This is a genomic window from Rhizocola hellebori (genome assembly GCF_016862955.1).
Lineage (GTDB): Bacteria > Actinomycetota > Actinomycetes > Mycobacteriales > Micromonosporaceae > Rhizocola > Rhizocola hellebori.
The window spans coordinates 57672-113906 of the sequence record NZ_BONY01000029.1 but is presented as its reverse complement, the minus strand read 5'-3'; the positions used below and the strand labels follow the sequence as shown (position 1 = coordinate 113906).

General features: G+C 67.3%; 53 protein-coding genes (2 of these 53 running past the window's edge). 28 read left to right on the top strand and 25 right to left on the bottom strand.

Annotated elements, in window-relative coordinates; genetic code table 11:
- The 4 genes from Rhe02_RS23790 to Rhe02_RS23775 form a co-directional block, all read left to right on the top strand.
- On the top strand, positions 1 to 607 hold the 3' portion of the coding sequence (locus Rhe02_RS23790) for a patatin-like phospholipase family protein (protein ID WP_203910546.1). Its footprint begins 230 nt before the window's first position; 607 of the gene's 837 nt are visible here — the last part of the coding sequence; the start codon falls outside the window, past its left edge; its stop codon occupies positions 605 to 607.
- Positions 608 to 638: 31 nt separating this feature from the next.
- Positions 639 to 1448, top strand: a complete 810-nt coding sequence (locus Rhe02_RS23785) for an NAD-dependent epimerase/dehydratase family protein (protein ID WP_203910545.1) — start codon at positions 639 to 641, stop codon at positions 1446 to 1448.
- 20 nt (positions 1449 to 1468) lie between these two features.
- Positions 1469 to 2707, top strand: coding sequence for a D-mannonate dehydratase ManD (gene manD, locus Rhe02_RS23780; RefSeq protein ID WP_203910544.1), 1239 nt, complete (start codon positions 1469 to 1471; stop codon positions 2705 to 2707).
- A gap of 250 nt (positions 2708 to 2957) precedes the next feature.
- The gene (locus Rhe02_RS23775; RefSeq protein ID WP_203910543.1) at positions 2958 to 3212 is read left to right on the top strand and encodes a helix-turn-helix domain-containing protein; all 255 of its coding nucleotides are present in this window, start codon (positions 2958 to 2960) and stop codon (positions 3210 to 3212) included.
- Positions 3213 to 3291: 79 nt separating this feature from the next.
- Here the strand turns inward: Rhe02_RS23775 and Rhe02_RS23770 are convergent, their stop codons facing one another.
- Complete coding sequence (locus Rhe02_RS23770; protein ID WP_203910542.1) at positions 3292 to 3885, bottom strand: dihydrofolate reductase family protein; 594 nt, start codon at positions 3883 to 3885, stop codon at positions 3292 to 3294.
- Between the two features lie 31 nt (positions 3886 to 3916).
- On the bottom strand, positions 3917 to 4804 hold the full coding sequence (locus tag Rhe02_RS23765; RefSeq protein WP_203910541.1) for a dihydrodipicolinate synthase family protein: 888 nt from the start codon (positions 4802 to 4804) through the stop codon (positions 3917 to 3919).
- A gap of 71 nt (positions 4805 to 4875) precedes the next feature.
- Here Rhe02_RS23765 and Rhe02_RS23760 point away from each other — a divergent pair, with 71 nt between their 5' ends.
- Together Rhe02_RS23760 and Rhe02_RS23755 are read left to right on the top strand one after the other, a co-directional pair.
- Positions 4876 to 5784: a LysR family transcriptional regulator gene (locus Rhe02_RS23760; protein ID WP_203910540.1), complete on the top strand. Its 909-nt coding sequence runs from the start codon at positions 4876 to 4878 to the stop codon at positions 5782 to 5784.
- Positions 5785 to 5840: 56 nt separating this feature from the next.
- Positions 5841 to 8831, top strand: a complete 2991-nt coding sequence (locus Rhe02_RS23755) for an AfsR/SARP family transcriptional regulator (RefSeq protein WP_203910539.1) — start codon at positions 5841 to 5843, stop codon at positions 8829 to 8831.
- Here the strand turns inward: Rhe02_RS23755 and Rhe02_RS23750 are convergent.
- On the bottom strand, positions 8762 to 10045 hold the full coding sequence (locus Rhe02_RS23750) for a metal-dependent hydrolase family protein (RefSeq protein ID WP_203910538.1): 1284 nt from the start codon (positions 10043 to 10045) through the stop codon (positions 8762 to 8764). The genes Rhe02_RS23755 and Rhe02_RS23750 overlap by 70 nt on opposite strands.
- Before the next feature lie 52 nt (positions 10046 to 10097).
- Here Rhe02_RS23750 and Rhe02_RS23745 point away from each other — a divergent pair, with 52 nt between their 5' ends.
- Complete coding sequence (locus Rhe02_RS23745; RefSeq protein ID WP_203910537.1) at positions 10098 to 11339, top strand: MFS transporter; 1242 nt, start codon at positions 10098 to 10100, stop codon at positions 11337 to 11339.
- Here the strand turns inward: Rhe02_RS23745 and Rhe02_RS23740 are convergent.
- The 8 genes from Rhe02_RS23740 to Rhe02_RS23705 all read right to left on the bottom strand — a co-directional run bounded on the left by Rhe02_RS23740 (position 11280) and on the right by Rhe02_RS23705 (position 19758).
- Positions 11280 to 11570, bottom strand: a complete 291-nt coding sequence (locus tag Rhe02_RS23740) for a DUF1330 domain-containing protein (protein ID WP_203910536.1) — start codon at positions 11568 to 11570, stop codon at positions 11280 to 11282. The two genes, Rhe02_RS23745 and Rhe02_RS23740, sit on opposite strands and share 60 nt — an antisense overlap.
- A gap of 9 nt (positions 11571 to 11579) precedes the next feature.
- Positions 11580 to 12329 carry an MBL fold metallo-hydrolase gene (locus Rhe02_RS23735; protein ID WP_203910535.1) on the bottom strand — a complete coding sequence of 250 codons (750 nt, stop codon included), beginning with the start codon at positions 12327 to 12329 and terminating at the stop codon, positions 11580 to 11582.
- A gap of 27 nt (positions 12330 to 12356) precedes the next feature.
- Positions 12357 to 14984 (bottom strand): exo-rhamnogalacturonan lyase family protein, encoded by a 2628-nt coding sequence (locus Rhe02_RS23730; RefSeq protein WP_203910534.1) that lies wholly within the window; start codon positions 14982 to 14984, stop codon positions 12357 to 12359.
- Positions 14969 to 15628, bottom strand: coding sequence for a rhamnogalacturonan acetylesterase (locus tag Rhe02_RS23725; RefSeq protein ID WP_203910533.1), 660 nt, complete (start codon positions 15626 to 15628; stop codon positions 14969 to 14971). The genes Rhe02_RS23730 and Rhe02_RS23725 overlap by 16 nt, the downstream gene beginning before the upstream one ends.
- Positions 15625 to 16503: a carbohydrate ABC transporter permease gene (locus Rhe02_RS23720; protein WP_203910532.1), complete on the bottom strand. Its 879-nt coding sequence runs from the start codon at positions 16501 to 16503 to the stop codon at positions 15625 to 15627. Before Rhe02_RS23720 ends, Rhe02_RS23725 begins: the two co-directional genes overlap by 4 nt.
- A gap of 9 nt (positions 16504 to 16512) precedes the next feature.
- A complete protein-coding gene (locus Rhe02_RS23715; RefSeq protein WP_203910531.1) occupies positions 16513 to 17424 on the bottom strand; it encodes an ABC transporter permease in 912 nt (303 codons plus the stop codon).
- Between the two features lie 10 nt (positions 17425 to 17434).
- Positions 17435 to 18985, bottom strand: a complete 1551-nt coding sequence (locus Rhe02_RS23710) for an extracellular solute-binding protein (RefSeq protein WP_203910530.1) — start codon at positions 18983 to 18985, stop codon at positions 17435 to 17437.
- A gap of 68 nt (positions 18986 to 19053) precedes the next feature.
- Entirely contained in the window at positions 19054 to 19758 is a 705-nt protein-coding gene (locus tag Rhe02_RS23705) for a YesL family protein (RefSeq protein ID WP_203910529.1), read from the bottom strand.
- A gap of 218 nt (positions 19759 to 19976) precedes the next feature.
- On the opposite strand from Rhe02_RS23705, the gene Rhe02_RS23700 reads away from it, so the two are divergent.
- A complete protein-coding gene (locus Rhe02_RS23700) occupies positions 19977 to 20909 on the top strand; it encodes a hypothetical protein (RefSeq protein WP_203910528.1) in 933 nt (310 codons plus the stop codon).
- A 141-nt stretch (positions 20910 to 21050) separates the two neighbouring features.
- The gene (locus tag Rhe02_RS23695; RefSeq protein WP_203910527.1) at positions 21051 to 22322 is read left to right on the top strand and encodes a S1 family peptidase; all 1272 of its coding nucleotides are present in this window, start codon (positions 21051 to 21053) and stop codon (positions 22320 to 22322) included.
- Between the two features lie 55 nt (positions 22323 to 22377).
- On the opposite strand, the gene Rhe02_RS23690 is transcribed toward Rhe02_RS23695, so the two are convergent.
- From Rhe02_RS23690 to Rhe02_RS23665, 6 genes are all read right to left on the bottom strand, one after another.
- Complete coding sequence (locus tag Rhe02_RS23690; RefSeq protein ID WP_203910526.1) at positions 22378 to 23217, bottom strand: Ig domain-containing protein; 840 nt, start codon at positions 23215 to 23217, stop codon at positions 22378 to 22380.
- Positions 23218 to 23355: 138 nt separating this feature from the next.
- Entirely contained in the window at positions 23356 to 24105 is a 750-nt protein-coding gene (gene fabG, locus Rhe02_RS23685; protein ID WP_203910525.1) for a 3-oxoacyl-ACP reductase FabG, read from the bottom strand.
- A 7-nt stretch (positions 24106 to 24112) separates the two neighbouring features.
- Positions 24113 to 24901 carry an enoyl-CoA hydratase/isomerase family protein gene (locus tag Rhe02_RS23680; RefSeq protein WP_203910524.1) on the bottom strand — a complete coding sequence of 263 codons (789 nt, stop codon included), beginning with the start codon at positions 24899 to 24901 and terminating at the stop codon, positions 24113 to 24115.
- Positions 24902 to 24923: 22 nt separating this feature from the next.
- Positions 24924 to 26033, bottom strand: coding sequence for an acyl-CoA dehydrogenase family protein (locus Rhe02_RS23675; RefSeq protein ID WP_203910523.1), 1110 nt, complete (start codon positions 26031 to 26033; stop codon positions 24924 to 24926).
- 13 nt (positions 26034 to 26046) lie between these two features.
- On the bottom strand, positions 26047 to 27228 hold the full coding sequence (locus Rhe02_RS23670; protein ID WP_203910522.1) for a CaiB/BaiF CoA transferase family protein: 1182 nt from the start codon (positions 27226 to 27228) through the stop codon (positions 26047 to 26049).
- On the bottom strand, positions 27225 to 28496 hold the full coding sequence (locus Rhe02_RS23665) for a hotdog family protein (protein WP_203910521.1): 1272 nt from the start codon (positions 28494 to 28496) through the stop codon (positions 27225 to 27227). Before Rhe02_RS23665 ends, Rhe02_RS23670 begins: the two co-directional genes overlap by 4 nt.
- 69 nt (positions 28497 to 28565) lie before the next feature.
- On the opposite strand from Rhe02_RS23665, the gene Rhe02_RS23660 reads away from it, so the two are divergent.
- Both Rhe02_RS23660 and Rhe02_RS23655 read left to right on the top strand, forming a co-directional pair.
- The gene (locus Rhe02_RS23660) at positions 28566 to 29435 is read left to right on the top strand and encodes an enoyl-CoA hydratase/isomerase family protein (RefSeq protein WP_203910520.1); all 870 of its coding nucleotides are present in this window, start codon (positions 28566 to 28568) and stop codon (positions 29433 to 29435) included.
- Positions 29435 to 30733 (top strand): acyl-CoA dehydrogenase family protein, encoded by a 1299-nt coding sequence (locus Rhe02_RS23655; RefSeq protein ID WP_203910519.1) that lies wholly within the window; start codon positions 29435 to 29437, stop codon positions 30731 to 30733. Before Rhe02_RS23660 ends, Rhe02_RS23655 begins: the two co-directional genes overlap by 1 nt.
- Here the strand turns inward: Rhe02_RS23655 and Rhe02_RS23650 are convergent.
- Entirely contained in the window at positions 30730 to 31860 is a 1131-nt protein-coding gene (locus tag Rhe02_RS23650; protein WP_203910518.1) for an acyl-CoA dehydrogenase family protein, read from the bottom strand. The two genes, Rhe02_RS23655 and Rhe02_RS23650, sit on opposite strands and share 4 nt — an antisense overlap.
- A gap of 1 nt (position 31861) precedes the next feature.
- A complete protein-coding gene (locus Rhe02_RS50580) occupies positions 31862 to 33073 on the bottom strand; it encodes an acyl-CoA dehydrogenase family protein (RefSeq protein ID WP_203910517.1) in 1212 nt (403 codons plus the stop codon).
- 102 nt (positions 33074 to 33175) lie between these two features.
- Here Rhe02_RS50580 and Rhe02_RS23640 point away from each other — a divergent pair, with 102 nt between their 5' ends.
- Positions 33176 to 33934 (top strand): enoyl-CoA hydratase-related protein, encoded by a 759-nt coding sequence (locus Rhe02_RS23640; protein WP_203910516.1) that lies wholly within the window; start codon positions 33176 to 33178, stop codon positions 33932 to 33934.
- 36 nt (positions 33935 to 33970) lie between these two features.
- On the opposite strand, the gene Rhe02_RS23635 is transcribed toward Rhe02_RS23640, so the two are convergent.
- Positions 33971 to 35452: an AMP-binding protein gene (locus Rhe02_RS23635; protein ID WP_203910515.1), complete on the bottom strand. Its 1482-nt coding sequence runs from the start codon at positions 35450 to 35452 to the stop codon at positions 33971 to 33973.
- Complete coding sequence (locus Rhe02_RS23630; protein ID WP_203910514.1) at positions 35449 to 36009, bottom strand: VOC family protein; 561 nt, start codon at positions 36007 to 36009, stop codon at positions 35449 to 35451. The genes Rhe02_RS23635 and Rhe02_RS23630 overlap by 4 nt, the downstream gene beginning before the upstream one ends.
- Before the next feature lie 29 nt (positions 36010 to 36038).
- Between Rhe02_RS23630 and Rhe02_RS23625 the strand changes: the two genes are divergently transcribed.
- The gene (locus tag Rhe02_RS23625; protein ID WP_203910513.1) at positions 36039 to 36782 is read left to right on the top strand and encodes a FadR/GntR family transcriptional regulator; all 744 of its coding nucleotides are present in this window, start codon (positions 36039 to 36041) and stop codon (positions 36780 to 36782) included.
- Positions 36783 to 36784: 2 nt separating this feature from the next.
- Here the strand turns inward: Rhe02_RS23625 and Rhe02_RS23620 are convergent, their stop codons facing one another.
- Positions 36785 to 37177 carry a nuclear transport factor 2 family protein gene (locus tag Rhe02_RS23620; protein ID WP_203910512.1) on the bottom strand — a complete coding sequence of 131 codons (393 nt, stop codon included), beginning with the start codon at positions 37175 to 37177 and terminating at the stop codon, positions 36785 to 36787.
- Positions 37178 to 37279: 102 nt separating this feature from the next.
- On the opposite strand from Rhe02_RS23620, the gene Rhe02_RS23615 reads away from it, so the two are divergent.
- The 3 genes from Rhe02_RS23615 to Rhe02_RS23605 are packed head-to-tail and all read left to right on the top strand — an operon-like array spanning position 37280 to position 39953.
- Complete coding sequence (locus tag Rhe02_RS23615) at positions 37280 to 37522, top strand: hypothetical protein (protein WP_203910511.1); 243 nt, start codon at positions 37280 to 37282, stop codon at positions 37520 to 37522.
- Positions 37522 to 39231, top strand: coding sequence for a UGSC family (seleno)protein (locus tag Rhe02_RS23610; RefSeq protein ID WP_203910510.1), 1710 nt, complete (start codon positions 37522 to 37524; stop codon positions 39229 to 39231). The genes Rhe02_RS23615 and Rhe02_RS23610 overlap by 1 nt, the downstream gene beginning before the upstream one ends.
- Complete coding sequence (locus tag Rhe02_RS23605; RefSeq protein WP_203910509.1) at positions 39228 to 39953, top strand: enoyl-CoA hydratase/isomerase family protein; 726 nt, start codon at positions 39228 to 39230, stop codon at positions 39951 to 39953. The genes Rhe02_RS23610 and Rhe02_RS23605 overlap by 4 nt, the downstream gene beginning before the upstream one ends.
- Before the next feature lie 2 nt (positions 39954 to 39955).
- On the opposite strand, the gene Rhe02_RS23600 is transcribed toward Rhe02_RS23605, so the two are convergent.
- Both Rhe02_RS23600 and Rhe02_RS23595 read right to left on the bottom strand, forming a co-directional pair.
- Positions 39956 to 40750, bottom strand: a complete 795-nt coding sequence (locus Rhe02_RS23600; RefSeq protein WP_203910508.1) for a FadR/GntR family transcriptional regulator — start codon at positions 40748 to 40750, stop codon at positions 39956 to 39958.
- Positions 40751 to 40818: 68 nt separating this feature from the next.
- Positions 40819 to 42366 (bottom strand): class I adenylate-forming enzyme family protein, encoded by a 1548-nt coding sequence (locus Rhe02_RS23595; RefSeq protein ID WP_203910507.1) that lies wholly within the window; start codon positions 42364 to 42366, stop codon positions 40819 to 40821.
- Positions 42367 to 42469: 103 nt separating this feature from the next.
- Here Rhe02_RS23595 and Rhe02_RS23590 point away from each other — a divergent pair, with 103 nt between their 5' ends.
- From Rhe02_RS23590 to Rhe02_RS23545, 10 genes are all read left to right on the top strand, one after another.
- Complete coding sequence (locus tag Rhe02_RS23590; RefSeq protein WP_203910506.1) at positions 42470 to 43288, top strand: enoyl-CoA hydratase-related protein; 819 nt, start codon at positions 42470 to 42472, stop codon at positions 43286 to 43288.
- Between the two features lie 19 nt (positions 43289 to 43307).
- Positions 43308 to 44924 (top strand): FadD3 family acyl-CoA ligase, encoded by a 1617-nt coding sequence (locus tag Rhe02_RS23585; RefSeq protein ID WP_239124005.1) that lies wholly within the window; start codon positions 43308 to 43310, stop codon positions 44922 to 44924.
- Entirely contained in the window at positions 44921 to 45679 is a 759-nt protein-coding gene (locus Rhe02_RS23580; RefSeq protein ID WP_203910505.1) for an acyl-CoA thioesterase domain-containing protein, read from the top strand. The genes Rhe02_RS23585 and Rhe02_RS23580 overlap by 4 nt, the downstream gene beginning before the upstream one ends.
- A 236-nt stretch (positions 45680 to 45915) precedes the next feature.
- Entirely contained in the window at positions 45916 to 47121 is a 1206-nt protein-coding gene (locus tag Rhe02_RS23575) for an ABC transporter substrate-binding protein (protein WP_203910504.1), read from the top strand.
- 5 nt (positions 47122 to 47126) lie between these two features.
- Positions 47127 to 47984, top strand: coding sequence for a branched-chain amino acid ABC transporter permease (locus Rhe02_RS23570; RefSeq protein WP_203910503.1), 858 nt, complete (start codon positions 47127 to 47129; stop codon positions 47982 to 47984).
- Position 47985: 1 nt separating this feature from the next.
- The gene (locus tag Rhe02_RS23565; RefSeq protein ID WP_203910502.1) at positions 47986 to 49800 is read left to right on the top strand and encodes a branched-chain amino acid ABC transporter ATP-binding protein/permease; all 1815 of its coding nucleotides are present in this window, start codon (positions 47986 to 47988) and stop codon (positions 49798 to 49800) included.
- Positions 49797 to 50531 (top strand): ABC transporter ATP-binding protein, encoded by a 735-nt coding sequence (locus tag Rhe02_RS23560; RefSeq protein WP_203910501.1) that lies wholly within the window; start codon positions 49797 to 49799, stop codon positions 50529 to 50531. Before Rhe02_RS23565 ends, Rhe02_RS23560 begins: the two co-directional genes overlap by 4 nt.
- Before the next feature lie 14 nt (positions 50532 to 50545).
- Positions 50546 to 51685: an acyl-CoA dehydrogenase family protein gene (locus Rhe02_RS23555; protein ID WP_203910500.1), complete on the top strand. Its 1140-nt coding sequence runs from the start codon at positions 50546 to 50548 to the stop codon at positions 51683 to 51685.
- Entirely contained in the window at positions 51685 to 52896 is a 1212-nt protein-coding gene (locus Rhe02_RS23550; RefSeq protein WP_203910499.1) for an acetyl-CoA C-acetyltransferase, read from the top strand. Before Rhe02_RS23555 ends, Rhe02_RS23550 begins: the two co-directional genes overlap by 1 nt.
- Positions 52896 to 53927, top strand: coding sequence for an LLM class F420-dependent oxidoreductase (locus Rhe02_RS23545; RefSeq protein ID WP_203910498.1), 1032 nt, complete (start codon positions 52896 to 52898; stop codon positions 53925 to 53927). Before Rhe02_RS23550 ends, Rhe02_RS23545 begins: the two co-directional genes overlap by 1 nt.
- 34 nt (positions 53928 to 53961) lie before the next feature.
- On the opposite strand, the gene Rhe02_RS23540 is transcribed toward Rhe02_RS23545, so the two are convergent.
- The gene (locus Rhe02_RS23540) at positions 53962 to 54723 is read right to left on the bottom strand and encodes an SDR family NAD(P)-dependent oxidoreductase (protein WP_203910497.1); all 762 of its coding nucleotides are present in this window, start codon (positions 54721 to 54723) and stop codon (positions 53962 to 53964) included.
- 41 nt (positions 54724 to 54764) lie between these two features.
- Between Rhe02_RS23540 and Rhe02_RS23535 the strand changes: the two genes are divergently transcribed.
- Entirely contained in the window at positions 54765 to 55622 is an 858-nt protein-coding gene (locus Rhe02_RS23535; protein ID WP_203910496.1) for an LLM class F420-dependent oxidoreductase, read from the top strand.
- Positions 55619 to 56235, top strand: partial view of a FadD3 family acyl-CoA ligase gene (locus tag Rhe02_RS23530; protein WP_203910495.1) — the beginning only. It continues 985 nt past the right edge of the window; the window shows 617 of its 1602 coding nt (coding positions 1-617); the start codon lies at positions 55619 to 55621; the stop codon falls past the right edge of the window. Before Rhe02_RS23535 ends, Rhe02_RS23530 begins: the two co-directional genes overlap by 4 nt.

Below are 56235 nucleotides of genomic sequence, written 5' to 3'. Positions count from 1 at the left end.
GGGTGCGGGCCTGCTGGCGCGCTACGCGTGGGCGATGCTCAGGAGCCGCACCACCGAACAGTTCGGGATGCGCATGGGCTCGCTGGCGCTCGCCGCGCCCACGGTCACCTCCGCCCAGCGGCGTGAGGTGATCGCCGCCCGGCTGCCCTTCGAGGGCTGGCCCGAGCGACCGCTCAAGGTGACCGCGGTAGACGCGGCGACCGGCGAGTTCGTCGTCTTCGATCGCGACAGCGGCGTGCCGTTGATCGACGCGGTGGCGGCAAGCTGTGCGGTGCCGGGGGTGTGGCCGCCCCACGAGATCAACGAGCGGCGATTCGTCGATGGTGGCATGCGTTCCGCGGTGAACGCGGACGTGGCGGAGGGTTCCTCGCAGGTGGTCATCCTGGCCCCGATAGTGCGCGGTGGGGGGCCGATGATTCCGGCCACCAAGCAGGTTTCCGCGCTGCAGGCGCAGGGTTGCCAGGTCACCCTGGTCAGCCCGGACGCCGCGGCGACCCGGGCGATCGGCACCAATGTGCTCGATCCGGGCCACCGCAAGCCGGCGGCGCTTGCCGGCCGGGCCCAGGCGGCCGTCGTCGCCGAGCAGGTGGCCAAAATCTGGGGCTAGTCGCTGTCGAAAGCCGCAGTAGTGTGGGGCGATGCGGGTGGTGGTGACCGGCGCGGCCGGCAAGGTGGGCAGTGTGGTGGTCCGCCGTCTTGTCCAATGTGGACACGACGTGGTGGCGACCGATCTGAAGTCGGGGCAGCGGGCCGATCTGTGCGATCTGGGCCAGGTCTTCGGCGTGTTCGCCGGGGCGGACGCCGTGGTGCATCTGGGCGCGATTCCGGCGCCGGGCGGCTATCCGCCGGAGCAGGTCTTCGCCAACAACGCCATCTCGCAGTTCAACGTCTTCGAAGCGTGCGCGAAGCTGGGCATCAACCGGGTCATCAGCGCTTCGAGCCTGTCCGCCTACGGGTATCCGTTCCAGCACCGCTGGTCCGAGCCGCTCTACTTTCCGCTGGACGAGGAGCATCCCCTGGTACCACAGGATGCTTATGGTCTGTCCAAAGCGATCGGTGAACAGGTCGCGGCCGCGTATGCGCGCCGGACCGGCGGGGTGGCGATATCGCTGCGGATCTCGACCGTCGTCGACGAGGAATACCTGCCACGCCTGGTGGAGATCGTGCGCGGCAAGCCAGAGGCCGGGGCCAGCTCGCTGTGGTCCTACATCCATGTCGACGATGTCGCACGCTTCTGCGAGGCCGCTCTCACCGCGCCGGTGGAAGGTCACCATGCGGTGCTGTGGACGGCCGCGGACACCATCATGGACAGGCCCACCGATGAGTTGCTCGACGAGTGGTACCCGTCGGTGCCAAGAAGACCGAGAAGCGATGAGTCGCTTGTCGACTGCGCCCGCGCCCGCGCCATGTTCGGCATCGCGCCGAACTTTTCCTGGCGTAAAGCCTGAGATCACGGTAAGAAAACGCAATGCTTATCGCGCAAGCCGAGGTGCTGATCACCAGCCCGGGGCGTAACTTCGTGACCCTGCGGATCCGCACAGCCGACGGCGTTGTCGGCTATGGCGATGCCACCCTCAACGGCCGTGAGCTGGCGGTGGCGACCTATCTGAGCGAGCACATCGTGCCGCTGCTGCTCGGCCGCGACGCGCACCTGATCGAGGACACCTGGCAGCTGCTCTACCGAGGCGTCTACTGGCGGCGTGGGCCGGTGACGATGGCGGCCATCGCGGCCGTCGACACCGCGCTTTGGGACATCAAGGCCAAGGTGGCCGGAATGCCCCTGTATCAGTTGCTCGGCGGGCGGTCCCGGGTTTCCTGCCGCGTCTACGGCCACGCCTCCGGGCGCGACAACGAGGAGCTTTTCGATTCGATCCGGGCGCACATGGCACGCGGGTTTCGGGCCATCCGCGTCCAGACCGCTATCCCGGGCCAGGACTCCACCTACGGTGTCGCCTCCTCCTCGGCTGCCGCCGCCGGCTCCGACGCCCGCTACGACTATGAGCCCGCGCGCCGGGTTCCGCTGCCGATTGAGGAGCGCTGGGACACCCGCGCCTATCTGCGCCACATGCCCGGGGTCTTCGAGGCGGTGCGCAACGAGTTCGGGCCTGAGCTGCCGTTGCTGCACGACACCCATCACCGGCTGACCCCCATCCAGGCCGCCAAGCTGGGCAAGGATCTGGAGCCCTACGACCTTTTCTGGCTCGAAGACGTGACCCCGGCGGAGAACCAGGAAGCACTGCGGCTGGTGCGCCGGCACACCACCACACCGCTCGCGATCGGCGAGATCTTCAATACCATCTGGGACTACCAGACTCTGATCTCCGAACAGCTCATCGATTACGTGCGTTCGGCGATCACCCACGCCGGTGGGGTCACCGGCCTCAAGCGCATCTTCGAGTACGCGGCGATGTACCAAATCAAGTCCGGTGTGCACGGCCCCACCGACATCTCCCCGGTCGGGCTGGCCGCCGCCGTCCACCTCGGTATCGCCCTGCACAACTTCGGCATCCAGGAGTACATGCCGCACAGCGCCGACACCCATGCGGTTTTCCGGCCCACATACTCCTTTGTGGACGGTGGCTTGATGCCCGGCGAGGAGCCGGGTCTGGGCATCGACTACGACGATGCGCTGGCCGGCTCCTTCCCCTACCAACCCGCCTACCTACCGGTCAACCGCCTCCTGGACGGCACCGTCCACGACTGGTGACCTTCTCGCCTCGACGGGCAGTCCCGGCAACCCCCGTTGGTGCCCCCGTTTCCACTGCCGGAACGACCCTCGTGCCAAGGATCGCGCTCGGCTCAGCCCGCCCGCAATGCCCTTGACCGGGGTGGGACGGGACAGCAGCCTTGAGCTGCCGTGCCGTCACGCATCTTGAGACAGCCGCGCCTTGCCTCCCCTTGCGTCGATACGGGACGATCGGACCATCCCAGGAAAAGGAGAAGGGAGATCCCGAAGTATGCCAGAGGGTTCAGCCGCGACGGCGTTCGCGAACACGCTGCTGGTCCTGAAAAAGAGCACCGGCCAGGGGTACCGAGAGCTGGCCAAGAGCATCTATGTCAGTAGCGCTGCGCTGCATCGCTACTGTGCGGGCAAGGCGCTGCCACCCGATTTCGCGGTGATCAGGCGGCTCGCCAGGCTTCACGGCACGCGCAGTGCCGAGATCGAAGATCTGTACCGGTTGTGGTTGTTGGCCCAACTCGGGTCACGGTGATCACCTGGCGGTAATGCAACGCTTGACGCAAAGTTGCGCAGGGGTTCCATCACCGCCAGGACTCGCCTCGACTGTCCGGTTACACCAAGCTGGCGTCGTCTTGAAAGGTCGCGATGATGACGCCGGTGGTGGTTGGGGTGGTGTCGACCAGCCGCAGCTTGGCAAGCGGGTTGCCGTCGCGGAAGAGGCGCGTGCCGGTGCCGAGGACCAGTGGATGGATCAGCAGGATGTAGGTGTCGATGAGGCCGTGCGACAGCAACGCCTGCACCAGCTCCCCGCTGCCGAGCACCACCAGGTCCTGGTCGAGGTCTGCCTTGAGCTGTGCCACGGATTGCGCGGCCTCGCCTTTGAGCAGCGTCGAGTTGTTCCACGGCAACGGGTCTTCCAGGGTGCGGGAGACGACATATTTGCGGGAGTTGTTGAGCACTTCGGTGTAAGGGTTGTCGCCCTGATGCGGCCAGAAGCCGTAGAAGTCTTCATAGGTGCGCCGCCCGAACAGCATCGCGCCGCCACCGGACATTCCCTCGCCGGCCAGCTTTCCCATGACGTGGTCGGCGTAGGGCGTGGCCCATCCGCCGTGGGAGAAACCGCCGCGCCGATCCTCGTCGGGGCGTCCGGGCGCCTGCATCACGCCGTCGAGCGACAGGCTCTCAAATATAGTGATCTTGGCCATCTGACTTCCTTCCACAGTTTCGCCCAGTTTCCTACGCTAACTGCCCGGGAAGGTCGGTGTCGCATTCTTCGAGTAGCTGCATGGCGGTTCGGACGGTGTCGGGGTGGGCTGGGAGCAACGGCAATCTGACCGCCGGAGTGGGGATTTCGCCGCGCGCGTGCAGGACACCTTTGATCACGGTCGGGTTCGGCTCGGCAAACAGGGCCAGGGACAGCTTGGCGAGGCGATGCCCGAGCGATGCCGCGCGCTGGGCGTCGCCGCTCTGCCACGACCTGATCAGCTCGGCGAATCCGGTGGTGGCGACGTGGGCGCTGGCGAGGATGCCGCCGTGGGCGCCCATCGCCAGTAGCGGCGAGATGATGGCGTCGGTGCCGCCGAGCACGGCGCAGCCGGGCGGCGGATCGGCAAGCAGGGCAACGGTTTCCGGGTCGATTTCGGCGGCGCCGTACTTGACCCCGATCACGCCCGGGATGGCGGCCAGCGCATGCAGCGTGGGGGTGGAGACGTGCTGCGCGGTGCGGTGCGGAATGTGGTAGACGACGAGAGGCACTCCGGCGGTGGCGAGGTGGGTGAAATGGGCGAGCACACCGGCTTCGCCGGGCCTGACGAACGGGGGCACCAGGCTCAGCGCGGCGGTCAGCTCCGGCAGGTCCCGCAATCCTTGCAGCGCTTCGGTGGTGTTGGCACCAACCAGCAGCTGGGCGTTGCGTTCTCGGCAGACCCGTGCCGCCACTGTCACCACGGCGCGTTGCTCAGCGTCGCTGAGCGCCCCCGGCTCGCCCGTGGTGCCGAGCGCCACCAGCCCGTTCGCGCCGTTGTCCAGTACCACGTGAGCAAGTTTCTCCAACGCGGCCAAGGCAACGTCACCGTCGGCGTCAAGGGGGGTGATGAGCGGAACGTAGAGACCGGTGAGTGTCATGGGACCAGCCTGGGCCGGGCAGACGGTTAAGGTCTAGTTCGCGTTTCTGTGCTCAAGCGTAAGCTCAGCTTATGCTCGACCTCCGCCGCTTGCGGCTGCTGCGCGATCTCGCCCATCTGGGCACGATCGCGGCGGTCGCGCAGGCCCACACCTATACGCCGTCGGCCGTTTCCCAGCAGCTGTCGGCGCTGGAACGGGAAGCCGGGATGCCGTTGCTGCAACGATCCGGGCGGCGGGTCACCCTCACCCCCGCCGGTGAGCTGCTGGTGCACCATGCCGAACAGGTGCTTACCGCGCTGGAGCGGGCCGGCGCCGCGCTCGCCGCCGTGGGCACCGGTCTGACTGGGCCGCTGCGCATCGGGGCGTTTCCCACCGCTGTGCGCACGCTGCTTCCGGCCGCGCTGGTGGCGCTTGGCCGTGACCATCCGGGCCTGGAACTGATGGTGACCGAGCTGGATCCGGCCGCGGTGCCCGGTGAGCTGCGCGAGCGCCGCCTCGACGTCGGGCTGCTGCACGACTATGACGTGGCCCCGGTCGAGCCCGATCCGGCTCTGGACGCTATGTCCATATTGGAGGAAACGGTTTACCTGGCCACACCAGCGTCGTTCACGGCCAACCCCATCGGGTCGGTCGCGGTGGCCAGCGACCTGCCGTGGATCGTCGGCACACCGGGGACGCTGTGCCACACCGTCGCCATGCGGGTATGCCGCGCCGCCGCCTTCACGCCGCGGGTGCGTCACCACGCCGATGATTTCACCACCGTGCTGGCCCTCGTGGCGGCCGGGCAGGGCGTGGCCCTGGTCCCACAGCTCGCCGCAACCGGTCCGCCATCGGGTGTTCGGCTGATGCCCCTTGCCATCCAGCGCCGCACCCGGATCGCCTACCGTCAAGGTTCGGCTACGCATCCCGCGGTGGCGGCGTCGATATCGGCCATTCGCACCTCGGCCAAGGCCTACCTCGGCGCTGCATCGGCCTATTGACACTTTTCGCGCTGTCGCCCTCTGCCGCTATGCTCGGCCACAGGCAAGGGGGCGGTATGCGTTTCAGGTTGCTAGGTCCGGTGGAGATAGCCAACCAGGAGGCGGTCTTCACGGCACCAAGGCCGCGCAGTCGTGCGGTTTTGGCCTATCTGTTGTTGTCGGCCAACCGTCTTGTCACGACCGGATCCATGGTGGACGCGATCTGGGGGCCGGCGCCGCCCTCCACGGCCCGCAACCAGATCCAGGCCGACGTGTCCGCGGTGCGGCGGGCCCTGCGCCAGGCAGGGTGCCCGGAATGCCTTTTCACTTCATCATCTGGGTACAGGATCCAAGCCGCCGAAGACGAGATAGATGTCACACTGTTCGCCGCCCAGCTGGCCCAGGCGAGATCGCTCGCGGAGCGTGATGATTTGGTCGCAGCAGCCCAAATCATGCGGCAAGCACTCAGTCTGTGGCGCGGTCCCGCCCTCGGTGAGATCGTCGGCTCCTTTGTGGAGGCGGCAAGAACCAATCTGAACGAGCAGCGGCTCGCGGCCATCGAGGGTCTGGCCGAGCTGGAGCTGCGCCTGGGCCGGCACGAGGAGGTGGCGGCCGAGCTGAGCGCGCTCATCGGCGAGCACCCGTTGCGGGAGGGCATCGCGCGTGCCCTCGCCCTGGCCCTGTACAGATGCGGCCGGCCGGCCGATGCGCTCGCGGTGCTTCGCCAGCTGCGCGAGGCTCTGGCCGAGGAGTTCGGCGTCGACCCGGCCGCGGCCACCGCCGCGCTTGAGCTGTCGATCCTGCGCTCCGATCCCGGCCTGAGCCCGCAGGCCCCGCCCGCCCGCCGCAACGCGCTTCCGGCTGACGCGACCGGCTTCGCCGGGCGCAGCGCAGAGCTGGAAAAGCTTGACTCGGCGCCGTCCGCCTTGGTGACGGTTACGGGTCCGGGTGGCATCGGGAAGACCGCGCTGGCGCTGCATTGGGCGCATCGGGTGGCCCACCTCTACCCAGACGGCGTGCTGTATGTGGACCTGCAAGGGTTCTCCAGGTCCGAGCCGCTGGCACCGGTGGTGGCTCTGTCCCGCCTGCTCTATCAGCTGGGTGTCCCGCCGGAGCAGATTCCGGTCCGCGAAGACTTCGCCACCGACCTGTTTCGCGCACAGGTCACCGGCAAGCGGCTGCTGATCGTTCTGGACAATGCCCGCAACAGCGAGCAGGTGCGGCCGATGCTGGCGGGCAGCCCTGCCTGCAAGACCCTGGTGACCAGCCGCACCGAGCTTTCCGGTCTGGTGGCCCGCGATGGCGCCAGTCCGGTGCGGCTTGGCGTGCTCGATCCGGCCGAGGCGCAAACGCTGCTGACTTCGATCCTGGGCGACAACGATCCCGCGATGCTTGCCGAGCTGGCCGGGCTCTGCGCCCAGGTGCCCCTCGCCCTGCGCATTGCGGCGGCGGGGCTCATCGGCAAGTCGGCACAGGGCATCCAGGAATACATGGCGCGTTTGCGTTCCGCCGACAGGCTGGGCGTGCTCGAGTTCGCGGGCGACGACGATCTGGCGATCGCCGGCACCTTCGAGCTTTCCTACGCCGTGCTCGATTCGTTTGCCCAGCAACTGTTCCGGTCGCTGAGCCTGGTGCCCGGTCCCGACTTCACCCTCGACACGGCGACCGATCTGGCCGGGCTAGGCCCGCACCAGACCGCGGCGATCCTGAAATCCCTTGTCGCGGCTCATCTTGTGGAGGACAGGACAGGGGGCCGCTACGGTTTCCATGACCTGCTTCGCCTTTACGCGGCAAGTCTTGCCGCCTCGGTCGACGGCCCGCAGGCTCTCGCCGCCGGCGTGGAGCGCCTCTACCGCCACTATCTCTGGGTGGCCCAATCGGCCGCGCAGGTGCTCTATCCACAGGTGCTGCGCCTGCCCGGCGACCGGGAAGACGATCGCAAGTCGCGCTTCGAGGACCACTCGCAGGCGATCGCGTGGCTCGACGCGGAAAGGGCCAACCTGATCGCCGCTGTGACCGCGGGGGCCGAACAGGCCGAGCCGGAGCTGGCCTGGTTGCTCGCCGACACCCTGCGCGGCTACTTCTACCTGCGCATGTTCACCGTCGACTGGACAGCGGCGGCGCAATCCGCACTGGCCATGGCCGAGCGCCGGGCAGACTCGCGGGCGCAGGCCGCCGCGTTGCTGAGCCTGGCCGATCTGCATTGGCGGCAAGGCGATTACGACCACGCCGACGAAATCTACGCTCGGGCCATCGATGCGGCGCAAAGTGCGGGCTGGCCCGAGGGCCAGGCCACCGCGCTGGGCAACCTCGGCGGGCTGCGCCGGTTGCAGGGAAGGCTCGCCGAAGCCGCCGAGCTGTTGCGCAGCAGCCTGATCCTGAATATCCAAGCTGGACGGCTCGAAGGGCAGAGCGTCAATCTCGGCAACCTCTCCATCGCCTACATGGAGATCGGCGAATACGACCTGGCCGAGAAGTACATCCAGGACGCCTACGTCCTCTATCGCAAGTTCGGCTCGCGCACCGCCGAGGCCACCCTGCTCAGCAATCTGGGCGAGCTGATTCTGCTGCGCCAGGGCGATCACAAGCTCGCCTCGGCGAACCTGGACAAGGCTTTGCAGTTGCACAGGGAGCTGGGCGACCGGGCGGGCGAAGCGGCCACTCTGAGCAACTTGGCCGAGGCCACCCAGGCCAGTGGTGATCTGGCCGGGGCGATGGCCGTGGCCCGGTCGGCGGTGACCCTGGCGCAGGAGAGCGGCGATGAGCGCATTCTGGCCAGCTGCCAGCGGGTGCTGGCCGAGCTGCTGCTGCTGACCGGCGAGACCGCGGCGGCGGTGGAGCTGGGCCGTCAGTCCGTGCAGAAGGCCCAGCAGGCCAAGCATCGCTTTATCGAAACCCGTGCCCTGCTTGGCCTTTCCCGCATCCATCTGGGGCTCAATGACACGCCTGCCGCGCTGGAGGCCGCCCGGCAGGCGTTGAACCTGGCAAGCCGGTCCGGCTACGCGGCTCTCGTCGATGAGGCCACCCGCATGGTGGCCGGGCTGTCAGCGCCACCGCCCTTGACCTGATCGCCGGAGCGCCAGACCCCGGTGATGTGGGCCGGGTGGGCGAAGACCGTCATGTCGTGCAGCGGGTTGACGTCGAGGGTGATGACGTCCGCGTCGTAGCCGGCCGCGAGCAGACCCGATCGCGGCGCCTGGGGGCCGAGCGTCGCGGGAGCGGCGGCGGTGGCCGCTTCGATCGCGTCCAGCGGCGACAGCCCGCATTCGACCAGCAGGGCCAGCTCGCGTCCGTTGCGGCCCCATGACGCGGGGAGGTTGCGGCCGGACAGGGCCAGATCCGTCCCCATCGCAAAAGCCACGCCTGCCTGGTAAGCCACCGCAATGGCTTCAGCGTGCCGATCGGCCAGCGCCTCCAGCTTCGCCTGGGCGTAGGGCGGTGCCGCCTTGCTTTCAGCGATCTCGGCGATGATGGTTCTGGTGGCGACAAGGATCGCGCCGGATTCGCGCATGGCCGCAGCGCCTTCTTCGTCCAAATAGGATCCATGTTCGATGGTGCGCACCCCGGCCTCCAGCGCGGCCATGATGCCGCGCTTGCCGTGGCAGTGTGCGGCCACCACCCGGTCGGCCATCCCCGCCACCTCGACGATGGCGCGCAGCTCGGCGACGGTGAACTGCTGGTGCATCGGATGATCGACCTCCGAGAGCACCCCGCCCGACGCGCACACCTTAATCACCTTCGCGTCTCGCCGCAGCTGCTCGCGGGCGGCCTTCGCGCATTCGGCGGCACCATCGGCGAGGCGTATTTCGCTTGCGGCGTGGGCGAAATCGGTGACCCACGGCAGCGGATAGGCGTGCAGATCGCCGTGCCCGCCGGTGGTGGACAGCACCGCCCCCGCGCCATAGATGTGCGGCCCGGCGACCAGCCCCTCGGCCACCACCCGGGCGAGATAGACCCCAAGCCCGCCGACCTCGCGGACGCTGGTGACCCCGGCCTCCAGCGCCCAGCGCAGGTCGGTGGTGGCCCGCGCGGCCCGCACCGCCACCGGTTCCAGCGGCAGCCGGCTCAGGTCCAGGCCGCGCACGCCGAGGAAGTGGGCGTGACAATCCCATAGGCCCGGCATCACGGTGGCCGCACGCGACACCGTGGCCGATGGTGTCTCGGGTGCGCCCGCCGCCGGCCCGGCGTAGCTGATCAGCTCATTTTCCAAAACCACGATTCCGTCGGGTACGGGAGCACCGCGCCCCGGAATGAGAAGGTCTGCCTCGATCCGATGCCACATGGCGATAAAGCTACCCCCATCGATGCGCGAATGTCCGGTTAGCATGGTCGCCATGCGTGCGAACGCCCCCGCCCTACTCGTCCGTGCCCGCATCGCGACCTGCGCCATCTTCCTTGTTTTCGGTGTGGCGCTGGGCGTGTGGACGGCAAGGATCCCCGCCATCAAGCAGAATCTGGCGCTCAGCGACGGCCAGCTGAGTCTGGTCCTGCTCAGCTTCGCGGCCGGCGCGATAGCCGGAATGCAGCTGGCCGGGCGTCTGGTCGACCGGTTCGGCAGCGGCCGCCTCCTGCCCGCCGCGGCCGCCGCCGAGGGGGTGGCGCTGGTGGCGCCCGCGTTCGCGCCGAGCCTTGTCACGCTTGCGTTGGCCCTCTTCGCTTTCGGGGCTGTGCATGGGGCGCTGAACATCGTCATGAACGCCAACGCGGTGCAGATCCAGCGCGGCTGGCCCAGCCCGATCATCACTTCGTTCCACGCTGCATACAGCGTTGGTGGTTTCCTCGGCGCGGTGATCGGCGGGTTGTTCGCACTGGCCGACGCCGGAGTGCCGGCCACCTTCGGCACGGTCGCCGTCGGCGTGGTGGTGGTCGCGCTGCTGACCCGCGGCTGGGTCCTGAATGCGCCAGTGCCGCAGTCGGCGGATTCGGCCGCGGCGTCACGGAGTCCACAGTGGACACGCGACATCGTTCTGCTCGGGCTGCTGGCCTTCTGCTGTCTGGTCGGCGAGGGATCGGCCGCCGACTGGAGCACGGTCTACCTACGCGAATCGCTGGGCAGCACGGCCGCTTTCGCCGCGGCCGCCTACGCCGCCTTCTCCATCGCGATGGTCGCGGGCCGGCTGACCGGCGATCGCCTCGTCGCCCGGTTCGGGGCGGTCGGCCTGGTGCGGGCCAGCGCGCTGCTCTCCGCGCTCGGCCTGTCGGTGGCCCTGCTCGTCTCCCATCCGATCGCGGGCGTGATCGGCTTCGGCTGCCTCGGGGCCGGGCTCGCCTGCATCGCGCCGCAGGTCTTCGCCGCGGCCGGCAACCGGGATCCGGCCCGCGCCGGACAGGCCATCGCCCGCGTGGCAGCAATGGGTTACGCGGGTTTCCTGGTCGGGCCGGTGCTCATCGGCGCGGCCGCCCAGCTGTCCAGCCTGCGGGTGGCACTGGTCGTGCCGGTGCTGCTGACCCTGCTGGTGGCCGCCATGGCGATCACGCTGCGGGCAGCCGATCCCGGCTTCGCGGGCGTGGCCCAATCAGGAGATGCCGTTGACGAGCAGCACCACGCCGTCGGTGGCGGCCAGCCGGTCCTTTGATATCTCCGTGTACTCCGGCGACTGTGCCCACCGCAGATAGCTGTCGGTGTCCTCGAAGGAGAGCAGAACGACCTTCTCGTAGGCCCAGCTGCCCTCGGCGAGCTGTGGGGACTCGTCGGCCGCGAGGAGACGTCCCCGATATTTGATGAGGATGGGCATGAAGCCGGCGACGTAACGGTCGTAGCGGTCCCGGTCATGGATCGAGATCTGGGCGAGGGCATAGACGGTCATTCCCGTATGTTACCGCTCGGTAAGGTCGATGGTGAGACCGGAAGTGGCCACACCGATCTCGCCGTCGTACCCGGCGCGGGCGGCGGCGAGCGCGGCATAGGCATCGGTGCCCGGCTGCAGGTGGGTCAGCAGCAGCCGGCCGGCCCCGGCGGCACGGGCCTGTCGGCCCGCGTCACGGGCGCTGGAGAGGATGCGCCGCAACGCGGGCGGCACCTCGTCCACATAGGTGGCCTCGGCCACGAGCAGGTCAGCGTCGCGTGCCAGCTCCACCACCTCGTCGCTCGGGGCGGCGTCGCCGGTGTAGGCGAGCACCTTTCCGGCGGCGGTCAGCCGGATGCCGGCATTGGGCACCGAATGCGGCAGCAGGCGGGTCTGCGCGCGGAAAGGACCTATGTCGAGCAGGTCGCCACCGGCGAACTCGTGCAGCGCATAGGCGTCGGCCAGCAGGCCGGGGTGGTCGAGAGCGAGCACCGCGTCGAGGGCACCGGGCAGCGAGTAGACCGGCAGCGGCTTCGCCGGCTCATCGCGCATGAACCGCGCCCGCAGCAGCGGGCTGAGGTCGGCGCAGTGATCGGGGTGTCCGTGGCTGATGAACACCGCGTCGATCTGTTCGGCGCCAACCGATTCCAGCAACCGTGGCACGGTCGCGTAGCCCAGGTCGACCAGCAGCCTGAACCCCTCATGCTCCACCAGGTAACCACTGCACGCCTGACCGGCGTCGGGCCAAGCACCGCATGCGCCAAGAACCGTCAGCCGCATCTGCGTAACCCCCTCAGCGCCAGGATCTCATGGTGCGATGAGCGCAAGATTCTGGATGGCGGCTAGCCCATACTGAGCGGCGTCGTTTGTGGACACAAAGGGTGCTTCGTCGATCGGCGCGAGCACGGCGGGTCCAGTGATCGAGGTGAGCGACCAAAGGGCCTGTCGTTGCAGCGCGTTGGTGTTGAGCTGGTCGCCGATGTCGTGGTGAAACGCGCGCCAAGCCCGCTGGGCAAGGCTCTCGTCGCGCAGGTGAGCGGCGGCGTAGGCGGTCAACCGGCTGTGCGCCTGGATCAGGGAGATTCCGGTCAGCCGCCGGCCCACGGCGGCTTCCTGCTCCTCTGGCGTGGCCAGATAGAGCCGGCAGTAGCGCAGCCAAGCCTCAGTGAACCCGGGGACCTCCTGTAGGGAGATGAGTTCGGAGCAGATCTCGACCAGGCCGAACACGGCCGACAGGTGGGAGACGGCGATCTGGTCGCGGGTGGTGTCGAACCGGCCGGTGTCCAGATCCAGCAGCGCTTCGCCGGTCAGGAACCCTTGCGGCAGCGCCCCGATATCGGCCATGGTGCCCAGCAGCTTGTCGCGTGCCGGCCCGTCGCCGGTGCGCTCCCAGGCGGTGAGCCAAGCGGCGGCGAGGGCGCCCCAGTCCGTCCCCAGCCCGACCGCGAGCGCGTTGCGGTCGGGGGTGTAAACGTCGGTGCGGACCTTGCGGGTGGGATCGAGCTCCAGAAAGTTGCGCTCGGCGTCGGCCAGCTCGGCCAGCAGCTGCCCGGTGCGTTCATCGGCGGTCAGATAGTAGTAGTGGCGTCGGTAGATCGCGCTGGAGATGCGCAGCTGCTTGGCGCTGCACCCCCAGTGCTGCACGTTGTGGCGGGTGCCCAGGCCCTTCCACCGGCCCAGGTGGTAGACGTCAACCTCGCCGGTGTGCCGGGTCATCGCCTCGGCGAAGCGGAAGACGTCGGCGCGGCCAGTGCGCAGGAACTGGTGCCACAGCCACAGATCCGGTGACAGCTCTGAATTGTCCCAGGCGTAGCCGCCCACGTCGTAGCGCCACTGGTGCCGATCGTGGTCGTAGGCGTGCATCACGTCGCCGTAGTCCCAGAAGCCGTACCAGCGCCGCTGTTCCTGTTGCCCGGTATAGAAGCCGAAAAGGAAGTCGAGTCGGTCCTCGATTTCGGCCCGCTCCGCGGTCGACCGGTCGGCCGGCGCCCAGTCGCCGAAGATGCCGGCCTGGTGCAGTCGTTGCGGTGAGCACACCAGCAAGGGCGGGTCGTTGAGGGCAGCGGCGTCCTGCGCCAGCCGCTGCGCAGAGGGCGTGCCCGCATAGGCCCGCAACACGAGCTCGTGGGTGCGGGCGATGCCGTGTGCCGACCCGAATCCGGGCTCGTAGTCCTCGTAGGTGATTTCGAGGGCCTCCAGCTGCTGGGCGTAGTCGTCCTGACCCAGGCCGTCGTGATAGAAGCGCAAATCCATGGCCGGGGCCGACGGCGACCACATCCAGACCGTCGCGGTGGCGGTCGGGGTGGCGGCACCCCGGATGTCGAGGCGGGTCGGGTGCAGTTTCCAGAAGTCCCGCAGCCCAAATCCTAGGCCACCAACGGTTCCGCCCACATAGCCGTACCCGGCCGCGCGGGTCGAGGCCGGAATGGTGACCCAGCCGCAGCCGGGGCCGGTGCGCTTGCGAAGGGTGAAACCGTCAGCGCTGGCCTGATCCAGCGTCCAATCTGTCCATTGTGGAATCAAATGCACCCGCCGGGAAACCGTGTCGGCCCACTCCTCGACCGGTCCGCAGGCCCGCCCGGCCACCTGGGCGAGCCGGAAACTCTCACCCGGGTCGCGGCGCAGGCCGGTGATGCCACGCACCGCCTCGGTGAGAAAGCCCGGCAGGTGATCGTCGCCGGCCGGCCCGGCCAGGCGCACATGCCGGTCGTGCGGCTCGTCGGGCATCGGCACATCGGCCTGCAGCCCAAGCCCGGCCAGGAAATCCCGCTCCGCCTCGCCGTCCCAGAGGAAGGTGTGGACGACCCTCATGTCCTCGGCGCCCGCATAGAAATACAGCCGCACGGTGAACGGCAGCCAGGACCGCCCGCCCGGCCCGGTCGGCTCATGCCGGCCATCGAGCCTGACGACGGCTCGCACCGGCCCCGCATGTTCGACCGTCAGCGTCGTCACGTGCCCGCGCATCTCGTGCCGGGCCACGGTGCCGGCGCCGTCCGGGGTGGGCTCGCCCTGCCACAGGCTCACCAGCCGGACATCGCGCACTATCTCGCGCCCGTCGCGTTCGGCCTTGCGCACCAGAAGCGGGCCGTCGTGGGGGAGGACCCAGCTGACCGCTCCGGTGTGGACGGTCAGCGCATCCTGCGACTCGACAAGGTGGACAACCTGTTCCCCGGTGGCCGGAATCGACCCGGGCACGAGTTCGTAGGAGCCGGCCGGATCCGGCTGCGGCCCGATGGCGTGTGCCGACCATTTCACCGAGCCGTCGGGCCAAGTCGCGGTGACCCAGCTCTGCACCGGAACTTCGCTTTCCTGGCACCGCAGCGCGAAGGGGGCGTCGGGGGCGACGGTGCTACGTGGCCACGGCACCCCCCACGTGACACCGGTGGGCCTGGGCTCGCTTAGCCAATTCAGCGCGGTGCTCACTTCGTACCCCACAAATAGAGAATCAAAGGCGTTAGTTGCTCGGCAACGTGTTGCGCCACGACGCATGCCCCGGTGAAGCCAAAATGCGAATCGTCGCGATCGGTGAACAATGACTTGGAATTTACCGGCCCAAGGCCTTCGTAAAGCTTGGTGCTCCAGGCGGTCAGATCGAGCAGAGGGACGTTGGCCGAGCGGGCGGCGGCGCGGACGGCGTCCGGATACTCGCCATGGGTGTTGGTCAGCCGATCGCCCTGGAAGTAGCGCCGCGCAAGCGGTGTGCAAAGCACCGGATGGCAACCGGCCGCGCGGGCCTCGGCGATGAACCTTTCCAGGTTGGCCCGGAAGGCACCATAAGCGGGCAAGTCTTCGTATTTCTGGTCGTTGTGTCCAAATTGGATGACGACCATGTCGCTCGGATTTGCCTGTGCGAGCAAGGCGTCCCAGAGCCCTTCGGCGCGGTGGCTTGCCGTCGTCGCGCCGCCCTTGGCCACGTTGAGCACCGCGACGGTGACCGCCGGCCGGCCACGCGACACCAACGCCTCATTGACCCCGGCGTTGAGCGGCGCGCCGAGATGCGCGCCCCACCCGGACATCGGCGTTTCGTCGGCCGGGCACGCGGCGACCGTGGAGTCACCGGCCAGCAGGATCACCGTCACCCCTTCACCGACCCGATGAGGATGCCCTTGGCGAAATGCCGCTGCAGGAACGGATACAGCAACAGGATCGGCACCGTGGCGACGACGATGACCGAGAACTTGAGCCCCTGTTCCGGCGGTATGTAGTTCGGATCTATCTGGCCCAGCGTGTTGGCCATGTCGGAGGAGACAGTCACCTGACGCACGAACATCTGCAAAGTCCATTTGGTTGAGTCGTCGATGTAGAGCAGCGGCGACATGAAGTCGTTCCAGATGGCCACCGCGTAGAACAGACCCATCGTCGCGATAATCGGTTTGGACAACGGGAGCACGATGCGCCAGAACACGCCGAGCTCGGTGCAGCCGTCGATCTGCGCGGCCTCCTGCAGCTCCTCGGGCAATTCCTGGAAGAAATTCTTCACGATGATCAGGTAGAACGGGTTGATCGCCAGTGGCAGGATCAGCGCCCAATAGGTGTCGAGCAGGCCAAGCTCACGCACGATCAGGTAGGTGGGGATCAGGCCACCGCTGAACACCATCGTGAAGATGACCAGGTTCAGCAACAGGTTTCGGCCCGGCAGATGCCGTTTGGCCAACGGGTAGGCCATGGTGAAGGTGAGCAGCACCTGGATGATCATGCCGACAGCGGTGACCGCGATGGTCACGATCAGGCTGCGCAGAAACGTGTCGGTGGAGAAGATATAGCGATAGGTGTCGGTGACGACCTCGCGCGGCCACAGGAAAAACGAGCGCTCCGCGAGCTCGGACTCCTTGGCGAACGAGCCCGCGGTCACGTAGATGAAAGGCAAAATCGTGACGACCGCGAGGGCCACCAGCACCACGACGTTGACGGCGTCGAAGACCCGGCCGGCCGGCGTGCTTCTGTTGACTGCCATGGCGTTCCCCTAGAACAAGCCGGTGTGGTGGAACCGGCGGGCCAGCCAGTTCACGCCGTAGATCAAAATGATGCCCACCACCGCTTTGAAGAGGCCGACCGCGGTGGAATAGCTGTAGGCGCCCTGGGTGATGCCCAGGAAGTAGACGTAGGTGTCGAAAACCTCGGCCACGGAACGGTTCAGCGAATTGGTCAGCAGGTAGATCTGTTCGAAGCCGGTGTCGAGCAGGTTGCCGGCCAACAGGATCGCCATCACCACGATGGTGGAACGGATCGTCGGCAGGGTGACATGCCACATCTGCCGCCAGCGGTTCGCGCCGTCGATGCGGGCCGCCTCGTACAGGTTGGGGTCGACCCCGGCCAGGGCGGCGAGATAGATGATGGTGCCCCAGCCCACCGACTTCCACAGGGTCTGGGCGATCACCAGCGGCCGGAACCAATCCGGGTCGGCCAGGAAGTCGAAGCGCGCGTTGAACAATCCGTTCATCAGCTGCGTGATCGGGCCGGTGTCCAAAGCGAACAGCAGGTAGGTCAGCGCCGCGACTATGGTCCAGGACAGGAAATGCGGAATGTAGATCGCCGATTGGATCGCGCGCTTGAGCACGGACAACCGCAGCTCGTTGAGCAGCAACGCGACCACAATCGGCGCGGGAAAGACGAACACCGCATTGAGCAGAGCCAGAATCAAAGTGTTGGTCAGCACCCGGGGAAAGTCGGGGCTGGAGAACAGATTCTCGAAATGCTTCCAGCCCACCCACGGGCTGCCGGAGAAGCCGAGAAACGGGAGGTAATCCTGAAAGGCGATGGTGACGCCGTACATCGGCGCGTATCTGAAGATGGCGAAGTAGGCGAGGCCCGGCAGCAGAAGCACAAACAGCCACCTGTACCGGACCAGGCGAGTGCGCAGCCGGACCTTGCCCACCGTCGTCCCCCTACTTCTTGATCTTCGCGTATTGCTCGTTCATCTCATCGACGATCTGTTGACCGCCTTGCGAATACCAGCGCTGGATCTCCGCTTTCAGACCGGCCTCATCGATCTGCCCGGCCAGGAACTTGATCCGTGCGTCGGCGATGATCTGGTCCAGCTGCGCGCCCTTGGCCACCTGGGTCTTGGAGACGATGGCCTGCGCCGGGTTGGGCACCGCGCTCGCCTCGTCGGCCTTGTGGAACTTCACACGTTTCTCGTACTGTTCCTTCTCGGCCTGGCCGGCGGGCAGCGCAATGTAGGCCAGGTACCCGTTGGTAGCCGTGCCGATCTGGGCGAAGGACATCACATCATTGGTGACCGTCTTGATGGCCGGGTCGGTGGCCGACTTGCCCAGCGCGTAGCCCTCCTGCACGGTGAAGTTCTTGCCCTCGAAGCCGTTGTTGAGCAGGATCTGGCCTTCCTTCGAGCTCAGCTTGTTGAGCACGGTCAGCACGTCCTTGAGCTCGGTCTCGGTCGGCACGCTCTGCTTGGAGATGGCCAGGAAACCGTTGTAGCCCACCGTCGGGTAGGAGTGCTTCTTGCCGTCCGGGCCGGTCAGGTTGCCGGTCATGTCGACGAAGCTGCCGTAATTGGCCGGGTCCTTCTCTTTGAAAAGTCTGAGCTGCACCCCGCCGCGTGAGCTGACATCGATGATGATGCCGCCCTTTCCGGTGAAGAACGGCGTGTCCCACTTGGCACTGTCCAATGTGGCGAAGTCCGGGTTCACCAGACCCTCGGTGATCATCTTCTTGACGAAACGGTTGGCCTCAAGGAACTCTGGCGTGTCGAAGCCGGGCACCAGCTTCCCGTTGCGTTCGCCCCAGCCGTTGGGGGCGCCGAACCAGGTCTCGATGACGTCGTAGGGGCTGGCGGTCGCGTACACCCCGGGCCACTTCGGCACGATCAGGCCATAGGTGTCCTTCTTGCCGTTGCCGTCCGGGTCGTTCTCGGTGAACGCTTTGGCGACCTTGTACAGGTCGTCGACGGTCTCGGGCATGCTCAGGCCGAGCTTGGTGAGCCAGTCCTTGCGCACCAGGACAGCGGCGCGCATCGGGTCGCGCCGCCGGTAGACGCCGAAGACCTGGCCGTTGATCGAGGAGTTCAGCTCGACCTGTTTGTTCTCCGCCTTCAGGTTCGGGTAGGCGTCGAGCTTCCCGGTGAGGTCCCAGAACGCTCCCGCCTGCGCCGACTGCACGAAAGCGGGCAGCTTGCCCTGCACCACCATGACTTCGGGCAGCTTGTCCGAGGCCAGGGTGACGTTCATCCGGTCGCCGTAGTTCGAGTTGGGTACCCACGTAATCTCTAGTTTCTTACCGCTCAGCGCTTCTACCGCTTTGTGCATCTCGCCGTCGACCGCTGGAGCCGCGGCATCGCCGCTGAGCAATGGAGCCATGATGGTGAGCGTGGCGAGGTCGGCCGCATCGGTCTTCTCGTCCTCGCCGCAGCTCACCAGCGCCAACGGCAATGTCAGGGCCAATGTGGTGAAGACAGCCGACAAGTTCTTGAAAGGTTTCATTATCTTGGTACCAATCCCCTCTTGCTTTGGTAGGGAGGTCGTTCGCCGATCGCGACTCCGCAGCCTGCTCAGCGGATCCGTAACGGCTCGACCGGCAGGGAGGTCATCGGGACAGCGCTTTCCGGATCGGCCCGCCGAGCCAGCCGATCCTCGTTCTCCTGGAAGAAGCGCACGCACAGGTAGGTGCTTGCCTGCCACCAGAGGCCGATGGAGATGACCGCCAGCAGCACCGGCATCAGCGCGGTGATGACGGCGCACACGGCGAAGCTGAAGACAAGGATGAAAGTGGATGCCGGGCGGCCCAGGGCGAAGCGCAAAGCCTTGGGCGCATACCGATGCAGTGGTAGGTCGTAGTGCGCGTACATCGGCGCGACATACGATCCGGCCCCGATCGCGAGCATCAGGGCGGCCAATGTCACCAGCCGCGCCCCGCCGGCCGCCGGCCCCAGGGCGGAAAAGTAAACATAGTTGGAATATAGAAGGATCACCACCGCGGCGACCGGCGCGACCACGATCGTGCCGCGCCAGAACTCCTTGCGCCACACGGCCGCGAAATCGCGCCAGCGAATCGTTTCACCCCGCAGGTGACGGCGGGCCACGATGCAGGCGGCCACCGTGGCCGGACCGGCGCCCAACACGACACCGCCCAGCAGGGTGAACGCCAGCCACATGGCGTTAAGCGCAGCGCACCAGGCGATCGTGGAAAACACCGGGTGAAGGTGGCTGGCCCAGGCCGGACCGCGCCGGTCTTGGATCACGTCAATCCCCGCCATGCCCGCGCCTTCCTGTGTCGCCCGCGTTTCCGCCAGGTTTTGAACCGTGAGGCGACCCTAGGACTGAAACGTATCAAACGTCAATGGCCTTCCTTTCGCAGCGCTGAGGTCCGCCCATATCGGAGGGTGGCGTAATGGTTACCCAGCGTCCCGGCGGCGCTCTGAGTCATTCCCCGGCTTCGGCGGACACATCCGGCGCTCTGCCCGACCATGGAGGCGTGGCATCCGCACCCTCCGCCGCAGCTTGGGCACTTGGCCAGGTCGAAGCCGTGCGCGACGATCCGGCGGCCCGTCTTGCGCTGACGGCCCGGACCTACCGCGGCCCGAACGGTCATGCGCCGCAACACCTGCCATTTCGCCGGGCGGCCCTGTCGTTCATGCGCTGGCAGCTCGGCCGCGGCGTGCTCGCGCCGCTGACCGCCGCGCCGCCGGGAAGCCCGTGGTGGCGGGCGGTCAACGAGCGGCTGCTGCGCGACGGCTGCGAGGCCGTCGCCCGAAGTGGCGGCCTGGGCGGAACGCCGTCGTCACCCGCGGTCAGGCTGTGGATGTCCTTCGTTTCCCATCCGACGGCCCGCACCTGGTACAGGGCGCACAATGCCAGCATCGTGTCGTCCTACCTCGCGAATCGCGAGCTCGCGGCGGGCGAGAGCCGTCCGGAGCGGTTCTTCCTCAACGTGGTGCTGCTGCGGGTGCTCTACGCCCATGCCCTGGTCGCGGAGCCGCGCCTGGCACTCGGCCGGCTCGGCTGGATGGGTCCCCTCCTCGGCGACCCCCGGCTCGGGATGACCGGGATCTTCCTCTCCCTTTCCCGGGTCCTTCCCGACCGGTACCCGCTCTGGGACGACGTGGCGGGTTACCTGGCGGCCGAGCGCAACGTCGGCCAAGCGCTGGACTACGGACTCATCGCACCGCGGCTGCAACAACCTACGAGTGGTCGGCCGCGCAACTGGGCGAGCCGGCCCTCCTCGAATGCATTCGCGAAGGTAACCCGATCTATGCGTGGTCCTTCGGCGACAGCGACGTCTGGCACCCGGCGCGGCCCACGTTCCCGATCCGCGCGATCCGGCGTCTCGCACCCCTGGCGTGATTTCCAGCATCCTTTACAACATCGCCACAAGCTTCCCGCACCGACAAGGTGCGGATGCCAGTGAATATAACGATGCGTGCGGTCGTTGCGGAGGTGGCCGTTCCGGATGCCGCACTGCCGTTGCGGCGTTCACGGGTGCACAGCGGCGTTCAATACGATTCAAGTTTTGCCGTCTGGCGCTGCCGAATTCCCCACGATGGCCTCCATGAACCCTAGATATCGCCGCCACGCCCAGGCTTTCCTCGGCGTCGCGATCCTCCTCGCGGGGATGTTTGCCGCCCCGGCCTATGCGGCGGAAGAACCCAAGCAGGACCAAGACTCCGCCCCCAGCGAAACCCCGCCCGCCGGATTCCGGTCCTGGGAAGAACTCACCGACACGCAGGACCGCTTGAACAGCGCGGCCGACTACATCCTGTCGGAGCGTTCCGAAGGATTCAGCGGCCTGGTCGCCGCGCCGGAGAAGCGCGCGCTGCAAGTCTTCTGGAAGGGCGAGATACCTGCCGATGTCAAGCAGCGGGCCGCCGAGAGCGGGGTCCCGGTGGAGTTCGGTTCGGCCGCCTACAGCCAGGCCGAGCTGAACGACGAGGTCACCCGGCTGGGCGCGGACAAGCGCGTCGGCGAGGCGTCGCCCAATGCCGACGGCTCCGGCGTGACGGTGACTGTCGGCAATGACGCCGACGCCGAAGCCGTCCGGCGTGAGGCGCGGCTGCGGGTGAGTGTCAACGTCGACCGAAGCCCAGAGCTGTTGTTCGACCGGCAGAACGACATCTCGCCCTACTGGGGCGGCGCGCGCTGGAGCAACCTCAGCTGGGGCACCTCATGCTCCACCGGATTCAGCGTCATCGCCGGGGGCCAGCCGCGGATGCTCTCCGCCGCGCACTGCGCCGACGGGCCACCCGCGATCCCGGTGTCCAATGTGGTGCGCATCGGCAACGCCACCCAGCCCAACACGACTGTCATCGGTGACATCAACGCACGTGACCATCTGCTCATCAACCGGCCGCAGGGTCGCACCTTCGCCGGGCGCATCTACACCGGCCCGTGGAACAGCTCTACCAGCGCCAAGGTGATCGGCTCCACGCCCGACTACGTCGGCAACTGGATCTGCACCGGCGGCGCACGCAGCGGTGAACACTGCAACATCCGGGTGGTCGCCGTCAACACCAGCGTGCTGGGCATCGCGCCGCTGACCCGGGCCGAGAAGGTCCCGGCCGGGCCGTTCGTGGGCAACTGCATCGCCGCCCCCGGCGACAGCGGCGGGCCCGTTTACAACTACGGCCTCGTGATCAGGTGGCCGTTCCTCCAGTGGGGCGCGGTGGCGCGCGGCACCATCACCGCAGGCGTGCTCGACACCCCGTGCTGGACGAACACCGGCTGGGCGACCGGCTCGTGGCGGGTCTGGTACGCACCTGTCCGGCGACCACTGTTCGACATCCACATCGGATCGCTGCAGTGGTACGGCGCCACGCTCATGTAAGGCTTTAACCCGATGGATGGCCGGGAGTTCGGGCACTCCCGGCCATCTCGGCTGCCTAGCAGTGCGCGCAACCGTCGCGTTTGACCGCCCAGGTGAACTGGGTGCTGGCTGTTCGCCCGGCCGCGTCGGTCGCCGTGACCGTGATCGCGAAACCGCCGATGCGGCTGGTGGTGCCACTGATCAGACCGGTGCTGGAGTTGATCGACAGTCCGGTGGGCAAGCCGGTGGCGGACCAGGTGTAAGGCTTGGTCCCGCCGGTCGCGGTCATCTGCACCGATGCGGGGCTACCCTCGATCGACTGCCGGTTGCCCGGGTTGTTCACGACAAGCGGCCCGGTCGGCGGCGGGGGAGGCGGGCCGCAACCGATGTAGACCGGGTAACTGACAATGCTCAGCGTGTCCGAGGGCGGGGTCAGGTCATAGCGGGCGACGGTCGCGCCCACAATCCCTACGTACCAACCTTCGGTGCAGGTCGTCACGCCTGCGGTGGCGAAGATCCCGTACACGTAGGGGTAGGTCGCGGTGGTGTTCGCGACCCGGTCCGCGCCACGGTAGAGCTCCACCGTCAGCACACCGAGGTGAATGTAATCGTCGCAGGTGAACCAGCCGTCGACGAGGATGTCGGCGTCCGCGGAGCCTCCCCCGTGCGGAAGGGTCATGTCCAGATAACACGTGACCTGGATCGTCACGCCGCCGCTGACGCCTTTGCCCTCGGCCGCCTTCGAGCCGAGGGTCACCAGCTTTCCGTTGCCCTCGGCGGCCATCGCCAGGACCTGTTCGGTGGTCGCCAGCCGGAAATTCATCGCGGTGGATTGAGAGACGATGGGCGTGGCCGCGGCCTGCGCGGGACTAGACATCCCGACCAGGGCGCCCGCCATCAAAACAAATGCGGTCACCGGGGCAGTGGCTCGAAGCCAGCTCCTTCTCAGCACAATAGTCACACCTCTCGATCGGCGGGCAGAGTCCCGGACGCGCCGACCGTACAGATGACAGCTGGATTGATACTGGATGATGACTGGATCCGTGACGCGCAGTCACATATGGCGGCCGCCGGTCACCTCGGTAACAGTGCCGGTGATGTATCCGGAAAGGTCGGAGGCGAGAAACAGCGCAGCGCGGGCGATGTCCTCAGGCTCGCCTATCCGGCCGAGCGGGATCTCGGCCATCTTCTGCGCCAGCACTTCCGGCGGCATCGCGGCGGTCATCGCGGTGCGAATGAGGCCGGGCTGGATCGCGTTGACCCGCACGCCATATTTGGCAAGCTCTTTGGCCGAGGCCTTGGTGAGACCCACCATCCCGGCTTTGGCCGCGCTGTAGTTGGTCTGGCCGAAGTTGCCGACCTTTCCTGAAATCGAGGAGATGTTCACGATGGCGCCGCGGCGTTGCTCACGCATCACGCGGCCCGCGGCGCGGGTGCCGAGCCAGGCTCCGGTGAGGTGGACGTCGAGAACTGTGCGGAAATCCGCGAGGGTCATTTTCGTCATCGTGGCATCGCGGGTGATTCCCGCGTTGTTCACCATGATGTCGACCGAGCCGAATTCGCGTTGGCAGGTGTCGGCAAGCGACTCCACCGCCTGTTCGTCGGTGACGTCACAGGCGACCGCGATGGCGTGATAACCCTTGCTCCGCAAGGATTCCGCGGACTGGGTGGCGGCGTCGATGTTGATGTCGCTGATGACCACCGAAGCGCCGTGCTCGGCGAGAAGGGTGGCGATGGCGAGCCCGATGCCTTGCGCGGCACCGGTGACAATCGCGGTTCTTCCTTCCACAAGTGTGCTTCTCATGATGGCGTCAATCCTTCCAGAGGGGTTCGCGCTTTTCGACGAAGGCGAGTGGGCCCTCGGTCTGGTCCGGGTGTCCCCACATCCCGACCAGATGCTGGGCGCCGACCTTGCAGGCGTCGGTGAGGCCGAGTTCCAGCGCCGCCCACAGCGCCTTCTTGGTGGCGGCCATCGCGGCAGGTGAGTTGCGGGCGACCTTCTCGGCCAGCTCCTGTGCCGCCTCGCGCAGCTTCGCCGGCGGGTCGACGATCTGGCTGATCATGCCCAGCTCGTAGGCGCGCTGCGCGGTCATCCGCTCGTGCGCGCCAACCAGGGCCATCCGCATGACCGCTTCGAACGGCAGCTTTTTGGCCAGCCCGATCGCCTCGATCGCGGTGACCTGGCCGACGCTGACGTGCGGGTCGAAGAAGGTCGCGTCGGAGGAAGCGATGACGATGTCGGCGTCGGCGACGAAATGCAGCCCGCCGCCCGCGCACAAACCGTTGACGGCAGTGATGACCGGCTTGGCCACGTGCTGGTGCCAGGAGGTGAAATGCAAATCAAGAGCAAGCATGTCATCTGAGTACCGCTGCATGCCGACCCCGTCGGTGGCGACCTCCTTGAGGTCGGCCCCGGTCTGGAAGGCCCGCCCCTCGCCGGTGTGCACGATGACGCGCACGGCCGGGTCGCGATCCAGCTCCAGCCAAGCCTCAGCGAGCTCGTCGCGCATGGCGTTGTTCATCGCATTGAGCGCTTCAGGCCGATTGTTAATCAGCCAGCCGACATGGCCGTGCTTTTCCACCTTGATTGTCTGGTACATAAAAAGTTGCCCCTCTCGCCGGTCAGGCGATCTGCTCGAGCATGTCGCCGAGCGCCTTGACGTGTTCGCCGACCTGGCCGAGCAGACCCGCACTGGCGCGGGCTCGCTTGAAGTACAGGTGTGCGTCGTGTTCCCAGGTGAAGCCGATGCCACCGTGCAGCTGGATGGCCTGTGCGGTGATCCAGGTCGCCGCCTCGGTGGCCATGATGGCGGCGACCCGCGAGTTGCGGGCCAGTTCTGTGCGCAACGATCGATTGGCGACATAGGCAGCGGAGCGGGCCGATTCGATCTGGATGAGCGCGTCGGCGAGGCGCTGCTTGATCACCTGGAACTGGCCGATCGGGCGGCCGAATTGGATACGCGTCTTCGCGTAGTCGACGATCATGTCAAGACTCCGTTGCGCCACACCGGTTTGCTCGGCAGCGAGCAGCGCTCGGGAGACGTCGGTGGCGGCGGTGAGCGCCGATTCGTCACCGAGGGAACCGATCAGGGTCGCCGGCGTTTCGGCGAATTCCAGCCGAGCCATCTTTCGGGTCAGGTCGAGCGTGACCAATGGCTGCACGGTGATTCCGGGCGCATCCCGTGGCACCGCGAAGACCCCGAGCCCTTCCCAGGTCTGGGCGACCACGAGCAGCAGGCCCGCGGTGGCGCCGTCGACGACGTTGTGCTTGACCCCGCTGATCGCCCAGCCGTCGCCGGTGCGCTGGGCGTTGGCGCGCACCGACGCGACGTCCCACTGCGCGCCCGCCTCGGCCAGCGCCACGGTCGCGGTGAGCTCGCCGCCGGCGATGCGCGGCCCATAGGTGGACAGGGCAACTGGGTCGTCGAGGGCGAGAAGAAGCGGTACAGCCAAAACTGAAGTGGCGAAAAGTGGCGAGCAAACGAGCGCAGCGCCGCACTCTTCGATCGCGACGGAAAGCTCGGCGGGGCCAAGGCCGCTCCCGCCAACCTCCTCGGGCAGCATGAGGCCGGCGAGATCGAGCTGCCCGGCCAGGACCCGCCACGTGGCGTCGTCCCATCCGCGCTCGGTGGCCATGAGGGAGCGCACCCGCGCGGAATCACTGATCGCGCTCAGTGCACTTCGGACACCGACGCGAAACTGCTCCAGGTCCTCTTCTGAGGTGACCGTCATTTGCTGCTCCATTTCACACGACACCCTCGTCATGTAGCCGCCGGATGGCCACGTCGTCATAGCCGAGCTCGCCGAGGATCGCGTCGGTGTGTTCCCCGAGCGCCGGCACAGGCCCGGCTGGCGTGCGCCAGGCCGAGCTGACCGGCGGTGCCAGCGGGACGGCGACCGGCCCGGCCGGGGCGTCGACGGTCAGCCAGCGCTGCCGGGTGACCAGTTGCGGATGCTCGACCACCTCGGCCACTTCGTTGACGACCGAGCAGCCGATCCCGGAGCGGTGCAGCAATTGGACTGCCGCGCCCGCGTCGAGGCCGCCGATCGCCTTGCCCAGCAACGCATCGATCTCCGCCCGGTGGGCCACCCGAGCCTGATTGGTGGCATACCTCGGATCGGCGGCCAGCTCGGGCCGGCGCAGCACGGCGGTGGCGAGCTTTACCCATTCCCGATCGTTCTGCACGCTCACCGCCACCAGCCGCCCGTCGGCGCTGGGATAGGCGTCGTAGGGCGCGATGGCCGGATGACTCATGCCGGAAGCGAGGTCCGGCGTTGAGCCGTGCTTGCTTACCACCAATGGGTAACCCATCCAGTCGGCCATCGCGTCGAGCATCGACACCTCGAGCACGCAGCCCGTCCCGGTGCGATGGCGGCCCAGTAGAGCCGAAAGCACAGAAGAGAAGGCGTACATGCCCGCCGCGATGTCGGCCACCGAGATCCCCGGTTTGATCGGCTCGGCCAGGCTGCCGGTGATCGCCGTGAGCCCGGACTCGGCCTGGATGAGAAGGTCATAGGCCTTGCGGTCGTCGTAAGGGCCGCCGGTGCCATAGCCGGAGATCTCGCAGACGATCAGGCCCGGATGCGCGGCGAGCAGCTGCGCGCCGCCGAGCCCGAGCCTGGAAGCCGCGCCGGGGGCGAGATTTTGCACGAAAACATCGGCACGGGACAGCAGCGTGTCGAGCACCCGCCGGCCTTCCGGGGCCTTCGCGTCCAGGGTCAGCGACTGCTTGTTGCGGTTGGCCCAGGCGAAGTGCGCGCCGGTTCCGTTGGCGTAGCTGTCAAAGTGCCGGGCGAAGTCTCCACCGTCCGGGCGTTCCACCTTGATCACGCGCGCGCCGAGGTCGGCGAGCTGTCGCGTGCCATAGGGCGCGGACACCGCCTGTTCCATCGCGACGACCAGCAAGCCGTCCAGCGGCAGGGTCATTTCCGGTCGAAATGCGTGATGGAAGCCTGCAGCGCGCCGTCGAGCGTGCTCGCTCCGCCGATCGGCGCCGGCAGCACGACCGGGCCGTGCTCGCGGCTGGGCAGGAATATGGTCGCGGTGCCGGGGGCGGTGACCTGGCCACGCTGGTTGGTCGCGGTCAGCTCCAGATCCACCGCCGGGTGCACGCCGTTGCCGTCGGTCACGAGGTGTTTGCGGACAACCTTTCCGGTGATCCACTGCGCGTCGCCCACATAGTTGAATTGGCGGAACTCCACCCGCAGCTTCCACAGCCAGGCGTCATCGCCCATCCAGTCGGTGCAAGCGTGGATCATCCAGGTTTCCCGCATCCGGCCATAGTCGAATGTGGACGGATTGCCAGAACGCCGGGCGAATTCGGGATCCCAGTGCGCGCGCTGCATCGCGTCCCACACGCCGAGGTCGTCGCGGTGGTAGAAGCGGGGGATGCGCTGGCGGTTGCGGTAGCCCAGGCGCAGGGCGGAGACGCCGTACATGCCCATGCCCATGCCGGTGTGCCAGACGACCATATCGGTGACCGTGAGCGGGCCTTTGACCATCGGGGTGATCGCGTCGCCCTCCGCCACATCCTCGAACCAGCGCGGTTCTGCGCCGCGGGCACGCTCGGCGGCGTACTGGGCGTCGATTTCGGCGATCTGCTCCTCGGTCCAGGGCTCGATCACGACCTTGTCGTACTTCTTGTTCTTGCGAGCTTCGTCGCGTTCGGTACGGATCATCAGCCGGTACTGGCCCGACAACGGCGTTCCGTCGGCATCGGCGAACACGTTCGCGTTCCACTCGTGCACCGCCCGGTTGCTGAACTCGCTCGGCTTGTCGAGCACACCCACCAAGGCGTTGCGGCGCTTGACGGCTCGGCCGGCCCACAGCGGAGACCACCATTCGCGCTCGCAAGCGGAGTAGAAGGCGTGCACGCCGCGCAGCGGGTCACCCTTGAGCTCGTCCTGCCGGGCCAGGTCGGCCTCGGTCAGCACGTCCTCGCCGACGATGCTGTCACCGCCCACCATCGGGAACGGCGCCAGCGGGGCACCCCAGCGCGAGCGGGTCGCATAGTCGGGGTCGCACCACAGCGGGTTGTCATCACCGTAGGAGCGCGCGACGATGCGGAAGATGTCTGTGCCCGGCCGCAAGTAGTGCGGCGGCACCGGGTTGGGCTGGGCGATGCCGATTCGCGCCCGCAGCGCCGTCACGCCCTCATCGGTGATGCGCGGCTGCGGCCTATCCGTTGTCGTCATGCCATTCCCCTCGCCCTTGTCTTTGCTATCTTATAATAGATAGCAGATCGGATCGAGAAGAGGGAGCCCATGGCGTACCAGACCTTGCTGGTCGAGCGACGCGGCCCGGTCGGCTGGCTCCTGTTCCACCGGCCCCACGCCGGCAACGCCATGGACGCGGCGATGATGGCCGAGCTGCCGCGCGCGTGGCGCGAGCTCGACGAGGACTCCAACGTGCGCTGCATCGTCGTCTCCGGATCCGGCAAGGCTTTCCAGACCGGGCTGGACATGGCCGCGCTGGCCCGTGACAAGGCCAGCTTGCGGGAGTCGAGCCGGCGTACCCGCGATGCGGCTTTGGAATTGACCGGTTGGCACCTCGGCGTGACCACCCCGGTGGTGGTCGCGGTCAACGGCGTCTGTGCCGGGGGCGGGCTGCACTTCGTGGTCGACGCCGATGTGGTCATCGCCGCCGCGCACGCCACCTTCCTCGACCCACACGTGAGCGTCGGACAGGTCAGCGCGTGGGAGGCGATCGGCCTGACGCACCGCATTGCGGCGACCGTCGCGGCCCGGATCGCGCTGATCGGCGTGCACGAGCGCCTAGACGCCCACCGCGCACGCCAGCTGGGACTGGTCAGCGAGGTCGTCGAGGCTGATTCCCTGCAGCAGACCGCGCAGCGGGTGGCCGAAGCGATCGCCGCCAACGACCCGCTCGCCACCCGCCGCATCAAGCAAGCCCTTTGGCGCACCACCGAACTCGGCCGCACCGCCGCCCAAGCCGCCGCTTTGGATGGCGCCGCAACCCACCCCGCCCGGCCCGAGACCGGCTCTGCCGCACCTGCGCCCGGCTCTGCCGCCACGGAGCCCGTCGTTGCCGCGACCGTGGCCGCCGCGGCGCGGGCCGATGCCGGGCGAACGACCAGCTTTGACACGTCCGTGAACGACCGAGGAGAACAGTGATGACATCCGTGCACGAGCTGGCCGGGCCGACCGGTGGTCAGGTCAAAGCCGAGGAGGCGGTTGAGGCGGTAAGGGCTTGGGTGGCAGCCAACGTGCCGACTGCGTGGCGGGAAGCGGGCGAGGCGGGCGGGCCGAGGGCCGTGCGCGAGGTGCGCAGCCACGACGAATATCGTGCCTGGTATCCGGTTTTCGGCGGTTCCGGGTTGGTGGCGGCCTCGTGGGAGGTCGAGCATGGCGGGCTGGGCTGGCGTCGCCCGGTGGCCGCGGCCGCCGAGCAGGTGTTGCGGCCCTACCATCTGCCCCGGCTCAACCCGCTCGGGCTCAATCTGGCCGCGCCCGCGCTTTTCGCCCATGGCACCGACGAGCAGCGCCGCCGTTTTCTCGGGCCGATCGCCCGTGCCGAGGAGATCTGGTGTCAGCTGTTCAGCGAGCCGGGTGCCGGAAGCGACCTGGCCTCGCTCGCGACGAGAGCCGAACGCGATGGCGACGACTGGGTGGTGAACGGGCAGAAGGTGTGGACCACCTGGGCCGACCGGGCCGACTATGGTGTGCTGCTGGCCCGCACCGACCCGGATGTGCCCAAGCACCAAGGAATTACCTACTTTCTCATCCCGATGCGGCAGCCGGGCATCGAAGTCCGCCCGCTCACCCACATCGGCGGTGAGGCCGAATTTTTCGAGGTTTTCTTCGACGGCGCAAGAGTGTCCGACGCCAATCGGCTCGGCGGGGTCGGCGATGGCTGGAAGGTGGCCCAGGCGACGCTGAGCGGCGAACGGCAGATGGTGTCGGGCGCGGGATCGGCCGGTGTGGAACGCATCGGCGGTGCCGGGACATCGCGCCTGATTGCGTTGGCCCGCAGGCGCAGCGCGGAAGGTTTGCCGGGCGGCTGGAACGATCCGGTCACCCGGGACAAAATCGTGCGGCTGTGGTGCGAGGAGCAGTCCCGCGGCTGGACCAACCAGCGCATCAAGGCCAGGCTTGCCGGTAACCTTCCGCTCGGGCCCGAGAGCTCGATCGGCAAAGTCCATGGCACCGACCTGAATCAGCGCATCCAGGCGATGGCCGCCGATCTGCTCGGCGGCGAAGCGATCGCCTGGCCGGGCACGGCGGAAACCCCGGCGGAGTACTGGGAAAGCATGCCGGCGGAGGTTCGGGGCATGCTGAGAAGCCGCGCCAACACCATCGAGGGCGGCACCTCCGAAGTGAACAAGAACGTCATCGCGGAGCGGGTGCTGGGACTGCCCCGCGACTTCGACCCGCACAAGGGCCAACCCTGGCGCGCCTTGCCGCGCAACTAGTCGCGCGGCAGGCCCAGGATGCGCTGCGCTACGATCTGGCGCTGGATCTGTTGGGTACCACCATAAATGGATTGGGCACGCGACCAGAGATAGTTGGCGAAGGTGGTCGGCGGACCGACCACAAAGGACGCTGCGGCCAGGTCGTTGACCACGTGGTAGAGGTTCTGCTCGATCCGGATGGTGAGCAGCTTGTCGACCGAGCCCGCTTCGCTGCGGGAGCCCGGACCGCGGTTGGCCAGCGATCGCGCGACGTGCCACTGCAGCACCTCGACGTCGACCGCCGCCGCGGCCAGACGCTGGCGCAAGGCCTCGTCCGCGGTCAGCTGCCCCGAGCTGACCGCCTCCCGTGCGGTGGCGATCACCTGACCCAGCCTGCCCACCCAGCCCATGTCGGCCGGACCGCGTTCGTAGGCGAGCATGTGCATGGCGATTTGCCAGCCCTGCCCGCGCTCACCGACGAGGTTGGCCGCGGGCACCGAAACGTTGTCGAAGAAGACTTCGGCGAACTCCCGGCTGCCACTGGCCAGCGTGATTTCCCGTCTGTCCACACCGGACGATTCCATGTCGACGACCAGCATGGAAATACCGCGATGGCGCGGCAAATCCGGCTCGGTGCGCGCCATCAGCAAGCACCACCGTGACCACATCGCGCCGCTGGTCCAGATCTTCTGCCCGTTGACCACGAAACGGTCTCCGTCTGCGGTGGCGGTGGTGGTCAGCGAGGCGAGGTCGGAACCGGCACCCGGCTCGCTGAAACCCTGGCACCACACCTGGGTGCAGCCGAGCAAACCGGGAAGCACGCGCGTCTTGAGCTCATCGGAAGCGAAATCGACCACGGCGTGCGCGATGTGGCCGATCGGCGGCGAGGGCGGTGCTTCTGCGGCGGCGAGCTCCTGGTTCACGATGCCCTCGTAGCTGTCCGGAAGTCCGCGGCCGCCATACTCGGCGGGCAGCGACACGGCCACATATCCGGCCTGTGCCAAGGCTTTATGCCATTTGTGGGTACGCTCGACAGCCTCGGCCGATTCATAACCTGTGCCGTGCGCATACTCGGCCAGGTGTTCGCTGAGCCAGCTTCGCAAACCTGCCCGGAACTCGGCGGCCGCTGGGTCGTCGGCGAAATCCATGTCAGCTCCCTGATTTCGAGGTGGAGGCAGCGGCAAACTCGGCGGCAGCGATCGCTGCATAGTGGAAATGCTCGTCGCCCAAGGCCAGGCGGTCGGCCTGAGCCCGGCGCAACCACACGTGAGCGGGCGCCTCCCAGGTCATACCGATGCCGCCGAACACCTGGATGGCGTGCTCGCAGACCTCCACGGCCGACCGTGAGGCGAAGGCCTTGGCCGCGCGCGCGGCCCGCAATGCCTGCGCGCCGGGAAGCGCGTCCACGGCCCAGGCCGAGTAGTAGGTGGCGCTGCGGGTCGCTTCGACCAGCACATGGCTGTCGGCAAGCAGCTGTTGCACAGCCTGAAACGAGCCGATGTGAGCGCCAAACTGGCTGCGCACCTTGGCATGCTCGACCGCGGAGTCGAGCGCGGCCTGCATGGTGCCGAGAAGGTCGGCGGTGAGCAGACTCAGCGCGAAGGCGCCCAGCCCCGCGAGGGCGTCGTCGCCAGGGATGGTCAGATCGATCGTCATCGCCGGTTCGCCCAGCGGACGCACGGCACGCGTCACATCGGCAAACCCGGTCGCGTCAGCGAGCAAATAGGCCGTGCCCAATGCAGGAAGCACCGCCATAGCGGCACCAGCCGCATCCCACGCGAGCACCCCCGCCTCGGCCGTCCCCCGCGCCGGCCGGCCGGTCTGGCCGTGGCCGTGCGGCGTGGTCTCGCCGTGGTTGGGCGGCGCGGTCTCGCCGTGGTTGGGCGGCGCGGTTGGGCCGAGGTTGGGCGGCGTGGCGGGGCCGACGTTGGGCGTGTCCTGGCGGAGGAGCCAGGCGGGTTCGACGGCGGCGAAGGAACGGAGGTCGGCGGTGAGAACTGGAGCGATCCGCAGGGTGCCGGCGGCGATGTCGGCGAGCAGTTCGGCTGGGGCTTGCCAGGTTTGAAGCTGTTGGGCGGCCATGAGGGTGCCGACGATCGGGGCGGCCACGGCGTGGTAGCCGAGCTGCTCGACCAGCACGGCGAGGTCGACCGCGGTCGCGCCGATGCCACCGTTTTCTTCACGCAGGCCAAGTGCCAGCCAGCCCGCATCGGCTATGCGGGCCCAGGCCTTCTCGTCCGGTGCGGGTGGGTCGATGTCGCCCGGCCCGCGGCCACGGTGCCATCCGGCCGCGAGGTCGGCGGCGAGCCGTGCGCACGAGTCGCTGAAGGCTCGCTGCTCAGAGGTGAGCTCGATCTGCATTGGCGGCCCTCCGCGCTATCTTGTCTATCATTGAAAAGATGTGACTAATATAGGGTCTGGCGGCCGACTCGCCAACCTCAGCACCGGGTCCAGGAGGCACATATGACCGAACGGCAGGCCGTTACTCTCACCGTAGTCGATCATGTGGCTACCATTTCCCTCGTCGATGTGGCGCGGCGCAACAGCCTCAATCTGGTCCTGGTCGAACAGCTTGCCGCGGCCTGCGCCGAGGCTGCCGCCAACGATGAGGTCAGGGTGGCGGTGCTTCGCGCTGAGGGCCCGGTCTTCTCGGCCGGCGGCGACATCGACTCCCTCGGTGCTCCCGCCGACGACCCGACGGCCGTCTACCGCGGCTTTCGCGCGCTGGAAGCGCTCACCGTGCCGGTGCTCGCAGCCGTGCACGCGCCGGTTATCGGTGCGGGAGTGAACTTCCTGCTAGCCTGCGACGTGATCGTCGCCGCGCGCAGCGCCACCTTCGACCCGCGTTTCCTCGACGTGGCAATCCATCCCGGCGGCGGGCACCTGTGGCGAATGCGCCAGCGCGTCGGCGAGCAGGGCACCGCGGCGATGGTGATTTTCGGTGACACTCTTACCGCGCAGGAGGCGCAGGAGCAGGGTCTCATCTGGCGCTGCGTGGATGACGGCGCGCTGAGCGATCTGGTCGCCCGGCTCGCGTCGCGGGTGGTGGCGCGGTCGCCAGAGCTGGTGAGCCGTACCAAGGCCACCTTGCGCGTGAGCCGATCGCTGACCGACCCGGCGATGGCGGCGGAGATCGAGCAGGTCGCCCAGAACTGGTCCATGCGCCAGCCCGCCTTCACCGAAGCGGTGCGCCGCCTCCACGAACGCGTTCGCGCGCGATAGCCTGCCACGCCCAGAACCGGTTGCGGCTGCCACGGCTTAGGGCCGCAGAGACAGTTCGGCTTTGACGACTTTGCCCATGGCGTTGCGGGGGAGGTCGTCGACGAGCTGAAGATGGCGGGGGATTTTGAAATTCGCTAACCGTTCCCGGCACCAGGCGATCAAGTCTTCGGGCGATACACCTTGGGCGACAACGAAAGCAGCGGGGACTTCGCCGAGGCGTTCGTCGGGCACCCCGATCACGGCCGCCTCGCGCACTGCGGGGTGCGCGATGAGAGCTTGCTCGATCTCGGCCGGATAGACGTTGAAGCCGCCGACGATGACCAGATCGCGGGCGCGGCCGCAGATGTGCACGTAGCCTTGCGCGTCGATCCAGCCCAGGTCGCCGGTGCGCAGCCAGCCGTCGTGCAGGGCCTCGGCGGTGGCGTCGGGGTCGTCGAGGTAACCGGCCATGAGGTTCACCCCGCGTACCTCGATCTCACCGATGAGCGGGTCGTCAGCGGTGGGCTCTATTCGCACCTCGACGCCGTCGATGGCCCGGCCGATGCTGGCACAGACCAGCTCGATCGGGTCGTTGCGGCGGGTCATGGTGCACACTCCGGTGGCCTCGGTCAGGCCGTAGGCCACGACGACGTCGGCCACGCCGAGATCGTCGACCAGCCCTCGGATCAGGGCGGGCGGCACGATCGCTGAGCCGATCACCGCTGTCCGGATGCCCAGATCGCCGGGCAGCCGGCCGGTGCGGCGCGCCTCGAGGACATAGGACTGTGCCGTTGGGGGAGCGTTGAGCACAGTGATGCCGCCGCCTCGAACAAGTTCCACAATGGACGATGCGGAAACCGTTGGTACCAATATAATAGTAGCCCTGGCATGGATGGCCGCGACCAGACCGGTTTTGAATCCGCCGACGTGAGCGAGCGGATAGAGGACCGGGTAGACGTCGCCGCGCCCCAAGCCGACCACCTGTGACCACGTGGCGGAGGTGGAGACCATCGGTGCCTGGCGCAGCATCGCGCCCTTCGGCCGGCCGGTGGTGCCGGAGGTGAACTGGATCGCCGCGATTTCGCCCCGCTCGGCTCGCGGTGAAAGGCCCTCAGCTTTGGAAAGCATTTCGCGCCAACCGATGCCGCCGGGCGGAACTTCGCCGCCGAAGGTGACGACCCGGTCCGCGCCGACAATGGCTGACACATCGCCGGCGAAGCGATCGGCTGCGGCGACGAAACGACAGCTGCTCCGATCCAGGATGGCGGCAGCTTCGGGGGTGGTGTAGCGCGGGTTCAGCGGGACCAGCACGCCGCCGGCCACAATCACCGAGAGCATGGCGATGGCGCAATCAACCGTGTTCGCCGACCAGACCGCCACCCGATCGCCAGGCGCAAGGCCGTGCTGCTGCCACGCCGCGGCCGCGTGCTCCACAGCCTCGCACAGCTCGCGATAGGTGAGACTCTGTTCGCCACAGCGCAGGCCGACGGCATCGGCCGAGTCGGCGGCGGCCGCCCGGATCAAATCGGCGACGGTCACGACGATCCCTCGGGATTGGACGGATAGAGCAGATAGTCACCGAAGGCGGCCCGGACGGTGGCCGCGCCGCGCACGTCGAGCAGCTCCAGGCACCACGGAACCCGTGCGCCGGTGTGTTCGGTATAGGCCCAGAACGCTTCGGGGAGCTGGATTTCGGGCAGCGCACCGGTGGTGAGGGCGGTCAGCACCCCGATCGGGGAGTAGCTGACCTCCGCCTGATCGCCCAGCGCGGCGATGGCCGCGGGGAGGTCCTCGACCCAGAAGGCGAGGTGATGAATTCCCGGGCCGCGTTCAGCCAGCCAGGCCGAGGTGCGGGTGTTCCCCGAGTGCGGCTCGACCAGCTCGATCGCGGTGTCGGCGAGGCGGGTGAACGCGGCACGGGAGAAGGCGGCCGGCTGGATCTGCCCGCGCAGCTGCATCCTGTCGGCGCTCTGGGGCAGGTCTCGCACCAGCCAGTCGGACAGGCCGAGCAGAGCGCCCCAGGTGCCGCGAAACTCCTCGATGCTCGGCACGGCGAAACCGATGTGCGACAGGCCCAGCAACCTCAGATCGGTCATCGTTCCTCCTCGGCCTTACGATCTGTCACGTGAGTACAGGTCGCACGAAGCTGTCGCTTGAGGTGGCCCGCCAGATCGTGCAGGCGATGGCCGACGACGGCATGGGCCCGGGCGACCGGTACCTCTCCGAGGCCGAAGGGATGCGCCGGCACAACGCCGGTCGAGGCACCTATCGCGAGGCACTGCGCTTCCTGGAGAACCAGGGGCTCATCGTGATGCGACCTGGACCGGGCGGCGGGCCGGAGATCGTGCAGCCCGGCTGGCCCAACCTGGCCTCGACGATCGCGTTGCTGCTTCAGTTCTCCGGCGCGCCACTGCGATCGGTGCTTGACGCCCGGGAGGTGATCGAGCCGGGCATGGCGGAGTTCGCCGCCCGCAACGCGACCGACGATGAGCTGGCCCAGATGTCGCGAGACCTGGAGGCGATAGAGGCCGGGCTCGGCTCCTATCGCACCTTCGCGGGCGCTTACGAGACCTACTGGCGCCATCTCGCGGAGAGTAGCCACAACGCGCTTTTCTCGGTGCTGAGCCCGGCGCTGCGAGCGATTGTCAACAGCGCCGGTTTCGTGCCCGACGAGCGCTACCGCGGCGAGGTGCTGGGCCGGCTGCGCAAAGTCCACGACGCGGTGGCCGCCCGCGACGCCGCGCGGGCTCGCGACGTGATGCGCGAGCTGGAGGAGGAGTTCGGCCGGCGGTTGCGTCGCGGCTACCCGCGTCAGATCGCGCAGGTCATCGCCTGGTCGGACGTGCATCAGCTGGCCGACCCAAGCTGAACTCATGCGCGGCGGCTCAGGCGGCGGCGGATGCGCCAGCCGACGGGAAGGCGCGCCAGCTCGTCCTCGTAGACGCCGAACATCTTCACCGTGGGCACGGTGGCGACGTTGACGAAGAACAGGAAATAGGAAACGGCGCTTGCGGTGTCGCCGTTGGTGCTCACGTGCAGTGGGACGACCAAATGGCGGGAGTCGGTACCGGGACCGCTGACCTTTTGCAAGCGCCGCTGCCGGGTCGCCTCGACGATGGCTTCGATGCCGGTTTGCGTGCTCTCGCCCATGGTCCAGACGGCGTCGTCGGTGTAGAGGGTTCGGTAGTCGTCAGGCTCGCCCTCGTCGCCGAGGTGTGCCGCCCGGCCGATGAGGGATCGGATGAGCGCGTCGTCATCGTTCACAGGCGTGCCCTTTCTTAATTAGTAATGATAGAAAAGATACGTTGACGATGGCGGGGTGCGCAAACTAGGTTCCTGGATTATTCGCTGAAAGGAGCACCGGCCATGTCGGTTGGCGCAGAGCTAGTTGCCCAGTTCGATCGGATGGTCCGTCGCGATGGCGGGGAGGTGACCCTGTTGGCCGAGGAGGGCGATCTGCTGCGGGTCGGCTACCGCCCAGGAAACGCCGGGCCGGAGTGCCACGACGACGTGTGCATCCTGCCGCAGCAGGAACTGCACCAGCTCATGGCCGAGACGCTGCGCCGGCGCAGCCCCAACACCGAACTTGTCGTGGAGGTGCTTCAGTAATGACAGCAACGTTGACGATTGTCAATCCAGTGGCGACCCCTCGCTCGCACCTCGACGGCGACCGCTTTCCGCCCGCGCCGCGCCCGGCCACCCTCGACGGCAAGACCGTCGCCCTCTACTGGAACGGCAAACAGAATGGCCTCGACGCGCTGGCGCGGGCCAAAGAGCTTCTCGCGGAACGCTTCGCCGATGTCACCTTCATCGAGCTGACCGGCGCTCTCGGCGGCACCACCCGCTACCTCTCCGAGGAACAGCTGGACCTGATCGAGGCGAAGGTCGATGTGCTGGTGGGCACCTCCGCCGACTGTGGCAGCTGCACCTCTTGGCTCATCCGCGACCTGTGCGAGGTGGAGCGGCGGGGCGTGCCGGCGATCGGTTACACAGCAGCCATTTTCGACGAGGACGCCCGCTTCAGCGCGAAGACCTTCGGCGTCCCCGAGGCGTGTCCTGTAATAGTGCCCGACTGCTTTTCCAACAAGAGCACCGACGAGATCCGCAAGATGGTGGACGATTCGTTCGCCGAAGCGGTCACCCTACTCACCACCGATCGGGCTGTCTTCGAGGTGTTGCCCGAGTTCGCCTCGATGCGGCTGGAAAGCGCGCCGGAGCTGCATTTCGACGCCCCCGATCTGCTCGACGCCTTCGACGAGATGCAACGCCGCTTCATCGCCAACGGCTGGAGCGACGGAATGCCTTTGGTACCACCGACCCGGGCCAAGGTCAACGCGATGATCGCCGCCTCGGGTCTGGAGGGCGACCACGTGGTGGGCGACTTCGCGCCCGGCTTCGGCGTCGGCACGGTGTCGAAGATTGCGGCGAACGCGGTCATGGCCGGCTGCCGGCCGGAGACGATGCCGGTCATCCTGGCCATGATGGAGTGCATCCTCGATCCCTCGATCGGGCTGCGCACCTGGGCCATGTCGACCGGCCCGCAAGCCCCGCTGGTGCTCGTCTCCGGGCCGATCGCGGACGAGATCGGGATGAACCGTGGCATCTGCGCGCTCGGCCCCGGCTCGATATCGGCGGTCAACGTGGCGATCGGACGGGCCCTGCGCCTGATCATGATGAACGTCGGCCTGTCCTATCCGGGCATCACCGACATGGACACCATCGGCACCCCGATGAAGTTTTCCGCCTGCGTGGCTGAGAACGAGGAGCGCACGCCATGGGAGCCGTATCGGGTGCGGCAGGGCTTTTCCCTCACCGACTCCACGGTGACGGTGAATGTGCCCTATGGAATGACGGAGTTGTTCGACTTCCAGAACTCCGATCCCGAGCTGCTCATCGAGGGCTGGTCCACCCTTACCTCGCAAGCCGTTGGCACTCCAGCCGCCGGGGCTTGGCTCATCAAGCAAAACGCGCCGCTGTCGGCCGGATATCCGTTCCACGGCACCTTTTCCAACATGTTGCTCATGGCGCCCGACCATGCCGCGGTGTTCGCCGATGCGGGCTGGAAACCGGCGGATATCGCCGAGGCCATCCACCGCCGTACCAAGTTGCCGTTCCGTCAGGTGATGCTCAACCAGTCGATGCCCGCGTTCGAGATCTCGCATCCGGAGCTGCGCTGGCTGCTCGACGCCCCCGACACCGCCGTGACGGTCAACCCGTCGGCGGACTGCTTCGAGTTCTTCGTCGTCGGCGCGAAGGCCGGACGAAGCCAGTTCTGCTTTGGCGGCACCAACTCGGTCACGAAGGCGATCAAGCGATGATTAATCTCAGTACCCCCCGGGAACACGTCGCCCTGATCACGCTGCAGCGTCCGGAGCGCCGCAATGCCTTGGACCTCAACGGTTTTCGCGCTCTCGCCGACGCGTGGCGCAGCATCGCCGCCAACACACCTGAGATAAGAGTTGCTGTGGTGACAGGCGGATCCGACTTCAGCTCCGGGGCCGATCTGGGCAGCTTCGCCAGCGACGTCGCTGCCGCGTTGCGTGGCGGTGAGCCACCGCAACAGTTGTGGGGCGATGTGCACCATGCTCTGCTGCGCGACATCATTATGCCGGTACCGGTGGTGGCCGCGATTGAAGGACACTGCCTCGGCGCGGGCATGGAGCTGGTCGGTGCCACCGACATCCGCATCGCCGCCGCGTCGGCCGGCTTCGCGCTACCCGAAGTGCGCCATGGGTTCATGGCCAGCGGCGGGTCGGTGGCCCGGCTACCGCGCCAGATCGGCTACGCCGCCGCGATGCAGGTGCTTCTCACCGGCGCGCGGTTCGGCGCCGAACGAATGCGCGAGTGGGGCTTCGTTTCGGAGGTGGTGGCGGACGGATCGGCGCTGCAGCGGGCGCTGGAGGTGGCCGAACAGATCGCCCAGAACTCCCCGGTCGCGGTGGCGGCGGTCAAGCACGCCGTGGGTGAGGGCTTGCGGGGCAGCCTCGCCGAGGCGTTCGAGATCGAGACTCGAATCTCCGACGGGCTTTTCGTGAAGTAAGGTCAGCCGCCGTTGAGGTCGAGGGTGTCGAGCAGGTTGGTGTTGACCACATCGCCTTTGACGGTGTCCAGGCTCGACGTGCGGGTGGCGGCCAGGTGGGCAGTGGCGAGCCGCACCGCCCGCGCCTCATCTCCGGCCTCGATGGCATCGACAAGCTTCTCATGGTCGCGCACCGCCGCGTGCAATGACTTGCGAGCCGTCGGCGACGTCGGCTCGTCGTTCTCCTTCAGCGTCGCCTCGGACCATACGGTCGATTCGTGCGCTGTCCAGATCGTCTCAAGCGAACCGATGATGACGATCATGGTTTCGTTGCCACACGTCTCCACCAGAGTCTCGTGGAAACGCCGTGCTAGGGCGGCGAACTGCGCCGGGTCGTCGTAGCTCTCCTTCTGCTGCTCGATCACCCCGCGCAGGGCCGGCACCGTCGTCTGCATGCGGTCGGGCCTTGCCGCGCACAGCGCCGCGCAGCTGGGCTCGAGGTGCATCAGGGCGCCGCTGACATCGGCCATGGTGGTTTGCCGGGTTTGCAGAACCATGCTGATGGTACGAGCTATGCGCATCGGCGTCGGCAGATGCACCACGGCACCGCCGACATTGCCCCGGCGCACCGAGATCAGCCCTTCGGTTTCCAGAATCCGCATGGCCTCGCGCACGGCGGGCAGGCTGACCCGGAACTCAGTGAACAGGTGCTCCTGACGTGGCAGGCTGTCGCCTTCCGTCAGCCGTCCAGCAAGAATCTCGTCGCGCAACTTGGCGGCGACGATTTCGGCGAGGCGTGGCTGTCGTAGCTGTCGCACAGGAACCCTTCCGGATTAGGCTTCGCCACACACAGTAGCGGCGGACTGACCGCTGTCAAATAATACAATCATTGCGTCTGAACCGGAGCCCCCGTGAGGCTCGCCCGTAGCTCGCGGCGTAACACCTTACCGACCTCCGACCGCGGCAGCGAGTCAACCTCGATGAAGGCAGCCGGAACCTTGTATGCGGCAAGGTGTTCCCGGCACCAGGTCTCGAGCACGGCCGCGTCGATGTGGCCGGACATCGGGACAGCCCAGGCGTAAGGGACTTCGCCGAGCCGGTCGTCGGGCACCCCTACCACCGCGGCGTCCTGGATCGATGGGTGGCGGCGCAGCACCTCCTCCACCTCGTCGGGAAAGACCTTCATCCCGCCACGGTTGATCATGTCGCTGACCCGGCCTTCGATCCAGAGGAACCCGTCCGGGTCGAGGCGGCCGATGTCGCCGGTGCGCAGGAATCCGTCCACGAGCCGATTGTCGGCGGGGGAGGCCGCGGGATCCGCGGCAGCGTAGCCACGCATCCGAAAGGGGGAACTGATGAGGATCTGGCCCAATTCGTTGGCCCCGACGTCGTCGCCGGTCTCGTCGACGATGCGCAGCTCGACATCGTCGTAGGGACGGCCCGCCGCGCCCACCTTCGCCGACCCATGGCTGCGGATGTCATCGATGGACCAGCCGACCACCTCGCCGCCCAGCTCGGTCTGCCCGTAGGAGTTGAGCACCAGGATTCCGAAGCGCTCGTGGAATCGGCGGGCGGTGGCCGGCGACAGCGGGGCCGTGATGGATCGCACGATCTCAAGCGGCGCAAGCGACTCCACCTCCGTGCTGTCGCACAACATAGTGATCATCGCGGGGGCGAGCACGGTGGACTTGATCTCGTGCTGGCGCAGCGCGGCAGCCAGCCCGATGGGCGTGAAGCGGTCGAGCAGGACCACGCCGAAGCCCGCGCGCAGCGAGAACAGGGTGTTGAAGATGCCCGACCACAGGGCCAGCGACAACGGGATGAGGTTGACCCGGATAGAAGGACGGGGCTCACGCTGTTCCGGGGCACGCCGGCGCAGCTTGCGCAGGCTGGAGTCGAGCGCGTCGATGGTGCTGCGATGGTGCAGCAGCACCGCTTTCGGCCGTCCGGTGGTGCCCGAGGTGCGCAGGATGAGCGCGGTGTCGGGGTCGTAGGCCAGCGCCGCTTCGATGGCTGGGCGTCTTACCCTTGCGGTCCAGTCTGTTTCGTCCAGCTCCACCATGCCGACCTCGGCGCTTTGCCGGTCGAGGTCCTCGGCCGTGCCGACCAGCACGTCAACCGGTGTCTCCGCGATGAGGGCAGCGACCTCCCGATCGGTGCTGCGGCGATTGATCGGCAGGTAGACCGCGCCGACGGACCATACCGCGAACATCAGGACGACACCGGAAGCGCCCGATCCGACCAGCCCGCCCACCGGGCGGTTGGGCCCGGCTCCCGCCCGTGACAGCTCGGCCGCGACGCGGGTCACCGCGGCGCGCAGCTCGTCAAGGGTCAGCGATCCCGAGCTTGAGTGCAGCACCTGTGCCTGGGGCAGGGCCGGAAGCTCTGCCAGCAGGTTCAGGAGCGAGCGCTCGGGCGGAACGGTCGCGCTCATCGCGCTCCTCTCGGTATGGTCGCCATGATTCAATCATAGTAAAGATAGAAAGCATGTGCGTACAGACCTGTCGCGATCATTAGCGCATCTTTATAATGCTTGCATGTTAAGCGGTTACCCCTCGGTGGACGGCGTGCTTGTCGAGCTGGCTGACGGCGTGCTGTCGCTGCGAATCGACGAGCCGCGCCGGCGCAACGCGCTCAACGACGCCACGGTGCGAGCTCTGATCGACTCGCTCGAGCTTGCCCAGAACGACGAATCGGTTCGCGCCGTGTTGCTTTCCGGTGCGGGCGACCACTTCTGCGGTGGCTTCGACATCGTGCAGCGCAACGCTTCCGCGGCCGACCGGCCACGGCCGAGGCCGGGCGCGATTCAGCGACGTCTTCCCTCTCAGGCGCATCGGCTCATTCCTCAGCTATGCGACCTACAGGTGCCCGTGGTGTGCGCGGTGACCGGCTACGCGGTCGGGATCGGTTTCCAGCTCGCGCTGGCCAGCGACTTCGTGGTGACCGACGCGACGGCCACCTTCTGGCAGCCGTTCATCACCCGCGGCATGACCCCGGACAGCGGCGCCACCTGGCTGACCACGCGTGCAGTGGGGCCGTTGCGGGCGCGCCGCCTGCTGCTGCTCGGTGAGCGCCTCGATGCGGCTACCGCTCAGCAATGGGGGATCGTGCATGAAGTGGTCGAAGCGGGTTCGGCCCACGACGCGGCCCGAGAGTTGGCGGCGAAGCTTGCCAGCGGGCCGACGGTGGCGTTGGGTCTGACGAAAGCGTTGATAAACCAGGCCGCGGACGCGGTGTTGCGCGACCAGCTCTCGGCCGAGGCACTATCGCTGGAGATCTCGTCTCGGGCACAGGACTTTCGGGAAGGGCTGAGTGCCCTGGTCGAGAAACGCGAGCCGACCTTCAGTGGCCGTTGACGGGGAAGGGGTGAGCGCGATGCCGGGTGACAGCGCCGTGCCCCGCACGGTTCCCAGCATGCTGCTGGCCAGTGCTGAGCGCTTCGGCGACGACCTTGCCGTGATAGACGGCGAGACCACACTGACCTTCCATCAGTTGCGCGACGCGGCCTTCGAAGTCGCCCGCGCGGCGATCGCCCAGGGCATCACGCCCGGCGACCGGGTGGGCATCTGGGCGCCGAATTCGGCGCGCTGGATAGTCACGTCACTGGGCTTGCACTGCGCCGGCGCCATCGTGGTCCCAATCAACACCCGCTATCGGGGTGGCGAGGCGCGAGAAATCCTGGCCCGGGTAAGGGCTCGCGCTGTTGTCGTCGACGGCGGCTTCCTCGGCTTCGACTATGCCGGCGCGGCCGCGGCAACCGACGACGACGAAGCGGTAAATGCGGCGCTGGCCGAGCTCGTGGTTATCGACATGAAAGCAGAGCCGGTGCAGGCGCAGCGCCGCCTTGGCTGGACGGAATTCCTGGAGCGGGCGGCCGAGGTGAGTATCGAGGCCGCGCGGGCCACCGCGAAGGCGGTCGAGCCGACGGCGCTGGCAGAGATCATCTTCACCTCCGGCACCACCGGACGGGCCAAGGGTGTCACCATCCCGCATGGCACATCCCTTGACCTGTATGCGGATTTCGGGCGCATCTGGGGTCTGCGCCCCGGCGACCGCTACCTTGTCACGCTGCCGTTCTTCCACACCGGCGGCAACAAGGCAGGCATGATCGCGAGCATCATGCACGGAGTGACGATCGTGCCGATGCCCGTTTTCGAGGCGGCCGAAGCCATGCGCCTCATCCAGGCGCACCGGGTATCCGTGATGAACGGGTCGCCGACCATCTACTACTCCCTGCTGGAGAGCCCGCAGCGGGCGCATTACGACCTCGGGTCGCTTCGGGTGGCCTCGACTGGCGCGGCGGTGGTGCCGGTCGCGTTGGTGGAGCGGGCTCGCACCGAGCTGCCTTTCCAACATCTCATCACCGCGTACGGAATGACCGAGTGCTTCGGCACCGCGACGATGTGCCGGATGGGCGATTCGTTTGAGGTGATCGCCAATACCAATGGGCGAGCGCTGCCCGGCGTCGAGTTGCGCGCGGTGGGCCTGGATGGGAGCGATCTGGCCCCGGGTGAGCCGGGGGAGATTCTGATTCGCGGTGCCAGCGTTACCCCCGGGTATTGGGAAGACCCGTCCGGCACCGCCGACGCGATCGACGCCGACGGCTGGCTGCATTCGGGCGACGTGGGCACGCTCGACGCCGACGGCAACCTTAAGATCACCGATCGGATCAAGGACCTGTTCTTCGTCGGCGGATTCAACGTCTCGCCGGCCGAGGTGGAGCAGGTGCTCGCGCGTCATCCGGCAGTCGCGGAAGTCGCGGTCATCGGCGTACCCGATGAGCGATTGGGCGAAGTGGCAAAGGCTTACGTAGTCCGGCGGCTCGACGCGACGCCCGCCACCGCCGAGGAAATCATCGCGTGGGCGCGGGAACGGGTGGCCAACTTCAAAGTGCCGCGCTTCATCACGTTTGTGCAGACCCTGCCGCGCAACGCCAGTGGCAAGGTAGTCAAAGGCGATCTGCGCGCCGACAACCGCCAAGTCACCCCGTGAGCTGGCCTCGCAGCCCGCTTGAGCGCGACGGCGACGGCTTCACTCTCATGGTGTCGGAAGAGCTTTGCGGGTCAGGGGGCTGGCTCTATGGCGGGTGGGGCATGGGTTTGCTCACCGAGGCGTTGCAGCTGACCAGTCAGCGCTCGCTGCTTGACCTTTCGGTGAACTTCCTGCGCCCGGTCGCCCAGGACGCTCGGCTACAGGTGCGCTGCGAAAGGCTGGCTTCCGGTCGGGCGCTTGGGCACTACCGGGTGAACGCATTCGACGACGGCGCTCTGGCGCTGGCCGGTGCCGCCGTGTTGGGTCCCGCGCCGGGGCAGCCCGAACATGTTGCGGCGCCCCGGGTCGCGCCGCCAGAGGAGTGCCCCGAACGGCCGTACCTGGTGATGCCGGGCAAAGGCGTGGCGGTGATGCTGGATGTGCGCACGGCCGGCGAACACCTCGGCGCGGGCGTGGCGAGCACGATGCTGCTTTGGGGACGCCTGCGTTGCGACACCTCGGGCGCGGTGCGCCTTGCCGTGCTTAGCGACCACATTCCCTATCTGTTGCGCCGAGCTTTTCCCGAGCTGACCCGGGCGAGCACAGTCAGTGCCACGTTGCGGGTCGTGGGCGCACCGGTCGCCGATTGGGTTCTGTTCGAGGTAAGCCTGTTGACGCGCGCCGATCACCTTGCGGTGGGCCGGGTCAGTATGTGGTCGGAAGGCGCCGGGCTGGTCGCGGTCGGCGAGCAGACCAGTCGGCTGACTTCCTCATAGTTGCCCGTTTTCCTTGGTGCCCATGGTTCTTCAGGGACATGTGGGGCAGTTGTGACATCCATGGCGAGATCTACGTCGCATCTTTTGTCGTGACGCCGTTGCGCGCGGATATAACGAAGCGAGCGGTCAAGTTGAGATCTTCCAGCCTTGCCAAGACCATAGTGACGTGCCACTCTTACTTATCAAGATGGCTATCTTAGATAGGATAGACCCCCCGCTCTCGAAGTGGAGATGACGTGAAGGCTCGCCTTGGACTTGTCGCCGGGCTGCTCGCTGTTGGTTCCCTGCTGCTGACCGCCTGCGGTGGCGGCACGGCCGACGAGCCGCCGGCGGACCAGACCCCCTATCGTGTGATGATCAGCGGCGGCAGCGACGCTGGAGCATTTACCAACCAGCTGAAAACCGGTGTCGCAGCTGCGAAGGCCGCCACCGAGGTCGTCAACGCCGCCGGCGGTGTCAACGGCCGCAAGGTAGAACTCATCGAGTCGCAGGACAACGCCGACGCTACGAAGGCCTTGTCGAACCTGCGGGCTCAGATCGCGAAAGCGAAGCCGGACGCCTATCTGACCGCAGCCGGATCCGGGGTCAGCGTCGCGGTGGCGGGCATCCTGCAGCAGAACGAGATCATCTTCCTGGACTCGGGCAATGCCGCAGAAACCAATAAGCCTTCCACCAACCCTTACGCCTTCCATCTGGCAGCGCCGTTCAAGACGGTCATCGAGAGCTACCTGCCCGAGCTGCAGGCCAAGTCGTACAAGAAGGTTGGGGTGCTGCACGGCAACTCGGCCTACGCCAAGCAGTTCGGCGCGACGGCGACCGAGACTTACAAGGCAAAGGGATACGAGGTCAACGCCGTCGAGTATGACGCGAAGGCGCTCGACATGATCGCCCAGATCAGCGCCCTGCAGGCCTTCAAGCCCGACGTCGTCGTCTTCAACGGCTACGGTGCTCCGGTCGGCTATGTGCTCAAGGGATTCACGAAGCTGGGCTGGAATGTCCCGCTGCTCGGCGACACCTCCGTCACGGCGACCCCGCTGGTGACCCAGCTCCCGCCGGACGGCATGGTCGGCACCCCCGAGGTGGCGAACCTCAAGCTGGAAATCGCTCGCAGCCTTGACGCCGCGACGGCCAGCGCCGCCACCAAGAAGGCCGTCGAGGCGATGAAGGCACAGGGGCAGATCTTCGGAAGCCTCAACAACTGCTTCAACTACGACGCCATCATGTTGCTGGCGGCAGCGGGCAACAACGCCAAGAGCTCGGCACCCAAGGAGCTCACGGCCGCGCTGCTCAAGCCCGAGGTTAACGCGAACGCGGGCACCGCGGTCTACCCCGCCTACCCCTACCTCGCGGACAACCACCAGCCCCAGCTGTCGGCTGACTCGCACATCTTCGTGGCGCCTTCGGTGATGAAGGATGGCCAGGTCGGCCACACGGGGAACTGACCAGCATGACCCTGATCTACGCCGGTCTGTCGCTCGGCGCCGTATATGCGCTCGTCGCGGTCGGCTACAACATCGTCTTCATCGCCTCGCACTCGTTCAACTTCGCGCAGGCGCAGCTGATGATGGTCGGCGCTTTCGTGGCCTACCTGGGCTACGTGACGCTGAAGCTGCCCACGGTCATCGTCATCATCATGGCGATGACCGCGGTCATGCTTGTGGCCGCGTTCGAGGAACGGATCGCGGTGAGGCCGGTCGCCGACCATCAGACGCAACTGATTACCACGCTTGGGTTCGGTACCGTCCTGACCGGGCTTGTCCAGGTCATCTGGGGGACCCAGCCGCTGCAGGTGCCGTTCGCGGGCGGCGACGAGGTGCTGACGTTCCTCGGCGGCCGGATGTTCCCGGATGAGCTGGCCCTGGTGGTCTTCGCGGTGGCACTCGTGGTCGCGATCAGCGCCTACACCCAGCGGCGCCTCAACGGGCTGGCGCTGGTGGCGATGTCACAGGACGAGGAGGCCGCGACGCTTCGCGGGGTCAGCGTCCGCAAACTCACCTTCGCCGCGTTCGCCGTGACCGGTTTGCTCAGCGGGGTCATGGGTGTCCTCATTGGACCCAAGACCTACGCTGTGGCCACCCTGGGCGCGGCGCTCGCGCTCAAGGGTTTCGTGGCCCTCGCCATCGGCGGCTTCGGCAGCATGTACGGAGGCTTGATCGGCGGGTTCGCGGTAGGCCTCGTCGAGCAGCATGTCGCGCGCTACTTCGGCTCGGGTTTCAGCAACCTGAGCGTCTTCGCGATCCTGCTGCTGGTGCTGCTGATACGGCCAACGGGACTGTTCGGCCGCGTCCAGGAACGGACGGTGTGACGTGCTGACGGTGTGGGCGGGTTTGCGTAAGTTGCCCTCCTGGGCGTTTCCGGTCGCGTTCGCGGCGCTTCTGCTTGCGGTGCCGCTTTTCGACGTCGGGTACGAGGCGACCAGGTACATAGAACTCTCCTTGATCCTCGCCCTTGTGGTCAGCGGCTTGAACATCTCGCTCGGCTACTCCGGCCAGCTCGCCATCGGGCAGGCCGCGATGTATGCGGCAGGCGCCTACACGGCCGGGATGCTTTCCACCGCCGGGCACACCGACCTCGGGCTGCACATCGTCGCGGGCGGCCTGGCCGCGCTGGTGGTCGGCATCGTCACCGGCATCCCCGGGCTGCGGCTCGGGTCGTGGTCGCTGGCGATGACCTCGTTCTTCCTGGTGCTGCTGGTACCCGACGTGGTCGACATCTTCGAGGAAAAGACCGGTGGACACCTCGGCCTGTCCGGCATGCTCGGTCCCACCCTCTTCGGCTACGTGCTCAAACCCGCCGACATGTACCTCGCCATCGTGGTGGTGGCCGCGGTCTGGTTCGCGGTTTTCCGCAACGTGGTGGTTTCCCGCCACGGCATCGCCTTCCAGGTGCTCAAGCAGAGCCCGGTGCTGGCCTCCTCGCTGGGGATGTCGGTCTATCGCACCAAGCTGACCGGCTACGCCATCGGCGCTGTGCCGGCCGGGTTCGCCGGTGCTCTGCTGGCGAACCTCGACCTTTACCTCTCGCCGGAGATTTTCGGCTTCCACCTTGCCACGGGCGCGCTCGCCGCATCGATTCTCGGTGGTTCGGTCAGCATCTATGGCGCCATTTTCGGGGCCGGCATCGTCCAGTTCAACAACGACCAGTCGAGTGAGTTCGCGCAATACTCACTGATTTTCTTCGGCGCGTTCCTGCTCATCGGTGGCGTCCTGTTGCGCGGCGGCGTGGCCGGGGTGATGCGCAACGCGGTGCGCCGGCTGGATCGCGCAGCCGGCATCGGCGCCGCGGTGGTCCCCGCTCAGGCCACCGATTCGGCGACCGCGATGCGGCCGATCAGCGGCGGCATGCTGGAAGTAGGCAAGCTGTCAAAGGCTTTCGGTGGCAACCAGGCGCTGCGCGACGTGTCGCTGCGCGCCGAACCTGGCAAGATCACAGCCCTGATCGGGCCGAACGGCTCGGGCAAAACCACGCTGCTGAACCTGGTTTGCGGCTTTTACCGGCGCGACTCGGGTTCTATCACCGTGGCGGGCGCGTCCATCGCCACCGCATCGTCGGACCGGATCGCTCGGCTGGGGATAGCACGTACCTTCCAGACGCCGCTGATTCCGCCGGGCATCACGGTTCGCGAGGTGGTGATCTCGGGCCGCTATACCGCCGACCGGGCCGGTTTCCTCAGCGCCGTTCTGCGCAGCCCGCATTTTCGGCGGGTACGAGAGCGCGATCTCCAGCGGGCAACCGAGATCCTGCGCCTGACCGGCCTGATCCACCTGGCCGACAGCGAAGCGGTGGCGCTGCCGCTAGGGATGCGGCGCATGCTGGAGGTGGCTCGGGCGCTGATCCGTGAGCCCAAGGTGTTGTTGCTCGACGAGGCCGCCTCCGGTCTCGACGAGAATGAGGTGCGGACATTGGCGTCGGTTGTTCGCCAGATCCGCGACGCCGGCTGCACAGTGGTTCTGGTGGAGCACAACTTCGACTTGGTTCTCGCCTTGGCCGACCGGATCGTGGTGCTTGCCCGCGGCGGCGTCCTCGCCGAAGGGACACCGGCCGAGATCGAGGCCAACGTTCGCGTGCGCGATGAATACCTGGGCGTGGTCGAGGAAAAGGACAGGCAGGTGTCGTCATGACCGCACCACTGCTGAGCGTCGACGGGCTCGCGACCGGTTACGGAGACCTGCGGGTGGTCTGGAACGTCTCGTTCCAGGTGTGGCCGGGACGCATCACCGCCCTGCTGGGCCGCAACGGCTCCGGCAAGACCACCTCGCTGCGCGCGGTGGCGGGCCTGAACCCGGTTCACGCGGGCAGTATCGACTACGACGGGCGACGGCTGGACGGAGTGGCGGCCCATAAACGGGTACGGGCCGGGATCAGCTATGTCCAAGAGGGCAAACGGGTCTTCCGGAATCAGACTGTCGAAGAAAACCTCTTGTTGGGCGGTTACAGCCTGGGCGTGCGTCGCTCCACATTGGAGGCCGAGTGCGCCCGCATCTATGAGCTTTTCCCGATCCTGCAAGAGAAGCGCAAGCATCCGGCTGGATCACTGTCCGGCGGCCAGCAGCAGATGGTGGCGATCGGTCAGGCGCTGATGGCCAAGCCGAAACTGCTCATGCTCGACGAGCCCTCGGGCGGTCTAGCCCCGGCGATTGTGGCCGAGGTGATGTCGAGGATCGCGGCGCTCAAGGAGTCAGGGCTCGCCATTCTCTTGGTGGAGCAAGCTGTCGAGGCCGCGGTGGACGTGGCCGACCACGTCACGGTGCTCGACGTCGGGAAGGTAACGCTGAACCTGCCGGTCGACCAGATCGACGACATGGAGCGGCTCAAGGACGTCTGCATGGGACGCCGCACCGACGCGGCGTGAGGGAGACCTGAAAAATGGAAGAGTCAGACTTCGCCGACATCCTCAGCGCTGTCCGCGCCTACGTGCGAAAGGTGGTGGTCGGGGCCGAGGACGTCATCGAGGAGACCGACGAGATTCCTTCGCAGATTCGCCAAGGCGCGGCGGAGATGGGCCTTTTCGGTTACGCGTTGCCGCAGGAGTACGGCGGGCTCGGCTTCACCGCGCTGCAGGACGCTCGGCTGGCCATAGAGATGGGATACACCACGCCCGCGTTTCGGTCCATGTTCGGCACCAACAACGGCATCGCCGGGCAGGTGCTCGTCAACTTCGGGACGGAGCGTCAGAAGCAGGAGTTTCTGCCGCGCATGGCAAGCGGGGAATGCGTTGCCTCGTTCGCCCTGACCGAGCCGGAGGCGGGTTCGGACCCCAGCGGGCTGCGCACCACCGCGACCCGTGACGGCGGCGACTACCTCCTCAACGGGCAGAAGCGCTTTATCACGAACGCGAGCTGGTCGGACATCCTCATTGTCTTCGCCCGTACAGGTGGTCCGGGGGCGGCGGGCATCTCCGTCTTCGTGGTGGACACCGCCACACCCGGGGTCACGGTTGGCCCGAAAGACAAGAAGATGGGCCAGCGCGGCTCGAGCACGGCCGAAGTCTTCTTCTCCGATGTGCGGGTCCCCGCCTCCCGCTTGGTGGGCGAGGTGGAGAACGCCGGCTATGCCGCGGCGATGCGGTCATTGGTGAAAGGCCGTGTGCACATCGCGGCTTGCTGTGTGGGCATGGCGCAACGACTGGTTGACGAGAGCACGGCGTATGCGTTCTCGGCCAAGCAGGGCGGCACCGTCATCGGCGACTTCCAGCAGGTGCAGGCATTGCTCGCGGAATCACAGACCGACCTCATGGCGGGCCGCGCACTGGTGCTCGCCGCGGCGGAGGCCTACGACAACAGCACCGACCGCCGGATAGCTCCCTCGGCGGCGAAGCTGTTCTGCAGCGAGATGGTCGGCAGGGTGGCCGATCGCGCGGTGCAGATCCACGGTGGCACGGGCTACATGCACGGTGTCGCGGTCGAGCGCCTCTACCGCGACGCCCGCCTTTACCGCATCTACGAAGGCACCAGCGAGATTCAGAAGGTGGTCATCGCCAAAAACCTCCTGCGCGGTGCGAAATGATGCGTGACACGGTTATCTGTGAGCCGGTCAGGTCACCGGTCGGCCGCTATGGCGGTGTGCTCAAAGCGTTGTCGGCGCCCGAGCTTGGTGCTCAGGTGCTGCGCGGCCTGCTTGCCCGCACCGGGCTGTCCGCCGAGGCGATCGACGATGTCGTGCTTGGTCACTGCTATCCGACCAGTGACGCGCCCGCTATCGGGCGGGTGGTGGCCCTTGATGCCGGGCTGCCGGTGAGCGTGCCCGGCCTGACCATCGACCGGCGTTGTGGATCCGGCCTGCAATCTATTTTGTACGCCGCGCGCCATGTCGGCGCGGGTGACGCGGAGTTGGTCGTCGCGGGCGGCGTCGAAAGCATGAGCAACGCCGCGCACTTCTCCGCCGATGTCCGCTGGGGTGCCCGATCTGGTGGTGTGCAGCTGCACGACAGTCTGGAGCGGGGGCGGGTGACCGCGGGTGGGCGGCTGCATCCCGTACCGGGCGGAATGCTGGAAACCGCAGAGAACCTGCGCCGTGAGTATTCGATCTCTCGCGAGGAGCAGGATGAGCTTGCTGTGCTTTCGCATCAGCGTGCCGTCGCGGCGCAACGCAGCGGAGCGAGCGCCGAGGAGATAGTGCCGATGACGGTGTCCGCCCGAGGCGGCGACACTGTCGTGGACACCGATGAGCATCCCCGGCCCGACACGACCCTCGAGTCGCTGGCCAGACTGCGGCCCATCCGTGGCGCGATCGACCCCGACGCGACCGTCACCGCAGGAAACGCGAGCGGGCAGAATGACGCCGCCGCGCTCTGCATCGTCACCACCATCGACCGAGCTGAATCGCTCGGGCTGCGGCCGTTGGTACGACTGGTGTCCACCGGCTTGGCCGCGGTCGAGCCGCATCGGATGGGCATCGGCCCGGTCCCGGCCACCGAGACCGCCCTGACCCGAGCGGGGCTGCGACTGTCCGATATGGACATTATCGAGCTCAACGAGGCCTTTGCGGCTCAGGCGATCGCGGTCACACGGGAGTGGGGCTTCGGGCGCACCGATCTCGAGCGGACCAATCCGCGTGGTTCTGGCATCTCGCTGGGGCATCCGGTGGGCGCCACCGGCACCCGGATGGTGGGCGCCCTTGCCCGCGAGCTGCACCACCGCGAGCAGCGCTACGGCCTGGCCACCATGTGCATCGGTGGCGGGCAAGGGCTGGCCGCAATCTTCGAGCGGGTCGACTGATGGCTCTCAAGCTGGGTCTGGCCATGGGGTACTGGGGTGCGGGCCCGCCGGCCGGCATTGCCGATCTCGTCGCGCAAGCCGAGAGCCTCGGCTACGACTCGATGTGGACGGCCGAGGCCTACGGCTCGGACGCCTTGACTCCGTTGGCATGGCTGGGCGCGAGCACCTCGCGGATTCGGCTCGGCACCTCCATCATGCAGATGGCAGCGCGTGCGCCGGTGGCCACCGCGATGGCGGCGCTGACTCTGGACCATCTCTCCGGCGGCCGCTTTGTGCTCGGCCTCGGCGCTTCCGGACCTCAGGTGGTCGAGGGCTGGTACGGCCAGCCATACCCGAAACCGTTGGCCCGCACGCGAGAGTACGTCGCGATAGTCCGGCAGGCGCTCGCCCGCGAGGTCGTGTCGCTGGCGGGGGAGCACTACCGGCTGCCGTTTCCCGGCGGCACCGGGCTGGGCAAACCGTTGCGCCCCACCATTCATCCGCTTCGCCGCGATCTGCCGATCCTGCTTGCGGCAGAGGGCCCGAAGAATGTGGCTCTGGCAGCCGAAATCGCCGACGGCTGGCTCGCGATGTTCTACTCGCCCGCATCGGATGCCTACTATCGCCAAGCGCTGGAGGAAGGCTTCAGCAAGCCCGGTGCTCGCCACACCCGGGAAACCTTCGAAGTGACCTGCCGGGTCAACGTCGAATTCGACGACGATGTCGAGGCGGCAGCCGACCGGGTGCGCCCGATGCTCGCTCTGTATGTCGGCGGCATGGGCGCCAAAGGGGCGAACTTCCACTACGAGGTCTTCGCCCGGATGGGTTTCGAAGCCGAGTGCGCCCGGGTTCAGGAGCTCTACCTGGCTGGGCGGAAGGACGAAGCCTCGGCGGCCATTCCGCTGGCGATGGTGGAAGCGGTCGCGCTGGTCGGGCCGCGCGAGAAAATCGCCGAGGAACTGGTGGCCTGGCGCTCGTCGCTGGTCACCACGATGCTGGTTTCCGGCGACGCCGCCAAGCTGGCCACCATCGCTGAGCTGGTCAATGAATGAGCTCAGCATGAACCACCCGCTGCACTTTGCCTTTTCAGGCGGTGTAGCCACCGTCCACATTGACCTTCTGCCCGCTGATATAGCCCGCGCGGTCGCTGGCGAGGAAGCACACCAGTTCCGCGATGTCCTCAGCGCGTCCGAATCGGCGCATCGGAATGTTGGTCGTCGCGGCCGCGAGCGCGGCATCGTCGAGGTCGCCCGAGGCGATGAGCCGCTCCGCCATTCCATCGGTCAGCATCCCAGGGCCGACCATGTTCGCCCTGATCCCGAAGCGTCCCTCCTCGGCCGCGATGCCGCGTACCAGCGCCTCGACAGCACCCTTGGGGGTGAGCGAGAGCCCATCGCGGACAGCTGTCCGGTCGGTGGCCGCGGTGGTCACCGCGACGATGCTGCCGCGGCTCGCCCGAAGGTGGGCAATCGTGGGGGAGAGCACGTTGAAGAAGCCGATCGTGTCCTGTTCCAGCTGCGACCGGAACTGCGCCGGGCTCACCCGGCTCAGGTGGACCATCGGGACGTGCGGACCAGCGGCATGGCACAGAGTGTGGATGCCGCCGAACGTCTCGGCGACCTCGCCCACGACACGTGCGCAGGCGGCCTCGTCGGTAACGTCGAGCTGCCAAGCCCGCGCCGGCTCACCGATCGCGGAAACCAGCTCGGCCGCGGCGTCGCCGTTGGAGCGGAAGGTGAGGGCCACCCGGGCGCCGCGCGCGGCCAGCATGCGGGCGATCGCCGCGCCGATGCCACCCGTGGCGCCGACGACAAGGGCTACTCCGCTGCGGTGCGTGAAGTCGTTCATGCGGCGAAGGTAGCAAACAAACGACCGAAGGTTGGTGGGTCATGGGTTTGTCTCTCGGCGTGATGCCAGATCTCACCGGTAAGTTCGACCCCAGCGCGCTCGTCGGCCTCGCGGCACTGGCCGAGGAGCTGGGCTGTGAGTCGTTGTGGACGGTCGAGCATGTCGTTATACCGCAGAGCTACACCTCCTGGTACCCCTACGATCCCACCGGGAAGATGCACCTGACGGCGGAGCACGATGTGCCGGATCCCTTGCATGTGCTCACTTTCCTTGCCGCGCACACCAGCCGGATCAAGCTCGGGACAGCGATGCTCATCTTGCCCGAGCACAATCCGGTCATTCTCGCCAAGCGGCTGGCCACCGTCGACGTGCTCAGCGGGGGCCGATTGATCGCTGGTGTCGGCGTGGGATGGCTGCGTGAGGAATACGACGCGGTCGGTGTCCCGTTCGAGCGCCGGGGCCGCCGTGCGGATGAGTACCTGGCGGCGATGAAAGCGTTGTGGGCGGAAGGCCCGGCGAGCTTCGACGGTGAGTTCGTGCGGTTCGACTCCGTCTACGTCCGGCCTCGGCCGGTGCGGCCCGCGGGCATCCCGATCGTGGTGGGTGGCCATGGGCTGGCTGCCGTCCGCCGGGCGGCCCGCTTCGGCGACGGCCTGTATCCGCTCGGCGTGGACCTGGCCGGATTGGCGGCTCTCATCTCGCAGCTGCGTTCGGAGTGCGTCCGAATAGGACGAGAGCCATCGGAGATAGAGCTGACCGCTCGCGCGCCTAGCCGAGCGGCGGATGTTCGTGCGCTAGCAGACTTGGGCGTGCGTCGGCTCATGCTGCGCGTGGCCCCGGACGATCTGGAAGCCGCGCGGGTGACCATTACCCGCTATCGGGATGAGGTGCTGACATGATGCCGCTCGACGCGCGTACCCTGCCTCGGCTGCTGTCGGCGTGTGCGCAACGCTGGCCGGATTCGCCCGCCGTGGCCGACGGCGACACCCGGCTGACCTTCGCCGAGCTTGCGGCGGAGGTCGAGCGCTTTGCTTGTGCCCTGGCCGCGAGAGGGGTCGCGCCCGGCGACCGGGTGGCCATCTGGGCGCCCAACAGCTGGCGGTGGGTGGTGGCGGCGCTGGGCACAGTGACCGCGGGCGCGGTCATGGTGCCGATAAACACGCGCTATAAGGGCAACGAGGCCGGTTACCTGCTGGGCCGCACCCGAGCGGTCGCGCTTGTCACCGACGACGGATTCCTCGGCATCCCCTATGTCAGCATGCTTTCTGGTGAGGATCTGCCGCACCTGGCCACCGTGGTGGTGCTGAATGAGGTTCCCGCCGTTGCGGCTCCGGGCGAGAGCGAAATGTTGGCGTGGAACGCTTTCATGGCTGTTGGCGGCGACGTCGATCCAGCATTGGTGCGCACACGCGCGTCCGCGGTGCGGCCCGAGGACGTCAGCGACATCTTCTTCACCTCCGGGACGACAGGCAAACCCAAAGGCGCGATGCTGACCCATTTCCAGTCCACCGC

Coding starts and splice junctions, on each gene's coding strand:
- Rhe02_RS23785 (WP_203910545.1), top strand. CDS start 639: ATGCGGGTGGTGGTGACCGGCGCGGCCGGCAAGGTGGGCAGTGTGGTG.
- manD (WP_203910544.1), top strand. CDS start 1,469: ATGCTTATCGCGCAAGCCGAGGTGCTGATCACCAGCCCGGGGCGTAAC.
- Rhe02_RS23775 (WP_203910543.1), top strand. CDS start 2,958: ATGCCAGAGGGTTCAGCCGCGACGGCGTTCGCGAACACGCTGCTGGTC.
- Rhe02_RS23770 (WP_203910542.1), bottom strand. CDS start 3,885: ATGGCCAAGATCACTATATTTGAGAGCCTGTCGCTCGACGGCGTGATG.
- Rhe02_RS23765 (WP_203910541.1), bottom strand. CDS start 4,804: ATGACACTCACCGGTCTCTACGTTCCGCTCATCACCCCCCTTGACGCC.
- Rhe02_RS23760 (WP_203910540.1), top strand. CDS start 4,876: ATGCTCGACCTCCGCCGCTTGCGGCTGCTGCGCGATCTCGCCCATCTG.
- Rhe02_RS23755 (WP_203910539.1), top strand. CDS start 5,841: ATGCGTTTCAGGTTGCTAGGTCCGGTGGAGATAGCCAACCAGGAGGCG.
- Rhe02_RS23750 (WP_203910538.1), bottom strand. CDS start 10,045: ATGTGGCATCGGATCGAGGCAGACCTTCTCATTCCGGGGCGCGGTGCT.
- Rhe02_RS23745 (WP_203910537.1), top strand. CDS start 10,098: ATGCGTGCGAACGCCCCCGCCCTACTCGTCCGTGCCCGCATCGCGACC.
- Rhe02_RS23740 (WP_203910536.1), bottom strand. CDS start 11,570: ATGACCGTCTATGCCCTCGCCCAGATCTCGATCCATGACCGGGACCGC.
- Rhe02_RS23735 (WP_203910535.1), bottom strand. CDS start 12,329: ATGCGGCTGACGGTTCTTGGCGCATGCGGTGCTTGGCCCGACGCCGGT.
- Rhe02_RS23720 (WP_203910532.1), bottom strand. CDS start 16,503: ATGGCAGTCAACAGAAGCACGCCGGCCGGCCGGGTCTTCGACGCCGTC.
- Rhe02_RS23710 (WP_203910530.1), bottom strand. CDS start 18,985: ATGAAACCTTTCAAGAACTTGTCGGCTGTCTTCACCACATTGGCCCTG.
- Rhe02_RS23705 (WP_203910529.1), bottom strand. CDS start 19,758: ATGGCGGGGATTGACGTGATCCAAGACCGGCGCGGTCCGGCCTGGGCC.
- Rhe02_RS23695 (WP_203910527.1), top strand. CDS start 21,051: ATGAACCCTAGATATCGCCGCCACGCCCAGGCTTTCCTCGGCGTCGCG.
- fabG (WP_203910525.1), bottom strand. CDS start 24,105: ATGAGAAGCACACTTGTGGAAGGAAGAACCGCGATTGTCACCGGTGCC.
- Rhe02_RS23680 (WP_203910524.1), bottom strand. CDS start 24,901: ATGTACCAGACAATCAAGGTGGAAAAGCACGGCCATGTCGGCTGGCTG.
- Rhe02_RS23675 (WP_203910523.1), bottom strand. CDS start 26,033: ATGACGGTCACCTCAGAAGAGGACCTGGAGCAGTTTCGCGTCGGTGTC.
- Rhe02_RS23670 (WP_203910522.1), bottom strand. CDS start 27,228: ATGACCCTGCCGCTGGACGGCTTGCTGGTCGTCGCGATGGAACAGGCG.
- Rhe02_RS23665 (WP_203910521.1), bottom strand. CDS start 28,496: ATGACGACAACGGATAGGCCGCAGCCGCGCATCACCGATGAGGGCGTG.
- Rhe02_RS23660 (WP_203910520.1), top strand. CDS start 28,566: ATGGCGTACCAGACCTTGCTGGTCGAGCGACGCGGCCCGGTCGGCTGG.
- Rhe02_RS23655 (WP_203910519.1), top strand. CDS start 29,435: ATGACATCCGTGCACGAGCTGGCCGGGCCGACCGGTGGTCAGGTCAAA.
- Rhe02_RS23650 (WP_203910518.1), bottom strand. CDS start 31,860: ATGGATTTCGCCGACGACCCAGCGGCCGCCGAGTTCCGGGCAGGTTTG.
- Rhe02_RS50580 (WP_203910517.1), bottom strand. CDS start 33,073: ATGCAGATCGAGCTCACCTCTGAGCAGCGAGCCTTCAGCGACTCGTGC.
- Rhe02_RS23640 (WP_203910516.1), top strand. CDS start 33,176: ATGACCGAACGGCAGGCCGTTACTCTCACCGTAGTCGATCATGTGGCT.
- Rhe02_RS23630 (WP_203910514.1), bottom strand. CDS start 36,009: ATGACCGATCTGAGGTTGCTGGGCCTGTCGCACATCGGTTTCGCCGTG.
- Rhe02_RS23615 (WP_203910511.1), top strand. CDS start 37,280: ATGTCGGTTGGCGCAGAGCTAGTTGCCCAGTTCGATCGGATGGTCCGT.
- Rhe02_RS23610 (WP_203910510.1), top strand. CDS start 37,522: ATGACAGCAACGTTGACGATTGTCAATCCAGTGGCGACCCCTCGCTCG.
- Rhe02_RS23605 (WP_203910509.1), top strand. CDS start 39,228: ATGATTAATCTCAGTACCCCCCGGGAACACGTCGCCCTGATCACGCTG.
- Rhe02_RS23595 (WP_203910507.1), bottom strand. CDS start 42,366: ATGAGCGCGACCGTTCCGCCCGAGCGCTCGCTCCTGAACCTGCTGGCA.
- Rhe02_RS23590 (WP_203910506.1), top strand. CDS start 42,470: ATGTTAAGCGGTTACCCCTCGGTGGACGGCGTGCTTGTCGAGCTGGCT.
- Rhe02_RS23585 (WP_239124005.1), top strand. CDS start 43,308: ATGCCGGGTGACAGCGCCGTGCCCCGCACGGTTCCCAGCATGCTGCTG.
- Rhe02_RS23570 (WP_203910503.1), top strand. CDS start 47,127: ATGACCCTGATCTACGCCGGTCTGTCGCTCGGCGCCGTATATGCGCTC.
- Rhe02_RS23560 (WP_203910501.1), top strand. CDS start 49,797: ATGACCGCACCACTGCTGAGCGTCGACGGGCTCGCGACCGGTTACGGA.
- Rhe02_RS23555 (WP_203910500.1), top strand. CDS start 50,546: ATGGAAGAGTCAGACTTCGCCGACATCCTCAGCGCTGTCCGCGCCTAC.
- Rhe02_RS23550 (WP_203910499.1), top strand. CDS start 51,685: ATGCGTGACACGGTTATCTGTGAGCCGGTCAGGTCACCGGTCGGCCGC.
- Rhe02_RS23545 (WP_203910498.1), top strand. CDS start 52,896: ATGGCTCTCAAGCTGGGTCTGGCCATGGGGTACTGGGGTGCGGGCCCG.
- Rhe02_RS23540 (WP_203910497.1), bottom strand. CDS start 54,723: ATGAACGACTTCACGCACCGCAGCGGAGTAGCCCTTGTCGTCGGCGCC.
- Rhe02_RS23535 (WP_203910496.1), top strand. CDS start 54,765: ATGGGTTTGTCTCTCGGCGTGATGCCAGATCTCACCGGTAAGTTCGAC.